The 55,800-nt window shown below is 71.4% G+C and carries 54 protein-coding genes (2 of these 54 cut by a window edge); 38 read left to right on the top strand and 16 right to left on the bottom strand.

The window, feature by feature from the left end:
• Window positions 1–226 carry the 3' portion of a pyridoxamine 5'-phosphate oxidase family protein gene (locus tag AOM46_RS06970; protein ID WP_062207084.1) on the top strand. 203 nt of this gene lie to the left of the window's left edge, so only the last 226 of its 429 coding nucleotides appear in the window; the start codon falls outside the window, past its left edge; the stop codon is at window positions 224–226.
• 18 nt (window positions 227–244) lie between these two features.
• Here the strand turns inward: AOM46_RS06970 and AOM46_RS06965 are convergent, their stop codons facing one another.
• The gene (locus tag AOM46_RS06965) at window positions 245–967 is read right to left on the bottom strand and encodes a S1 family peptidase (protein WP_107080007.1); all 723 of its coding nucleotides are present in this window, start codon (window positions 965–967) and stop codon (window positions 245–247) included.
• Between the two features lie 169 nt (window positions 968–1,136).
• Entirely contained in the window at window positions 1,137–1,688 is a 552-nt protein-coding gene (locus AOM46_RS33850; RefSeq protein ID WP_062207080.1) for a hypothetical protein, read from the bottom strand.
• Window positions 1,689–2,021: 333 nt separating this feature from the next.
• Here AOM46_RS33850 and AOM46_RS06955 point away from each other — a divergent pair, with 333 nt between their 5' ends.
• Window positions 2,022–4,031: a thioredoxin domain-containing protein gene (locus AOM46_RS06955; RefSeq protein ID WP_062207078.1), complete on the top strand. Its 2,010-nt coding sequence runs from the start codon at window positions 2,022–2,024 to the stop codon at window positions 4,029–4,031.
• A gap of 73 nt (window positions 4,032–4,104) precedes the next feature.
• Here the strand turns inward: AOM46_RS06955 and AOM46_RS06950 are convergent, their stop codons facing one another.
• Complete coding sequence (locus AOM46_RS06950) at window positions 4,105–5,634, bottom strand: MFS transporter (protein WP_234313665.1); 1,530 nt, start codon at window positions 5,632–5,634, stop codon at window positions 4,105–4,107.
• Window positions 5,635–5,926: 292 nt separating this feature from the next.
• Between AOM46_RS06950 and AOM46_RS06945 the strand changes: the two genes are divergently transcribed.
• The gene (locus tag AOM46_RS06945; protein ID WP_062207075.1) at window positions 5,927–7,789 is read left to right on the top strand and encodes a phosphoenolpyruvate carboxykinase (GTP); all 1,863 of its coding nucleotides are present in this window, start codon (window positions 5,927–5,929) and stop codon (window positions 7,787–7,789) included.
• A gap of 192 nt (window positions 7,790–7,981) precedes the next feature.
• Here the strand turns inward: AOM46_RS06945 and AOM46_RS06940 are convergent, their stop codons facing one another.
• A complete protein-coding gene (locus AOM46_RS06940) occupies window positions 7,982–9,193 on the bottom strand; it encodes a pyridoxal phosphate-dependent aminotransferase (RefSeq protein ID WP_062208621.1) in 1,212 nt (403 codons plus the stop codon).
• Between the two features lie 107 nt (window positions 9,194–9,300).
• Entirely contained in the window at window positions 9,301–9,912 is a 612-nt protein-coding gene (locus AOM46_RS06935; protein ID WP_067225975.1) for a TetR/AcrR family transcriptional regulator, read from the bottom strand.
• Between the two features lie 191 nt (window positions 9,913–10,103).
• On the opposite strand from AOM46_RS06935, the gene AOM46_RS06930 reads away from it, so the two are divergent.
• From AOM46_RS06930 to AOM46_RS06920, 3 genes are read left to right on the top strand one after another with little or no spacing between them, the layout of a single operon-like run.
• Window positions 10,104–10,601 carry a PH domain-containing protein gene (locus AOM46_RS06930; protein ID WP_062207071.1) on the top strand — a complete coding sequence of 166 codons (498 nt, stop codon included), beginning with the start codon at window positions 10,104–10,106 and terminating at the stop codon, window positions 10,599–10,601.
• Window positions 10,598–12,094 (top strand): PH domain-containing protein, encoded by a 1,497-nt coding sequence (locus tag AOM46_RS06925; RefSeq protein ID WP_062207069.1) that lies wholly within the window; start codon window positions 10,598–10,600, stop codon window positions 12,092–12,094. Before AOM46_RS06930 ends, AOM46_RS06925 begins: the two co-directional genes overlap by 4 nt.
• A gap of 25 nt (window positions 12,095–12,119) precedes the next feature.
• The gene (locus AOM46_RS06920; protein ID WP_062207067.1) at window positions 12,120–13,391 is read left to right on the top strand and encodes an alanine racemase; all 1,272 of its coding nucleotides are present in this window, start codon (window positions 12,120–12,122) and stop codon (window positions 13,389–13,391) included.
• 134 nt (window positions 13,392–13,525) lie between these two features.
• Here the strand turns inward: AOM46_RS06920 and AOM46_RS06915 are convergent, their stop codons facing one another.
• A complete protein-coding gene (locus AOM46_RS06915) occupies window positions 13,526–14,584 on the bottom strand; it encodes a chitinase (protein WP_062207065.1) in 1,059 nt (352 codons plus the stop codon).
• Between the two features lie 372 nt (window positions 14,585–14,956).
• Between AOM46_RS06915 and AOM46_RS06910 the strand changes: the two genes are divergently transcribed.
• From AOM46_RS06910 to AOM46_RS06840, 15 genes are all read left to right on the top strand, one after another.
• On the top strand, window positions 14,957–15,844 hold the full coding sequence (locus AOM46_RS06910) for a hypothetical protein (RefSeq protein ID WP_062207063.1): 888 nt from the start codon (window positions 14,957–14,959) through the stop codon (window positions 15,842–15,844).
• A gap of 130 nt (window positions 15,845–15,974) precedes the next feature.
• Window positions 15,975–16,724 carry a Flp pilus assembly protein CpaB gene (gene cpaB / locus AOM46_RS06905; RefSeq protein WP_062207062.1) on the top strand — a complete coding sequence of 250 codons (750 nt, stop codon included), beginning with the start codon at window positions 15,975–15,977 and terminating at the stop codon, window positions 16,722–16,724.
• A gap of 18 nt (window positions 16,725–16,742) precedes the next feature.
• On the top strand, window positions 16,743–17,966 hold the full coding sequence (locus AOM46_RS06900; RefSeq protein WP_062207059.1) for a P-loop NTPase: 1,224 nt from the start codon (window positions 16,743–16,745) through the stop codon (window positions 17,964–17,966).
• Window positions 17,963–18,337, top strand: a complete 375-nt coding sequence (locus tag AOM46_RS06895; protein WP_062207057.1) for a TadE/TadG family type IV pilus assembly protein — start codon at window positions 17,963–17,965, stop codon at window positions 18,335–18,337. Before AOM46_RS06900 ends, AOM46_RS06895 begins: the two co-directional genes overlap by 4 nt.
• Window positions 18,338–18,341: 4 nt before the next feature.
• On the top strand, window positions 18,342–18,728 hold the full coding sequence (locus AOM46_RS06890; protein WP_062207055.1) for a TadE/TadG family type IV pilus assembly protein: 387 nt from the start codon (window positions 18,342–18,344) through the stop codon (window positions 18,726–18,728).
• A 75-nt stretch (window positions 18,729–18,803) separates the two neighbouring features.
• Window positions 18,804–20,159 carry a CpaF family protein gene (locus tag AOM46_RS06885; RefSeq protein ID WP_078856556.1) on the top strand — a complete coding sequence of 452 codons (1,356 nt, stop codon included), beginning with the start codon at window positions 18,804–18,806 and terminating at the stop codon, window positions 20,157–20,159.
• A 1-nt stretch (window position 20,160) separates the two neighbouring features.
• A complete protein-coding gene (locus AOM46_RS06880; protein WP_062207052.1) occupies window positions 20,161–21,120 on the top strand; it encodes a type II secretion system F family protein in 960 nt (319 codons plus the stop codon).
• 87 nt (window positions 21,121–21,207) lie between these two features.
• Window positions 21,208–22,098 carry a DUF5936 domain-containing protein gene (locus AOM46_RS06875; RefSeq protein ID WP_062207050.1) on the top strand — a complete coding sequence of 297 codons (891 nt, stop codon included), beginning with the start codon at window positions 21,208–21,210 and terminating at the stop codon, window positions 22,096–22,098.
• A gap of 109 nt (window positions 22,099–22,207) precedes the next feature.
• Entirely contained in the window at window positions 22,208–22,510 is a 303-nt protein-coding gene (locus AOM46_RS06870; protein WP_078856555.1) for a WXG100 family type VII secretion target, read from the top strand.
• Window positions 22,511–22,573: 63 nt separating this feature from the next.
• On the top strand, window positions 22,574–23,215 hold the full coding sequence (locus AOM46_RS06865; protein WP_062207048.1) for a hypothetical protein: 642 nt from the start codon (window positions 22,574–22,576) through the stop codon (window positions 23,213–23,215).
• Window positions 23,216–23,315: 100 nt separating this feature from the next.
• Entirely contained in the window at window positions 23,316–23,660 is a 345-nt protein-coding gene (locus tag AOM46_RS06860) for a hypothetical protein (RefSeq protein WP_062207046.1), read from the top strand.
• 360 nt (window positions 23,661–24,020) lie between these two features.
• The gene (locus AOM46_RS33030; RefSeq protein ID WP_062207044.1) at window positions 24,021–24,221 is read left to right on the top strand and encodes a hypothetical protein; all 201 of its coding nucleotides are present in this window, start codon (window positions 24,021–24,023) and stop codon (window positions 24,219–24,221) included.
• Entirely contained in the window at window positions 24,218–24,808 is a 591-nt protein-coding gene (locus AOM46_RS33025; protein WP_267887798.1) for a pilus assembly protein TadG-related protein, read from the top strand. Before AOM46_RS33030 ends, AOM46_RS33025 begins: the two co-directional genes overlap by 4 nt.
• A 39-nt stretch (window positions 24,809–24,847) precedes the next feature.
• Complete coding sequence (locus AOM46_RS06845; RefSeq protein WP_062207041.1) at window positions 24,848–25,462, top strand: hypothetical protein; 615 nt, start codon at window positions 24,848–24,850, stop codon at window positions 25,460–25,462.
• A 184-nt stretch (window positions 25,463–25,646) separates the two neighbouring features.
• On the top strand, window positions 25,647–26,195 hold the full coding sequence (locus AOM46_RS06840; protein ID WP_158920271.1) for an OmpA family protein: 549 nt from the start codon (window positions 25,647–25,649) through the stop codon (window positions 26,193–26,195).
• Between the two features lie 15 nt (window positions 26,196–26,210).
• Here AOM46_RS06840 and AOM46_RS34535 read toward each other — a convergent pair whose 3' ends face one another.
• On the bottom strand, window positions 26,211–28,028 hold the full coding sequence (locus AOM46_RS34535) for a serine/threonine-protein kinase (protein ID WP_062207037.1): 1,818 nt from the start codon (window positions 28,026–28,028) through the stop codon (window positions 26,211–26,213).
• A gap of 118 nt (window positions 28,029–28,146) precedes the next feature.
• Here AOM46_RS34535 and AOM46_RS06830 point away from each other — a divergent pair, with 118 nt between their 5' ends.
• The 6 genes from AOM46_RS06830 (at window position 28,147) to AOM46_RS06805 (ending at window position 35,513) form a co-directional block, all read left to right on the top strand.
• Window positions 28,147–28,641 (top strand): DUF1990 family protein, encoded by a 495-nt coding sequence (locus tag AOM46_RS06830; RefSeq protein ID WP_234313664.1) that lies wholly within the window; start codon window positions 28,147–28,149, stop codon window positions 28,639–28,641.
• A 375-nt stretch (window positions 28,642–29,016) separates the two neighbouring features.
• Window positions 29,017–29,763 carry an A24 family peptidase gene (locus AOM46_RS06825; protein ID WP_062207033.1) on the top strand — a complete coding sequence of 249 codons (747 nt, stop codon included), beginning with the start codon at window positions 29,017–29,019 and terminating at the stop codon, window positions 29,761–29,763.
• A 291-nt stretch (window positions 29,764–30,054) separates the two neighbouring features.
• Complete coding sequence (locus tag AOM46_RS06820) at window positions 30,055–30,834, top strand: isoprenyl transferase (protein WP_062207031.1); 780 nt, start codon at window positions 30,055–30,057, stop codon at window positions 30,832–30,834.
• Between the two features lie 371 nt (window positions 30,835–31,205).
• A complete protein-coding gene (locus tag AOM46_RS06815; RefSeq protein ID WP_062207029.1) occupies window positions 31,206–32,507 on the top strand; it encodes a PhoH family protein in 1,302 nt (433 codons plus the stop codon).
• Window positions 32,508–33,095: 588 nt separating this feature from the next.
• Window positions 33,096–33,812 (top strand): transglycosylase SLT domain-containing protein, encoded by a 717-nt coding sequence (locus tag AOM46_RS06810; protein WP_199823931.1) that lies wholly within the window; start codon window positions 33,096–33,098, stop codon window positions 33,810–33,812.
• A gap of 276 nt (window positions 33,813–34,088) precedes the next feature.
• Window positions 34,089–35,513, top strand: a complete 1,425-nt coding sequence (locus AOM46_RS06805; protein WP_370592653.1) for an AI-2E family transporter — start codon at window positions 34,089–34,091, stop codon at window positions 35,511–35,513.
• Window positions 35,514–35,558: 45 nt separating this feature from the next.
• Here AOM46_RS06805 and AOM46_RS06800 read toward each other — a convergent pair whose 3' ends face one another.
• Window positions 35,559–37,535, bottom strand: coding sequence for an alpha/beta-hydrolase family protein (locus AOM46_RS06800; protein WP_370592652.1), 1,977 nt, complete (start codon window positions 37,533–37,535; stop codon window positions 35,559–35,561).
• A 287-nt stretch (window positions 37,536–37,822) separates the two neighbouring features.
• Here AOM46_RS06800 and AOM46_RS06795 point away from each other — a divergent pair, with 287 nt between their 5' ends.
• The 6 genes from AOM46_RS06795 (at window position 37,823) to AOM46_RS06770 (ending at window position 45,712) form a co-directional block, all read left to right on the top strand.
• A complete protein-coding gene (locus tag AOM46_RS06795; RefSeq protein WP_062207025.1) occupies window positions 37,823–38,347 on the top strand; it encodes a PadR family transcriptional regulator in 525 nt (174 codons plus the stop codon).
• A complete protein-coding gene (locus AOM46_RS06790) occupies window positions 38,344–39,036 on the top strand; it encodes an ABC transporter ATP-binding protein (protein WP_062207023.1) in 693 nt (230 codons plus the stop codon). The genes AOM46_RS06795 and AOM46_RS06790 overlap by 4 nt, the downstream gene beginning before the upstream one ends.
• Window positions 39,033–41,360 carry an FtsX-like permease family protein gene (locus AOM46_RS06785; RefSeq protein WP_062207021.1) on the top strand — a complete coding sequence of 776 codons (2,328 nt, stop codon included), beginning with the start codon at window positions 39,033–39,035 and terminating at the stop codon, window positions 41,358–41,360. The genes AOM46_RS06790 and AOM46_RS06785 overlap by 4 nt, the downstream gene beginning before the upstream one ends.
• Window positions 41,361–41,572: 212 nt before the next feature.
• Entirely contained in the window at window positions 41,573–42,967 is a 1,395-nt protein-coding gene (locus AOM46_RS06780) for an aspartate ammonia-lyase (protein ID WP_062207019.1), read from the top strand.
• A gap of 67 nt (window positions 42,968–43,034) precedes the next feature.
• Complete coding sequence (locus AOM46_RS06775; protein ID WP_062207017.1) at window positions 43,035–43,754, top strand: DUF402 domain-containing protein; 720 nt, start codon at window positions 43,035–43,037, stop codon at window positions 43,752–43,754.
• A gap of 125 nt (window positions 43,755–43,879) precedes the next feature.
• A complete protein-coding gene (locus tag AOM46_RS06770) occupies window positions 43,880–45,712 on the top strand; it encodes a SpoIIE family protein phosphatase (protein WP_078856549.1) in 1,833 nt (610 codons plus the stop codon).
• A gap of 34 nt (window positions 45,713–45,746) precedes the next feature.
• On the opposite strand, the gene AOM46_RS06765 is transcribed toward AOM46_RS06770, so the two are convergent.
• Window positions 45,747–46,289, bottom strand: coding sequence for a carboxymuconolactone decarboxylase family protein (locus AOM46_RS06765; protein WP_062207013.1), 543 nt, complete (start codon window positions 46,287–46,289; stop codon window positions 45,747–45,749).
• Window positions 46,290–46,294: 5 nt separating this feature from the next.
• Window positions 46,295–46,849 carry a peroxiredoxin gene (locus tag AOM46_RS06760; protein ID WP_062207005.1) on the bottom strand — a complete coding sequence of 185 codons (555 nt, stop codon included), beginning with the start codon at window positions 46,847–46,849 and terminating at the stop codon, window positions 46,295–46,297.
• A 256-nt stretch (window positions 46,850–47,105) separates the two neighbouring features.
• Between AOM46_RS06760 and AOM46_RS06755 the strand changes: the two genes are divergently transcribed.
• Both AOM46_RS06755 and AOM46_RS06750 read left to right on the top strand, forming a co-directional pair.
• A complete protein-coding gene (locus AOM46_RS06755; protein WP_370592670.1) occupies window positions 47,106–47,870 on the top strand; it encodes a DUF1707 domain-containing protein in 765 nt (254 codons plus the stop codon).
• 225 nt (window positions 47,871–48,095) lie between these two features.
• Window positions 48,096–48,461, top strand: coding sequence for a WhiB family transcriptional regulator (locus tag AOM46_RS06750; protein ID WP_062207001.1), 366 nt, complete (start codon window positions 48,096–48,098; stop codon window positions 48,459–48,461).
• Window positions 48,462–48,749: 288 nt separating this feature from the next.
• On the opposite strand, the gene AOM46_RS06745 is transcribed toward AOM46_RS06750, so the two are convergent.
• Window positions 48,750–49,661, bottom strand: a complete 912-nt coding sequence (locus AOM46_RS06745) for an SDR family NAD(P)-dependent oxidoreductase (protein WP_067225972.1) — start codon at window positions 49,659–49,661, stop codon at window positions 48,750–48,752.
• An 86-nt stretch (window positions 49,662–49,747) separates the two neighbouring features.
• Here AOM46_RS06745 and AOM46_RS06740 point away from each other — a divergent pair, with 86 nt between their 5' ends.
• Window positions 49,748–50,176 carry a helix-turn-helix domain-containing protein gene (locus AOM46_RS06740; protein ID WP_062206999.1) on the top strand — a complete coding sequence of 143 codons (429 nt, stop codon included), beginning with the start codon at window positions 49,748–49,750 and terminating at the stop codon, window positions 50,174–50,176.
• Here the strand turns inward: AOM46_RS06740 and glpX are convergent.
• Window positions 50,173–51,210, bottom strand: coding sequence for a class II fructose-bisphosphatase (glpX, locus tag AOM46_RS06735; RefSeq protein WP_062206997.1), 1,038 nt, complete (start codon window positions 51,208–51,210; stop codon window positions 50,173–50,175). The two genes, AOM46_RS06740 and glpX, sit on opposite strands and share 4 nt — an antisense overlap.
• Window positions 51,211–51,365: 155 nt before the next feature.
• Here glpX and AOM46_RS06730 point away from each other — a divergent pair, with 155 nt between their 5' ends.
• The gene (locus AOM46_RS06730) at window positions 51,366–52,016 is read left to right on the top strand and encodes a DUF4245 domain-containing protein (protein WP_234313662.1); all 651 of its coding nucleotides are present in this window, start codon (window positions 51,366–51,368) and stop codon (window positions 52,014–52,016) included.
• A 37-nt stretch (window positions 52,017–52,053) separates the two neighbouring features.
• On the opposite strand, the gene AOM46_RS06725 is transcribed toward AOM46_RS06730, so the two are convergent.
• From AOM46_RS06725 to xseA, 3 genes are all read right to left on the bottom strand, one after another.
• Window positions 52,054–52,647 carry a malonic semialdehyde reductase gene (locus tag AOM46_RS06725; RefSeq protein ID WP_062206995.1) on the bottom strand — a complete coding sequence of 198 codons (594 nt, stop codon included), beginning with the start codon at window positions 52,645–52,647 and terminating at the stop codon, window positions 52,054–52,056.
• A gap of 70 nt (window positions 52,648–52,717) precedes the next feature.
• Window positions 52,718–53,014, bottom strand: coding sequence for an exodeoxyribonuclease VII small subunit (locus tag AOM46_RS06720; protein ID WP_062208603.1), 297 nt, complete (start codon window positions 53,012–53,014; stop codon window positions 52,718–52,720).
• Window positions 53,014–54,297, bottom strand: a complete 1,284-nt coding sequence (gene xseA, locus AOM46_RS06715) for an exodeoxyribonuclease VII large subunit (RefSeq protein ID WP_062206993.1) — start codon at window positions 54,295–54,297, stop codon at window positions 53,014–53,016. Before xseA ends, AOM46_RS06720 begins: the two co-directional genes overlap by 1 nt.
• Before the next feature lie 64 nt (window positions 54,298–54,361).
• Here xseA and AOM46_RS06710 point away from each other — a divergent pair, with 64 nt between their 5' ends.
• A complete protein-coding gene (locus tag AOM46_RS06710; protein ID WP_078856547.1) occupies window positions 54,362–55,354 on the top strand; it encodes a 4-hydroxy-3-methylbut-2-enyl diphosphate reductase in 993 nt (330 codons plus the stop codon).
• 36 nt (window positions 55,355–55,390) lie between these two features.
• Here AOM46_RS06710 and AOM46_RS06705 read toward each other — a convergent pair whose 3' ends face one another.
• On the bottom strand, window positions 55,391–55,800 hold the 3' portion of the coding sequence (locus AOM46_RS06705; protein ID WP_234313661.1) for a DUF6542 domain-containing protein. 40 nt of this gene lie beyond the right edge of the window; only the last 410 of its 450 coding nucleotides appear in the window; its start codon lies beyond the right edge, outside the window; the stop codon is at window positions 55,391–55,393.

Raw genomic sequence — 55,800 nt, 5'->3', positions numbered from 1 at the left:
GCCCAGGGTCGCCGTCTGCCAGGTCGACGGAGGGCGTTGGGCGACGCTCGAAGGCACGGCGCGGGTCCGTACGGACGAGTCCGCCGTGGCGGATGCCGTCGACCGCTATGCGGCACGTTACGGGCGCAGGCCGGCGCCCGACCCGGAGCGGGTGGTGATCGAGATCGCCGTCGACCACGCCATGGGGCGCGCCACCCTCCCCCAGCAGCGCCCCGCCACCGCCTGAGGGTTCGGGTGGGGAGGGTCAGTAGCCGACGGTGAGGCCGGCCGCGGCGAGCACGGGGGGCACCGGCTGGTAGTAGGTCTGGCCGCCGGAGGAGCAGTTGCCGGTGCCGCCGACGAGGATGCCGAGGGCCGTGCCCGAGGCGTGCGCCGGGCCGCCCTGATCGCCGGGCTCGGCGCAGATGTTGGTGGTGAAGAGCCCGCTGACGGTGCCCTCGGGGAAGGCGATCGTCTGGTTGACCCCGGTCACGGTGCCGCAGTGGAACCCGGTGGTGGAGCCGTAGCGGCAGACGGACTGCCCCACCGAGGGCTGTCCCGCGCCGTTGATCCGCACCGGCTGTCCCGCGCCGTTGATCTCGCTGGGGTACTCCAGATCGGGGTTGGTGTAGCGGACCACCGACCAGGAGGAGCCGGGGAAGACCGCCAGCGTGGTGACGGCGACGGGGACGGTCAGCGCCGGGTCGCGGTACCACTGGGTGCCGACGCCGCCGCAGTGCCCGGCCATCAGCCCGTAACGGTCGGTGCCGTCGGTAGCGTTGAAGGCGACGGTGCACGGTCCGGCCGCGCTGTACAGCCGGTCCCCGCCGCGGATCGCGTCGGCGGCCGGCGCCGTGGTGGCGCCGGCGGTGGGGGCCAGGGCCAGCGCGAGGACGCCGAGCAGCGCGCCGAGCAGGGCGCCGACCAACGTCCGCCCGGATGCCCCGCGACGGGTTCCGGGCGCCAAGTCCGTTGCTGTGCCTGCCATTCCACACTCCTGTGGGGTGAGAGCCGGTGGTGCGGGCGACGACAGTGTGCTGCCGCCGGGCACTCCCGACAAGACCTCGCGTTCCGCCCGTTGCGCCGACCCCTCGCGCCGGGCCCGGGGGCGGGACGGCCGTCCCACCCCCGGGGTGACGCGGGGTGCCGTCAGCGCATCAGCACATGTAGGGCCGCATGACCTCGTACTCGCTGCCCCAGTTGGCGCAGCCGGCGGCCGAGTGGCCGTACCAGTTGTGCCCGAACTCGTGGGCGGCCAGCAGCGCGAAGTCGCTCACCAGGCTGGAGAGCACGATGCGCTGACCCTGGCCCCAGTTGCAGCCGACCACGTTGGTGGCACTGCCGCAGCCCTGGACATAGCCGCTGACGCACTCGACCGGGGTGCCGCTGCCCGCGGTCTCGGTGGCGTCGCCCCAGAAGTTGGCACCGCTGCGGATGGCGCCCGCGCGGCTGCTGCAGGAAGCGGTGATGTGGTAGCTCCAGGCCACCGGCGCGGCGGCGTCCACGCCCTCCTGGACCTGCGGCAGGTCGCTGTGGTCGTCGGTCTCGCCGGTCTCGTAGGCGTCCTCCAGGTCGCTCACCAGGAGCGTGGCATGGGGTTCGGAGTCGTGGATATCGACTGCCGCACCGGCGTTGGCGGAGGTGGGGAAGAACATCAGGACGGCGAAGGCGACGAGCACACCGGCCAGTCTGCGCATTGTCACGGTCATGACAACTCCTCTCGTGGGGGGCGCCGCACGCTTTTCGTCGGACGCGGCCCGACCGGACGAGCGCCGGGTTCCGCCCCGGTCGTGGAGGTGGGGTGCGTACGGCTGATCGACAGGAAGATATTGCCAGAAGTGGTGTATGCCAATCCGCTTCGTCGATGTTGCGTACAAGTAAGAAGATGTCGCCCGTCGAATTCGAGTCACCCGGCACGACCGCCCAACCGCAGTCGGGGTAACGCACCGTGACGAATCGCCGGCTCCCGTCGGCCGCCCGGGATCCGGGAGCGCGCGACGAGGAAGGCCCGCCGCCGCTTCGGGGCGTGCGACGATGCCGGTATGAACCGCCTGGCTGACTCCCAGTCGCCCTATCTGCTCCAGCACGCGTCCAACCCGGTCGATTGGTGGCCATGGGGTGAGGAGGCGTTCGCCGAGGCACGCCGGCGGGACGTTCCGGTGCTGCTGAGCGTCGGATACGCGAGCTGCCACTGGTGTCATGTGATGGCGCGTGAGAGTTTCGAGGATCCGGAGCTCGCCGAGTATCTGAACGCCCGTTTCGTCCCGGTGAAGGTGGACCGGGAGGAGCGGCCCGATGTGGACGCCGTCTATATGGAGGCCGTGCAGGCCGCCACCGGGCAGGGTGGTTGGCCCATGACGGTGCTGATGACGGCCGACGGCGAGCCGTTCCACTTCGGCACCTACTACCCGCCCGAGCCGAGAAGTCAACTCCCCTCCTTCCGCCAGCTGTTGGAAGGCGTCACCGCCGCCTGGCGGGACCGCAGGGGTGAGGTGGCCGAGGTCGCCCGGCGGGTCACGGCCGAGCTGGCCGGGCGGCGGATGGAGTATCGCGCGCCGGCGCCGCCCGGGGCGGAGGAGCTGGCCCTGGCGCTGGGCGCGCTGGCCGGCGAGTTCGACGAGCGACACGGCGGCTTCGGCGCAGCCCCCAAGTTCCCGCCGGCGATGGTGCTGGAGTTCCTGCTGCGCCACCACGCCCGCACCGGCTCCACCCAGGCGCTGCGCATCGTCGAGCGCACCTGCGAGGCGATGGCCAGGGGCGGCATTTACGACCAGCTGGCCGGCGGCTTCGCGCGCTACTCGGTGGACGCCGCGTGGATCGTGCCGCACTTCGAGAAGATGCTCTACGACAACGCACTGCTCGCCCGGGTCTATCTCCATCTGTGGCGGGCCACCGGATCCCCGTTGGCCCGGCGGGTCGCGTTGGAGACGGCCGACTTCATCGTGCGGGAACTGGGCACGGCCGAGGGCGGGTTCGCGTCCGCACTGGACGCCGACAGCGAGACGCCGGACGGCGACCACGCGGAGGGCGCCGCCTATGTCTGGACGCCCGAGCAGCTGCGGGACGTGCTCGGCGAGGCGGCCGGCGCCGAGGCCGCCGAGCTGTACGGGGTGACGGCCGACGGCACGTTCGAGGCCGGCGCCTCCGTGCTGCGCCTGCCGGGCGCGGCGCCGTCCGAGGCGGTCAGGACGGAGCTGCTGGCCGCGCGGCGGCTGCGGCCGGCGCCCGAGCGGGACGACAAGGTGATCGCGGCCTGGAACGGTCTGGCCGTCGCCGCGCTGGCCGAGGTCGGCGGCTGCCTGGGCCGTCCCGATCTGGTCGCCGCCGCCGAGTCGGCCGCCGAACTGCTGGTGACGGTCCACCGGGACGCGACCACCGGCCGGTTGGCCCGCACCTCCAGGGACGGCCGGGCCGGAGCGAACGCCGGCGTGCTGGACGACTACGCCGATCTGGCGGAGGGCCTGATGGCGCTCTACGCGGTGACCGGCGAGAGCGCCTGGCTGACCACGGCCGGCGAACTGCTCGATGTGGTGCTGACGCGGTTCACCGGCGAGGACGGCGCCTTCTTCGACACCGCCGACGACGCCGAGCGGCTGATCCGCCGCCCCCAGGACCCGACCGACGGGGCCACCCCGGCCGGCTGGACGGGGGCCGCCGGCGCGCTGCTCTCGTACGCGGCCTACACCGGGAGCGAGCGTCACCGCCGGGCGGCCGAACGGGCGTTGGGGGTGGTCACCGCGTTGGCGGCCGGCGCTCCCCGGTTCATCGGCTGGGGGCTGGCGGTCGCCGAGGCGGCGCTCGACGGGCCGCGTGAGGTGGCCGTGGTGGGCCCGGACGACGATCCGGCCACCGCCGAGCTGCACCACACCGCGCTGTTGGCGACCGCCCCTGGCGCCGTGGTGGCCAGGGGCGAGCCGGGTGCGGCGGATGCCTCGCCGCTGCTCGCGGACCGGCCGCTGCGGGACGGCCGCCCCGCGGCGTATGTCTGCCGGGGCTTCGTCTGCCGGCGGCCCACCTCGGACGCCGCGGAACTGGCCGCCCAACTGGGCTGAGGCGGCCCGGGCTCGGCGGCTGCTCGTCATCGTGCGCCGGCGTGCGGTCGAGCTCTGCGCGCCGGGCGCGCGGTCAGCCGTGCGCGCCGGGCGCGGCGCGGGGCGCCGCCGGGGCGCTCACGGGGTGTGCCCTGGTCAGCAGCCAGGCGGCGAGTAGCGCCGCGGCCAGCGCCAGATAGGCGCTGACGAAGAGCGCCACCGTGGTGGCGTGGGTGAACGCCGCGTCCGCCGCCTCGGCCAGTTCGGGCCGGTTCAGGCGCTCGGCCCACTGGTGCGCGGAGGTGACGGAGCGGCCGGCGCCCTCGGCCGCGGCCTCCGTGAGGCCGCTGGTGTCCAGCCGGCCGCGGTAGGTATGGGCCAGCAGGCTGCCGAGCAGCGCCACGCCCAGCGCCGAACCGAGCAGCCGCACCGTGGTCAGCATCCCCGAGCCGGCGCCGAACCGGTCCGGCGGCAGCGCGCCCATCGCGGCGTCCACCGCCGGCACCATGGCGAGGCCGAGGCCGAGACCGGTGATGGCCAGCCAGATCGCCAGCTGTCCGTCGCCCGCGTCGGCCAGCGCCGAGCTGCCCAGGAAGCCGGCGAAGGACAGCAGCACCATGCCGCTGGCGACCACCGCGCCCACGCCGAACTGCCGCACCAACGGGCCGCCGCCGCGCACCAGCAGCAGCAGCCCGGCGAGCAGCGGCAGCAGCCGCAGCCCGGCGTCGAAGGGGCCGAAGCCCCGCACGTCCTGCAGGTACTGCGGCAGGAAGAACAGCAGCCCGGCCAGCACGAACCCGGACACCGCGCTGAACAGGGTGGGCCAGCCGAAGCGGGGATCGCGCAGCAGCCGCAGATCGATCATGGGGCGGCGCCGTCGGCTCTCCCTGGCCAGCGCGAGGGCGGTGAGCGGCGCCGAGGCGGCCATCGCGGCCAGCACCACCGGGCTCGTCCAGCCCCGTGCGGTGCCCTCGATGACGGCGAAGACCAGGGCGCCGATGCCGGTCGCGACCAGCGCGGTGCTCAGCGGATCGACCCGGGGAGCGGCCGGATCGCTGCTCTCGGGCAGCAGCAGCCGGCAGGCGACGGCCGCCAGCGCCAGCGCGGGCACGTTGGTGAGGAACAGCGCGGCCCAGCCGAAGCGGTCCAGCAGCGCGCCGCCGACCAGCGGACCCAGCGGCATGCCCGCGGTGAACGACATGGCGACCAACGCCACCGCGCGGGGCCGGTCCGCCGGGGGGAAGACGGTCGGCAGCAGCGCCAGCACCAGCGGCGAGACCAGCGCGGCGCCGAGACCCATGAGCGTGCGGGCGGCGATCAGATGTGCGGCCCCGTCGGCGAGGGCGCCGAGCGCCGATCCGGTCAGCACGATGAGCAGCCCGGCCAGCAGGGTGCGGCGCCGGCCGTACCGGTCGCCCAGCAGCCCGGCGGGCAGCACCGCCGCTGAGAACGTCACCAGATACGCGTCCACCACCCACTGCTGCTGGCCGGTGTCGATGCGTAGCTCGGCGGAGAGTGTGGGCAGTGCCACATTGAGGATGGTCAGGTCGAACCCCAGGGTCAGCATGGCGAGGCCCAGCGCGGCCAGCGCCCACCAGCGGTGGGGGGCCTGTGGCGGGGGCATCGGCTTCCCTCCTGGAGGCATCACTGAATGTTAGTTACTCCCGGTTCGGCCCGTCCCCGCAAGGGGGTTTTGCCCACCCTTGGCCTCTGCTCATCTGAGCTGCTCTAGACACAGAAGAGAAGTGGGTTCACTATCAGATGAGCGGCCCGTCCTTACGGATGAGCGCGAGCGGCCGGCTGAAAAGCGACGTGGCGGACGGACCAGTGCAGAAACGCCCCTCACGTCGCCGGGCCGGGCGGTGGCCGCCTGACGCGCATACCCTCAAACCCTCAACACTTCAGGAGCGAACGCGATGCTGACCTCAGCTCCCGTCGCCGCGACCGCCCCCACCCGGCACCGAGATCTGCTGGCCTGGGTGGCCGAGATCGCCGAGGTGACCCAACCCGACCAGGTCGTGTGGTGCGACGGCTCCGAGGAGGAGTACGACCGCCTGTGCGCCGAGCTGGTCGCCCGGGGCACCTTCCGCGCCCTCGACCCGACCCGCCGCCCGAACTCCTACTACGCCGCCTCCGACCCCACCGACGTCGCCCGCGTCGAGGACCGCACCTTCATCTGCTCGCGGCGCGAGGAGGACGCGGGGCCGACCAACAACTGGATGGCCCCCGACGAGATGCGGCGCGTCTTCACCGGGAAGGACGGCCTGTTCCGGGGCTCGATGCGCGGCCGGACCATGTATGTGGTCCCGTTCTGCATGGGCCCGCTGGGCTCGCCGCTCTCCGCCCTCGGCGTGGAGATCACGGACTCGGCCTATGTGGTCACCGCGATGCGCACCATGACCCGGATGGGCCGCGCGGTGCTGGACGAGCTCGGCGACGACGGCCCGTTCGTGCGGGCCGTGCACTCCGTCGGCGCTCCGTTGGCGGCGGGGGAGGCGGACGTGGCCTGGCCGTGCAACCAGGTCAAGTACATCTCCCACTTCCCGGAGACCCGCGAGATCTGGTCGTTCGGCTCCGGCTACGGCGGCAACGCGCTGCTCGGCAAGAAGTGCTACGCGCTGCGCATCGCGTCCGTGATGGCCAGGGACGAGGGCTGGCTCGCCGAGCACATGCTGATCCTCAAGCTCACCCCGCCGGACGGCGGTCGGCCGCACTATGTGGCGGCGGCCTTCCCGTCCGCCTGCGGCAAGACCAACCTGGCGATGCTGCGGCCCGCGCTGCCCGGCTGGCGGGTGGAGACGGTGGGCGACGACATCGCCTGGATGCGCTTCGACGAGGAGGGGCAGCTGCGGGCCATCAACCCCGAGGCCGGCTTCTTCGGTGTGGCCCCGGGCACCGGCGAGGACACCAACGCCAACGCCATGCGCACCCTCTGGGGCAACGCGGTCTTCACCAATGTCGCGCTCACCGAGGACGGCGGCGACGTCTGGTGGGAGGGCATGACCGAACAGGCCCCCGCCCGCCTCACCGACTGGCGCGGCCAGCCCTGGACGCCCGAGGACGGCCGCCCGGCGGCGCACCCCAACGCCCGGTTCACCGTCCCGGCGGCGCAGTGCCCCACCATCGCGCCGGAGTGGGAGGACCCGGCCGGGGTGCCGATCTCGGCCATTCTCTTCGGCGGCCGAAGGGCCAGCACGGTGCCGCTGGTCACCGAGTCGCTCTCCTGGCGGCACGGCGTCTTCCTCGGCGCCAACGTGGCCTCGGAGAAGACGGCGGCGGCCGAGGGCACGGTGGGCGAGCTGCGCCGCGACCCGTTCGCCATGCTGCCGTTCTGCGGGTACCACATGGGCGACTACTTCGCGCACTGGCTGGCCATGGGCGAGCGCGCCGCCGACCCGGCGAAGCTGCCCCGGATCTTCTACGTCAACTGGTTCCGCAAGGACGAGCGGGGCGACTTCGTCTGGCCGGGCTTCGGCGAGAACATCCGGGTGCTGAAGTGGATCGTCGACCGGCTGAACGGCGAGGCGACCGGGCGGGCCACGCCGGTGGGGCTGCTGCCGGCGGACGGGGAGCTGGACATCGAAGGGCTTGGGCTCACCCCCGACCAGCTGACGACGCTGCTCGAGGTGGACCTGGAGGCCTGGCGCGCCGAGGCCGAGCTGATCCCCGAGCACCTGCGCACCTATGGCGACCACGCCCCCGAGGGCCTGTGGGCCGAGCACCGGGAGCTGGTGCGACGGCTCGACGCGGCCGAAGGACGCGGACAAACGGCCGGCTGATCAGCTGACGATCGGCGTTGACCAGCCGCTCTCGCTTCTATTGGGCGCCTGTTGACGGCCATCGACCGTTTATAGGGCGAGGTTGATCGAGACAGGCGAAGGCCCCTCCTCGGACGTCACCGAGGAGGGGCCGTCACCATGCTGACCTTGATGGCTGGCTTTGGTTCGGTCCGGCTTTGGTCGGGTCCGGTTTCAGAACTGCGCGTAGCCGTCGAGGAAACGACCGATCCGGGTCACCGCGTCCGCCAGCTCGTCGGCCGGCGGCAGCGTCACCACTCGGAAGTGGTCGGGCTCCGGCCAGTTGAAGCCGGTGCCATGCACGATCATGATCTTCTCTGACCGCAACAGATCGAGCACCATCTGCCGATCGTCCTTGATCTTGTAGACCTTGGGGTCGAGCCGAGGGAACGCGTAGAGCGCTCCCTTGGGCTTGACGCAGGTCACCCCGGGGATCTCGGTCAGCAGGCGGTGGGCGACATCCCGCTGCTCCTTGATCCGCCCGCCCGGCAACACCAGCTGTTCGATCGACTGCCGGCCGAAGAGCGCCGCCGCGACCGCGTGTTGCGCGGGCATATTGGCGCAGAGCCGCATGTTGGCCAGGATGGTCAGACCCTCTATATAGCTGCCCGCGTTCTCCTTGGGGCCGCAGACCGCGAGCCAGCCGGAGCGGAATCCGGCCACCCGGTAGTTCTTGGAGAGGCCGTTGAACGTGAGGGTCAGCAGGTCGGGCGCGACCACGGCGGTGGAGGTGTGGGTGGCGCCGTCGTAGAGGATGCGGTCGTAGATCTCGTCCGAGCAGACCACCAGCCGGTGCCGCCGGGCCAGGTCGGTGAGCTGCCGCAGCATCTCCTCGTCGTAGACCGCGCCGGTGGGGTTGTTGGGGTTGATCACCACCAGCGCCCGGGTGCGGTCGGTGATCTTCCGCTCGATATCGGCGATGTCCGGCATCCAGTCCGACTGCTCGTCACAGCGGTAGTGCACCGCCGTGCCGCCGGCCAGTGACACCGAGGCCGTCCACAGCGGGTAGTCGGGCGCCGGCACCAGGACCTCGTCCCCGTCGTCCAGCAGCGCCTGCATCGACATCTGGATCAGCTCGGAGACGCCGTTGCCCAGATAGATGTCCTCCACCGAGAGGTGCAGCCCCTTGGTCTGGTAGTGCTGCATGACCGCGCGCCGGGCGGAGAGCAGCCCCTTGGCGTCGCCGTAGCCGTGCGCCTCGCCGACGTTGCGGAGCACGTCCTCCAGGATCTCGGGCGGGCAGTCGAAGCCGAAGGCCGCCGGATTTCCGGTGTTGAGCTTGAGAATGCGGTGTCCTGCTGCCTCAAGCCGCTGTGCCTCCTCAAGAACCGGGCCCCGGATCTCGTAGCAGACATTTGCGAGCTTGCTTGACTGGATCACCTGCATCATGCTCGCCACCTTACGACCGTGTTACCTGGTCCGCTCTGTGTTTTCGCCCACCGGAGGGGGCCGCCGGGCGGCCGGTCGTCGTGGGTGCGTGGGGCACGGCCCGGTCAGGACGTGGGTCGTTCCGGATGCGCCACCACGCCGTCGGTCAGGGTTCTGACGACCCGGTCGAGCGCGAGATGCCGGGGCAGCCCCTCGGCGCTGGCCTCCCAGCCGGCCGACAGCATGTACCAGAGCGCCCGGATGAACCAGTCCGCGTCGAATTCGGCCGCGAAATAGCCCTCGTCCTGGCCACGGACGAACAACAGGGCCATCGGGATGTGCGCCCGCTCCCACCGCTCGTCGTCCCAGCCGTAGCCGTTGTGCTGGGGCTCGCTGAAGAGGAAGTCGACCAGCTGCCCGTGCTCGAACAGGGCGGCGACCAGGCGGCGGAAGGCGTCGGGCACCTCGCCCTGGTCCAGCTGGAGGTCCCCGACGGTGCGTTCGATGGTCTCGGCGCACTGCACATACAGGCCGCTGACCAGCGCGGCCCGGTCGGGGAAGTAGCGGTGCAACGTGCTGCGGCCGACCTCGGCCGCCCTGGCGATCTCCGACATCGGGGCGGAACGATCGCGCCCGAGCACCGTCACTGCCGCGTCCAGGATGGCCCGGCGGGTGCGGGCGATCGTTCCCGACGACGTTCCCGACGACGTTCCCGAGGGAGAGACCGGTGCTGCCATGCCTCCCATGGTAAGACCGCGCCCGGCCGGGCCCGGAGTGCCGGTTCGGGGACGTCACGGCGTCGGGCTGCCACGACGCGCTGTCACGGCGTCGCGCTGCCACGGGGCGCGCTGCCAAGGGCCGGGCTGCCACGGGGCGGCCGAAAAAAAGGGGGTGGAACACGGCGTCCAGCTGTGGGACACTCTGTCCCATGGTGAATCACATCGTTCCGCTCCGCGAGCCGGAGCATCGGGTGGAGCGGCGCGCCGTGGCCCTGTGGGTGGCGCGGGCGCTGGCCTGGTCTCTGCCGGTGGCCGGCATCCTCGGGCTGCTGCACGCGGTGTGGTCATCGGCCCGCCCCTGGACGGGGCCGCTGTTGGTGGCCGCCGCCGTGCTGATCCCGCTCTATGCCCTGGTCATGCCGAACTGGCGCTATCGGGTGCATCGTTGGGAGAGCTCGGAGGAGGCGGTCTTCGCCCGGGAGGGCTGGCTGGTCCAACAGTGGCGGATCGCGCCGATATCCCGCATACAGACGGTGGACACGGTGCGCGGGCCCCTCGATCAGCTGCTCGGCCTGGCCACCCTGGTGGTCACCACGGCCTCGTCCAGCGGGGCCATCTCGATCCGGGGCCTGGCTCCCGGCACGGCGAGCGCCGCCGCCGACCGACTCACCGAGATCACTCGGCGCACGCCGGGGGACGCGACATGACCGCGCCGGCCGAGGTTCCCTGGCGGCGCCTGGATCCCAGGCTGATCTGGGCCGATGGGCTGCGGGTGGTGCTGTCCATGCTGCCCGGCGGCTTCGCCGTCCTCTTCCTGGACGCCCGCGGCTCGATGACGATCATGCCGCTGGTCGGCCTGGCCGTCTGGGGCCTCTGGGGCGCGGTCGGCGATCTGGTGCGCTGGCTGACCACCCGTTACCGCGTCACCGAGAGCCATGTGGAGCGCAGATCCGGGGTGTTGGTCCGCAGCCATCGGGCGATCAGCCGCGACCGGATCCGCACGGTGGACGCGGACGCCCGGCTGATCCACCGGCTGGCCGGCGTGCGTCGGCTCACCATCGGAGCCGGTCAGTCGAGCACCACGATGGAAGCGGCGCTCACGCTGGACGCGGTCTCCAGAACGGCCGCGCGGCAACTGCGAGCCGAGCTGACCGGCGTCCCGGCCGAGGAGCGGGAGGAAGCCCGTTCGCCGGCGCTGGCGGAGTTCGACTGGCGTTGGATCGTCCACAACCTCTTCGGCATATGGGCCCTGTTGACGGCCGTCGGGCTGCTCTGGGGTGGCTTCTTCACCCTCGGGGCCCTCGGTGCCGACATGGGCGGCTGGGTGAGTTCGCTCGCCGACTGGGAGTCGATAGGCCCGCTGGGCACGGCCCTGGTGGCCTGGGCCGCCGTGGTGCTGGTGGGCGCGGTCGGCATGGGCGGCGCCTTCCTCACCGGCCAGGCGCACTTCCGGCTCACCAGGGAGCCGGGCGAGCGGAGCGAGGTACTGCGCACCTCCCGTGGTCTCTTCAGGACCAGGGAGGTGGTGCGGGACGAGTCCCGGGTGCGCGGGGTCAGCCTCTCCGAGCCACTGCTGTGGCGCTGGCTCGGCACCACGGACACCAGCCTCATCACCACGGGAGTGTTCTGGTGGAGCGAGGGCGTCGCGATCCTGCCGCGCGGCCCGCGCCGGGTGGCCCGCCGGGTCGCGGCCCAGGTGCTGCGCGCGGATCCGCTGGCCGCGCCGTTGGTCCGCCATCCGGGAGCGGCGCTGCGGCGGCGGCTGTCGTGGGCGCTGGTGACCACCGGCGGCTGCACGCTCGCGGTGGCCCCGCTGGGGCAACGTGTGTGGCTGCCCGTCCTGTTGGTCCTCGGGCCGCTCTCCATGGGGTTGGCCTGCGCCGGCTACCGCGCCCTGGGGCACAGCGTGCACGGTGACTATCTGGTGTTCCGGTCCGGGGCGCTCAGCCGGGTCACGGCGATGCTGCGCCGCTCGGCGGTGAGCGGGGTGTCCATCCGACAGTCGCCGCTCCAACGGCGCCTCGGCCTGGCCACGGTGCGGGTCTCCACGGCTGCCGGGGACGGGGCCTACCACGCGGTGGATATCGCGGTGGCGGACGCCGTGCCGCTCGCCGGCGAGGCGCTGTCCCAGGTGCGGCCCTTTCGGCAGGGTGGTGAGGAGGCCAGGGCCCACATAGGGTCGGGGCATCTCGCCCCATGACCCGCCGGAACTTGGGAGCAGCCGCATGGCCAGCCCGCTCGACCAGCTCGCCGACGAGATCCTGGACAGCCGCTTCAAGGGGCTGCCGCCCGACGCCGCCGGTCGCACGGTGGGAGAGCTGGCCGCCGAGCGGCGGCACTTCCAGCGGGGCGGCTTCACCACCCCGTTGCTGACCGCCTCCGCCGAAGCGCTGGAGCACAACGTCCACACCCTGGCCGACTTCGCCGCCCGTCATGGTCTGGCCCTCGCACCGCACGGCAAGACCTCCATGGCGCCGGCGCTCTTCCACCGCCAACTTGAGCTGGGCGCCTGGGGGATCACGGTCGCCGTGCCCCATCAGGCGCGGGTGGCCAGGGCCTTCGGTGTCCCGAGTGTCTTCCTGGCCAACGAGGTGGTGGATGGCGCGGCGCTGCGTTGGCTGTCCGCCGAGTTGGACGCCGACCCCGGCTTCCGCTGTGTGGTCTATGTCGACTCCGTCGCCGGGGTCGCGCTGATGGACGAGGCGCTTCGCGCCGCCGGCGCCCGTCGCCCGCTGGAGGTGGTCGTGGAGTGGGGCGCCGCCGGTGGCCGCACCGGGGTGCGGGATGTCGCCGAGGCGACGGCCGTGGCCGACGCGGTCGCCGGCGTCGAGACGCTGCGGCTGGTCGGGGTCGCCGGCTACGAGGGCGAGTTGCCCGGTGCCGATGCCGCCTCCGTGCGCCGGTGGCTCGGGCAGCTCGGTGCCCTGGCCGCCGCGTTCGACGCCGCCGGCAGGTTCGACGGCCTCTCCGAGGTGCTGGTCAGCGCGGGTGGCAGCGCCTGGTTCGACGTGCTGGCCGAAGCCTTCGCCGAGCTGCCCGCGCTCTCCCTCCCCACGGTGCGGATGCTGCGCGCCGGCGCCTATGTCAGCCATGACCACGGCCGCTACCGGGAGGTCACCCCCTTCACCCGGATCCCGGCGGAGGGCGAGCTGCGCCCGGCCTTTCTGCTCTGGGCCCAGGTGGTGTCCCAGCCGGAGCCCGGTCTGGCGCTGCTCAACGCCGGGAAGCGCGATATCGCCTATGACCTGGGGCTTCCCGAGGTGGTCGAGATCCGCTCGGCGGACGGCGGCTCGCGGTCCGGGGCCGGTCTCGCCGTGGTCAAGCTCTCCGACCAACACGCCTTCGTCCGGGCAGAGGAGGGGGCCGCGGCCCCCTCCGTGGGGGAGTGGCTGGCGCTGGGGATGTCCCATCCCTGCACCATCTTCGAGAAGTGGCCGCTGATCCCGGTGGTCACGGCCGACGGCACGGTCGTCGACTGCCTCCGCACCTTCTTCTGACTGCTTCTGACTTCCTCTGATTCTTCTGAGTCGGTTGCCGGTTGCCGGTTGCCGGTTGTCGGTCCTGCCGGCGGCCCGCGCCCCGACCCGCCCATCAGGGCGAGCCGGGGCACGGGCCGGGGACGAGGCGGGGGTCAGCCCAGGCCGTGGACGTGCGGACCGACCGTGTCCGACCAGGAGTTGCCCGCGTGGGCGTCCCAGTTCACCGACCAGGTCATCGCGCCCCGGATGTCCGGATAGGTCTGGTCCGGCACAAACGAACCGCAGTTGGTGCCCCGTGCCAGGCAGTCAAGGGCGTCGTTGACCACCTGCGGGTCGACATACCCCGAGCCGGCCGCGTTCGGGGTGGCCGGCACGCCGAGTGCCACCTGCGAGGCGGAGAGCCCGCTCTCCAACTGGATACAGGCGAGCGCCGTCAGGAAGTCCACCGTGCCCGACGAGTAGACCTGACCGTCACAGCCGAGCATCGAACCGCTGTTGTAGTACTGGGTCTGCACGGCGGTGAGGAAGTCGCTGGTGTTGAGGGCCAGTTGGAAGTACTCGCTGCCGGTGTTCTGCATGTCCAGCGTCTGCGGTGCCATCGTGTACACCAGGTCGTCGCCGGCCTGGGCGTGGATGGCCTCCATGGCCTGCGTCAGATACTGGGCGTTGATGCCGTGTTCGAGGTCGATGTCGACCCCGTCGAAGCCGTACTCCTCCATCAGCCCCAGGGTGCTGTCGGCGAAGGCGGCCGCCGAGGCGTCGTCGTTCACCGTGACATTGCCCAGTTCGCCACCCACGGAGATGATCACCGCGACGCCGTCGGCCTGCTTGGCCGCGATGTCGTCCTTGAACTCCTGTTCCGAGGAGTACCCCAGCACCGGGTCCAGTTCGAAGTCGATCTCGCCGGGGGTGCTGGTCGAGGAGGCGAAGGAGACCGCCAGGATGTCGTACTGGGGGGAGACCTCGCCGAGCTTGAGCACGGTGGAGCCGTTGTCGAAGTTGTGCCAGTAGCCGGTCAGGGTGTGGCCCGGCACGGCCGTGGGCGCGGGGTCGTCGGCGGCGGTGCCGACCGCGCCGGCGGCGCCGACGAGCCCGGCCGCCAGCAGCCCGCCGACGGCGGTGGCCACGCCCAGCCGCAGCGCGGTACGCGACCGCCGGCCGGTGCGTCGGTCCTGGGTGGGGGTGCGTCGATGCGAAGTGAACTCGTCCACGGTCGCCTCCGTAGCAAGGTGTGGGGGTGGTGGGGGTGCGCCCGCACTTCCCTCCCCGCTGTCCCCGGACGAGAACGGACGGGAACGGGCGGGAGAACGCGCGCAGTTGTGCTGTGGGGAAACGGTGGCCACCGTCGCACCAGCAGATTGGTCCAGACCAGCGGCGGTGTCAATGGTCCCGACAGAGTCCGCGGCGAGACCCACCCCTTCCCGCTTAGCTCCCTGCCCACCTCCCCGCCTCCTTCCCCGTCAGCCATCCCGATCAACAGCGGGATCCGCCGACGGTGTTCTCCTGTCCGTGGGAGTCGATAAGCTGCCAGGCGGGCAGACACAGCTGAACAAGAGACGGGTCCTCAGCCCAGGGGGAGCGGCATGTCGATTGCGATCGCGGTCACCAGTACCGGCCTGGTGCTGCCGCCCACCGACCAGCACACCCCGGGCGCGCATGTCCTCACCTCGCCCGACCAGCAGGACTTTCCCGCCGCGCTGGACGAGATCGGGCGTCTGATCAACCAACACGGCTATCTGATAGTGGTCTATCCGACCACCACGCCGCTGCCGTTCGTCCAACGGCTGCACGCGGTGCGCGCGATGCTGGAGACCGACCGGATGGCCCTGCTGCCCAGCGCGCTGCCGCCGCTGGGCACCGCCGTGCTGGTCCGTCAGCTACGGCAGCTCTCGGTCTGCGACTTCAGCCCCGGGGTGCTGGGCGCCTCGACGCGGCTGCTGGCCCACTACATCTACGCCGGGGCCCTGTTGGCCTCCGGCGGAAAGCTGTCCCGGGTGCCCATCACCCTTCCCGCCTCGCAGGAGGGCGTCCGTCCCACCGGCCGCTCCTGCGCGGTACTCGCCGGCCCCACACCGCAGTTGGTGCGCCCGGACGGCGGGGCCACGCTCACCGGGCCACAGTTCTCCACCGCGCTCACCTATGCCACCGGCGGCCTCGGCAGCGAGTGGGTCACCGGCACGCTCGCCCGCCGCTGGCAGGTGCAGGCGCTCCATCCGGTGCCGCTGCCCGCCGAGTCGGGCTCCTGGTGGGCCACGGGAAAGCTGGTGGAGTTCGCCGCCGCCATCCCCGATGTCTCGCTGCTCTACCAGATGGTCAGCTCGATGCGGCAGGAGGCGTGCCACTGGTGCGGCCTGACCCTGATCGGGGATCGCTGCGCCTTCTGCGCCTCGCCGCTGATGCCCCTGGAACAGCGGCAGCGCGCCATAACACCCAGCAACCGCAGGGCACTTGCCTCCGGTCCCGTCGGATGAGCGGCGGCGATCGTTCCATGTCCAAGGCGGCGCCCACCGCGAAGCCCACCCCGGAGTCCGAGGCGGCGCCCACCGCGGCCCTTTCCCCGCCCACCGCAGCCGCGGCTGCCGGAGAAGGTAGACACGTCCTATGAACGCTCGTCAGCGCCGCGGCCTGCTCCTGCTGGTGCTCTCCCTCCTGCTGGCCCTCGGGGCCTTCGCCGGGGTGATCGCGGTGATCAACGACGTGGAGTCCAAGGTGGGCCCCGAGACGACGGCCTACGAACTGGCCGAGGACGTCGACCCCTACCAGGAGGTGACGGCCGACCAGGTCGTCGAGGTCACCATCCCGGAGCGCTACGTTCCCGACTCCGCGATAACCGATCTCGACCAGCTCGCCGACAAGGTCGCCGTCGGCCCGCTGCGGGAGGGCTCGCTGCTCCAGCGCGACATGCTCGCCGACCGGCCCGAACTCCAGCCGGGCCAGCAGGAGATCGCGGTCATGATCGACGCCTCCACCGGGGTGGCCGGCAAGATCTACCCGGGCGCCAGCATCAACATGTACGCGGCGTTCCGGGTCCGCCAGCAGGGCGGCGAGGACGAGGACGAGTTCGAGATCGTCCGGCTGATGGTGAACAACGCCGAGGTCATCGAGGTCGGCGAGCTGACCGAGGTGGACGGCGAGGACCGCAGCACCATGGAGGCGGTGCCGATCACCTTCGCCCTGGACAACACCGACGCACAACGCGTCACCTACGCCGAGGCGTTCGCCGAACAGGTGCGGCTGGCGCTGGTGGCACCCGGCGAGGAGACGGAAATTCCACCAGAGGAACGCACTTACACCATCATGGGTGACATCGTCGGCAACCCACACGCCGGTCTCGACGAGTTGTTCCCGTAAGGAATGCAGGTGGCACCGATGACGACGCGCATTCTCCCCGTGGTGGGCGATCCGGACACCGCGCGCTCCCTGATAACGCTGCTGAGCCAGCTGCCCGACAGCGAGCCCATGCGCGCGGTGCCCGACTCCACCACCCTGCTCGACACCCTGGCCTCGCTGGTGCGGGAGTCCCTCACCGGGCTGCCCGAGGTCGTGGTGATCCACGAGGCGGTGGGGCCGCTGCCCGCCCTGGAGCTGGTCCGCGAGGTCGCCCTGCGCTTCCCCGCGGTCGGCGTGGTGCTGGCCTCGGCCGAGCCGACTCCCGCGCTCTACTCCGCCGCCATGGACGCCGGCGCCCGGGGGCTCGCCGGGCTGCCCCCGTCCTATGAGGAGCTCGCCGCCCGGGTCGCCGCCGCCGGCCAGTGGGCCGAGGGCATGCGCCGCCATCTGGGGGCCGGGGAGAGCGTTCCGGCCGGTCCCGGTGGCCGGATCGTGGCGGTCTGCGGCGCCAAGGGCGGCGTCGGAGGCACCCTGCTCGCCACCCAACTCGCCCTGGCCGCCCAGCGTTCCGGCGCCTTCGAACGGGGCGCGGTGCTGGTCGACCTCGATCTGCTCTGCGGCGATGTCGGCTCCTACTTCGACGTGCAGTTCCGCCGCTCGGTCGCCGACCTGGCGGGCATCGCCGACATCACCCCGCAGGTGCTGGCCGAGGCCGTGTTCACCCATGAGACCGGCCTCTCCATGCTGATCGCGCCCGCCGAGGGCGAGCGCGGCGAGGATGTCACCGACGCCACCGCCCGCCAGCTGCTGACCGCCGTCCGCGCCAGGTACGACGTGGTGGTGGTGGACTGCGGCTCCCAGATGAACGCCGCCAACGCCGCCGCCGTCGAGATGGCCGACACCGCCGTGCTGGTCACCACCCCGGACGTGATCGCGGTCCGCGCCGTCAACCGCATGGTGCGGATGTGGGACCGGCTGCGCATCCGCAAGGCGCAGGACACCCTCACGGTGATCAACCGACACTCGAGAACCAGCCATATCCAGCCCCAACTCGTCGCCAGGATCACCGGCACCCAGGTCGCCAGGAGCGTCATCCCGGCCGCCTTCAAGGAGCTGCGGGAGGCGCTGGACGCCGGCCGGGTGCAGGATCTGGACGCGCGCGGCCAGGTCCGTGGCGCCATGACGGAGCTGGCCGCTGAACTCGGCCTGGCCGCGCCCCGTTCCGCCCCCTCGCGTCGCCGCCGCCGGGGCCGGCGGGCATGAGCGGCCGGCGGGGTCCCGGCCGGGACCGGGGCGCGGTGGTGGTGGAGTTCGCCGGCCTCTTCCCGCTGGTCCTGCTGATGATGGCGGTCATCTGGCAGTGCGTGCTGATCGGCTACACCTTCTCCCTCGCCGGAAACGCCGCCGACGAGGGAGCCAGGGCCGGCGCGGGCGCGCGTGGCGACGCCGAGTCGGCCTGCTCGGCCGCCGCGCGGGAGCATGTGCCGGGTGCCTGGGAGACCTCCGTCTCCTGCCCGCTGGTCGGCGAGGTCCGTACCGCCCGCGTCGAGTTGAAGGTGCCGGTGCTCTTCCCCGGCGCGTTCAACCTGCCGATGACCGTGTCGGCCACCGCCGGCGCGGCCGAGGAGGGCTGAGCCGATGCGACGCCCGTTCCGCCGCCGCGCCGGCGCCGCCGACCGGCGGGACCGGGGCGTCACCGCCGTGGAGTTCGCCGGTTGGCTGCCGCTGCTGGTCGTGGTGGCGCTGGCCGCGCTTCAGCTGGGCCTGGTCGGGTATGCCGCCCTCCAGGCCGGCTCGGCCGCCAGGGCGGCGGCGCGCACGGCGGCCCAGGACGAGATAGCCGACCAGTACGCGGCCAGCGGGCGGGCGTCGCTCAGCTCCTGGGCGGCCGCCGGCGCCACCTTCGAACTCGACGGCTGCGGCGAGGAGGCCACGGTGACCGCCAGCGTGGAGATCCCCACGGTGCTGCCGTTCTTCAACGGCCTTGGCCGTGCCTCCAGAACGGTGACGATGCCCTGTGACTGAACCCCGAGGCACGACCGTCCGCCCCTGGCGGGCGCGGGCCGGCCATGCGACGGATCCGATGGAGGTGCGATCCAGGTGAAGGACCGTTCGACGGGCCTGCGTTCCCGCGTGCACACCGCCGACGAGCCGACCGGCAGCGGGCTGAGCGACGGCCGGCAGGTGGCTCTCTTCCGCGCGAAGCTCCTGGAGGAGATCGACCTCGCCGAGATGTCCTCGCTCGACCTCGCCGAGCGCAGGGACCGGCTGGAGCGGGTTCTCGGCCATATCCTCAGCCGCGAGGGCCCGGTGTTCTCCACCCAGCAACGCGCCCTGCTGATCCGCCGGGTGGTGGACGAGGCGCTTGGCCTCGGCATCCTGGAGCCGCTGCTTGAGGACGCCTCGATCACCGAGATCATGGTCAACGGGCCCGACCAGATCTATGTGGAGCGCTCCGGCCGGGTGGAACGGCTCCCCCTCGGCTTCGCCTCCGAGGAACAACTGATGCAGACCATCGAGCGGATCGTCTCCGCCGTCAACCGGCGGGTGGACGAGTCCAATCCGATGGTGGACGCCCGGCTGCCCACCGGCGAGCGGGTCAATGTGATCATCCCGCCGCTGGCCCTCTCCGGCGCCACGCTCACCATCCGGCGCTTCCCCCGCGCCTACACCCTCGCCGAGCTGATCGGCTTCGGCACCCTGGACGAACAACTGCTCACGCTGCTGGCCGGGTTGGTCAGGGCCAAATGCAATGTGATCGTCTCCGGCGGCACGGGATCGGGCAAGACGACGCTGCTCAACGCGCTCAGCGGACTGATCCCCGAGGGCGAGCGCATCGTCACGGTCGAGGACGCGGCCGAACTCCAGCTCCAGCAGAGCCATGTGATCCGGCTGGAGTCCAGACCGCCCAACATCGAGGGAAAGGGCGAGGTCACCATCCGGGACCTGGTCCGCAACTCGCTGCGGATGCGCCCCGACCGGATCATCGTCGGCGAGGTGCGCGGCGGCGAGACCCTCGACATGCTCCAGGCCATGTCCACCGGGCACGACGGCTCGCTCGCCACCGTGCACGCCAACAGCGCCGAGGACGCGTTGCTGCGCCTGCAGACGCTGGCCTCCATGTCCGAACTGCGCGTCCCCTTCGAGGCGTTGCGGGACCAGATCAACAGCGCGGTGGACGTGCTGGTGCAGCTGGTGCGGCATCCGGACGGATCGCGGCGGGTGGCCGAGGTCGCGATCCTGGCCTCGCACGGCCGGCAACCGTTCCGGATCGCCACCGTCGGCGCGTTCCGGGCCGAGCCGATGGGCCAGGACGGCCGGGTGCACGGCCGCTTCGAGCACTATCCGCTGCCCCGTGCGGTGGCCAACCGGCTCTATCTGGCGGGCCAGCAGGTGCCGCCCGCGTTCGGGGTCCAACTCGACGACGCACACCTGGCGTTGCGGGAGGCGAACTGACATGGGCGATCTCTCGCTGCTGGCCCTCGGCCTCACCGTGCTCGCCCTGACCTGCGGCGTCGCCGGGCTGCGGCTCTATGCCTCGGGCCGGGCCAGTCACCGCGAGCTGATCGACCGGCTCAGCGGCACCGGGGCGTCGTCCGCGGGCCCGACGCGGCGCGGCCCCGGCGGACGCCGGCGTCCCTTCGCCGGTCTCGACCGGCGGCTGCGCGGCACGGACTTCGGCCGGCGGCTGCGGCTCAAGCTCCAGTCCACCGGGCTCGACCTCAGCGTCGGCGAGTATGTCGGCTATGTCCTGGGCGTGGTCGCCGGGCTCTGGCTGATCGGCTCGGTGGTGCTGGCGCCGTTCTTCGGCCCGGTCTTCGGACTGGTGGCGATCTGGGGCGGAAACACCTTCCTCAGCTGGCAGCGCGCCAAGCGCACCGACCGCTTCATCGGGCAACTCCCCGAGCTGGCCCGGCTGATCGCCAACGGCACGGCGGCCGGGCTGGCCATGCGCACCGCGCTCTCCATGGCGGCCGAGGAGATGGAGGAGCCGGCCGGCGCCGAGCTCACCATCGTCGCCAACCAGCTGGCCGTCGGCCGGTCCCTCGAAGAGGCCCTGAGCGAGTTGGGCGAACGGCTGCCGTCCCGCGAACTCACCGTTCTGGTCTCCACGTTGGTGCTGGCCAACCGCGCGGGCGGCACCATCGTCGCGTCGCTGCGCAACCTCACCACCACGCTGGAGGAACGCAAGGAGACCCGGCGGGAGGTGCGCACCATGCTCGCCGAGATCAACGCGACGGCCGTGACCATCCCGCTGCTCGGCCTGGGCGCGCTGCTGATGATCAACTCGATGTCGCCCGGCGCGCTGAGCCGGGTCACATCCAGCGCCGGCGGCCAGATCGCCATGCTGGTGTCGCTCGCGCTGTATGTGGTGGGCTTCGTGGTGGTACGCAGATTCGGACGTATCGATGTCTGACCGGGGTCTGTCGCCGATCCTGCTGCCGTTGTACCCGGGGGAGTTGTTCCTGGTGGAGTTGTCCCTGGTGGAGAGAGAGGTGCCGCGATGGCGCTGCTGCTGGGCCTGTTGATGGGGGTCGCCGTGTTCGGCGTGGTCGCGGCGATACGCATGCTGCGGTCCAGCACCCCGCTGCCCGCCGATCTGGCGCTCGCCCTGGAGATCGGCTCCACCCGGGTGTCGGCCACCGGCTCCGCCGTCGACCGGCTCGGGATGCGCTTCGCGCCCCTGGTCCTGCGGCTGATGGGGCCCGCCGCGGTGGACCGCAAACGGCGGAAGATCGATCTGGCAGGCCACCCGGGCGGCCTTACCGTCGACCGTTACGCCGCCAGGCGCGCCGTCTACGGCGTCTTCGGGCTCTGCACCGCCACCCTGTTCACGGTGGCCGGCTGGCCGTTGTTCGCGCTCTTCGGCCTTGCCTTCGGGCTGTTCGCCGCCGACGCGGCGATCTGGGACGGCGTGCGCCAGCGGCGCGAGGTGATCGACCGCACGCTCCCCGACTTCCTGGACGTGCTGGCCGTCGTCGTCTCCGCCGGGCTCAGCTTCCGCCAGGCCCTGGACCGGGTCTCGGCGCGCTACGAGGGGCCCTGGGCGGACGAGATCCAGATCACCCTGCGCCAGATGGACATGGGCGTCTCCCGCCGTCAGGCGTTCGACGAGCTGCGCCGGCGCAACGACTCCGAGCCGGTCAACCAGTTCGTCACCGCGCTGCAGCAGGGCGAGGAGCTGGGCGCGCCGATCGCCGACACCCTGGTGCAGATAGCCAAGGACATGCGCCGCACCGACGCGCAGAACGCCCGTCGAAGGGCCGCCAAGGCCATCCCCAAGGCGACGCTGGCGACCTTGGTCTTCATGGTTCCCGCCACTATGATCATTATTGTCACGGGCATGCTTCTCGGTTCCGGTACCGACTTCCGCGAGCTTCTGGGCGATCGCTGAACCCCGGCCGGACACCGCGTGGTTGCGCCTTCCGTGCGGCGGCTGTTACCAAGTCGTGGAAGCATGCGGACCTGCCTCCGCGTAAGCTCGTCAGGGAGGGGGTGGCGCCATGGCCGAGGGCGACATCGATGTCACATACCAGGACATGCACGACGCTGCTGACTATCTGGTGGATGCCAAGGACGAGATCCACACCAAGCTCCAGACCCTGCGAACATATATCCAGGATCTGGTCAGGGACGGATATGTCACCTCCGCCTCGTCGGTGGCGTTCGATCAGTCCTACGACGAGTTCAACACCGGCGCCAGGGATGCCATCGAGGCCCTGCAGGGCATGGCCGACTTCCTGGACGGCGCCGCCGACGGCTATGCCGATCTGGACCGGCAGCTGGAGGAAGGGCTCCGCGAATAGCCGTCGACAGGCTGCTGCCGGCCTTCGCGGGCCTGAACGCTGGGTACTGAGGGAGCGAACGCCATGACCGACAAATGGGTCGACGCCGTCACCGTCAAGCGTGACGGTTTCCGGATCAACGTCCCCGACTCCTGGTGGGAGTTCGACCTCCGGCCTGAGACCAGGGACAACAGCATCCGGCGCATGGTCGACGAACGGGTGCGCGCCAACCCCGAGATGGCCGAACACCGCGACCTCATCGGCGGCTTCCTGCGCAAGCAGGCCAAACACGCCTGGGACAACGGATCCGTCTACTGCGGCTGCATGGCGCAGAGCTTCGGCGACGGGCCGCCGATCACCGCTTCGGTGACGGTCTCCATGATCGGAGCCCGCACCTCGACCGGCGAGATCCTGCCCACCGACCCGTCGGCCATCGTCGGCCAACTCGGCGCGCGGGAGGCCAAGAAGCCGGGCGACGCCTGGCGGGATGTCTCGGTCGTCGAGATCAAGGACGTCGGCACCGCGGCGCGCACCAAGGGCGTCGAGGACATCAAGGTCCCCAACGACAGCCGCACCGTCCGCGCGGTGCTGATGCAGACGTTCATCCCCGTCCCCGGGGACGAGCAGGCGGTGGCGCTGGTCTCGGGCTCCAGCCAGGTGCTGGACCTCGCGGACTCCTTCTTCGACGTGTTCGACGCCATCACCTCGACGTTCCGCTTCCTCTAGCGGGGACGGACCGTCTCACCTGGTTCACTCGGTTCAATCGCTTTTACTCTGATTTCACCCGTTGATCAGTTGAACTACCTACCGGAGGGGAGGGCAGCGCATGTCCGGCAGTGAAGAGAGGATGGCGATTCCGCTCGCCGAACTGCAGGAGTTCGCGCCGCAGTTGCGTTCCGTCAAGGAGTACATGAACCGGACGGGAGACACGTTCGACCAGTACAACGACGCCTTCGGCGACGACCGGGTGGTCGACGCGCTGGACAGCTTCGTCAGCGGCTGGAAGGACGGGCGCAGCGACATCAGCGAACAGCTCACCGGCCTGGCCGATATGACGGACACCGTGATCACCACCGTCACCGACTACGAGGACGAGCTGGCACGCACCCTCCAGGACAGCGGAGGCGGCGAAGGCGGCGGCAGCGTCGGCGGCGAACAGCAGGCCGTCTGACCGGATCCGTCCCCTCCGGCCCGTTTCACGGCCCACCCCACCGGGCACGTCATTCCGTGCCCGGTGCGGAGCGCGTGCCGCACCGGAAGCCCCCGCCGGCCGACGAACCACGGGCGGGGGCACGGGACTTGCTGACCTGAGGGCAGTGAATGTGGCACAGTCAGTGCCGGAAGGTGTAGGGGTTGGCCTGCGGGAGGGGGTCGGGCATGGTGCGTCCCGCCAGCAACGGGAGCCCCACGAGCCGCCGTTGCCCGCTGCTCCGGATACCCGCACTCTCCCACCCGCGCTACCGTGGGAAGTGGAGGGGCAGGGCCGCCACAGGCCCGGCTGAGCCGGCGTCGGCCGGAGGAGAGGGACACCATGAGCAGCCTGTTGTCGTACGTCAGACACACCATCAACACACGACTCCGCCCCCACACAACCGACCGAGGCGCGGGCTTCGTGGAATACGCGGGCCTGCTCCTACTGATCGCGACGGTGGTGGTCGCGGTGGTGTCGTTGAACATTCACACCGAGGTGTCGAATGCTGTGCGCGATGCGGTCGGCGACATCCTCGGCTGAGTCTGACAAGAGACGCTCGTGGGGCGGTCTTCCCCCTCTACATTTGGATGATCACCGGTCTCCTGACGGTGGCGTTGTTGTTCTTTGTCTTTGTCCAGGCAGCCGTCACCCGCAGCGCCGCACAGTCAGCGGCCGACGCAGCCGCGCTGGCTGCGGCGAGGGAAGCCAGGGATCAGCTCTATGAAGGGTTCCTCGGTGCTCTGGGGGACGAAGACGAGGACTTGGGCGACATCCTCGACGGCGATGCTCCCCGTTCCGGTGCCCCCTGTGAGCAGGCCGCGCCGCGGCTGGCGGAGCGCAACGGCGCCGAGGTGATCGCGTGTCGTGCGGGCGATTCCGGCCTGAGCTACACGACGAGGGTCAGAACCCTTGAACCGGTCGGCGACTCCTTGATCCCCGCCACCGAGAACGAGTACGCGGAGGCGGAGGCCACCGCGGTCATCCGAGGTCTCTGCATCCTTGCGGAGGAAGAGGAAGATCGTGTCGAGTTGACGTGCGACGAAGATCGGGACTGGTCCTTCGACCCCGGAGACGAGGACGCCTTGCCAGAGGCCCGGGATATGTTCCGCGTTTATTTGGAAGATTGACCATCACCGACGAGCTGATAGGCAAAGGAATAGCGCCCGATGGACCTCCGTGATAGCAAGTCGCGTCTCATCTTGATCGTCATCGCTCTGGGAGCCGCACTGGTCATCGCTGTGGCGAGTTGCAGCGGTGGCGGTGACGACGATGGCGGCGATTCAACGGCGACACCCAGCGGTGACACCGGAACCCCCGAGGAGGAGCAGCCGCAGGACGACGGCGCCGGGGGCGACGACGAGGAGGCCGGCAACGACGAGGGAGAGAGTGCGGAGCCCCTCGCCACGGTCACGGGCGAGGACGGCATCACCCTCACCTTCACACGGGCCGAGCGCGAGGCGGGAGGCTTCCTTACCGTGGAGGGCACGCTTCACAATGGTGGGGACGACTGGGGCGATCAGGCCTGGGCCGGTCGAGAGCGTGAGCTGGCGGGCAATGACTTCTCCATGGCGGGAGCGACGCTCACGGCGCGTGAGGAGGGCAAGCGTTATCTGATCCTTCGTGACACCGAGGGACGCTGCCTGTGCACCAACTTCGGACTGCGCGTTGACGCCGGAGACACCGTGACATGGTTCGCGCAGTTCCCCGAGCCGGACGCCAGCACCACCGAGGTGGATTTCCAGATCGGTCAAATGCCCCCCGCCACCATCGAGATTCGCTGAGAGGCCAACTATGCATACGATTCGCCATCAGGCCCGGATCGCTGTGGTCGCCTCGACCGCGGTCGCCGCATGGGCTTTCGGCGCTCCGCTCGCGGCGGCCGACGAGACAGACGAAGTCGTCGAACAGCCTCCCGGATACGAGGCTCCGGCACCGCCCGACATCGATCCAGCCGCCTCAGGTCTGATGTTGACTGACGGGGCGACGCTTGCCGAACCGCGCGTGCTGGACGTCAAGTTCATCATCGAGGACGTCGGAAGCGAAGAGTCTCAGGAGACCTCCCCGAGCGATCCGACTCCGACCGAGGAGCCTGGGCAGTCCCCGGAAGGCCAGGAGCCGAACGGCGGCGGCGAGCAGCGTGAGGAACGTACGAGCGGCCAGCGCAAGTTCACCCTGCAGACCGATGTCCTCTTCGGTCGGGGCAGTGACGAGGTCTCCGAGGCATCGCGGGAGGCACTGGCCGAAGTGGCCGCCGCGATCGACGAATACCAACCGTCCACGGTGAACATCTTCGGCTTCACGGACGATATCGGCTCCTATGAGAGCGGCGTGCCCCTCTCCGAGAACCGGGCCAGGAACACCCACCTGGTGCTCCTGGAACTGCTCACCAACGCCGACACCATCGACTTCAACGTCCGTGGCTACAGCGAGGACTATCCGCTCTACGACAACAACACCGAAGAGGGCCGGCAGCAGAACCGCCGAGTGGAGATCTCCTGGCCCACCGGAGAGTGACCGCCACCGGTCCCCCTAGCTCGGACTCCATATGGTCACCTCGGTCAGATAGGTGCGCAGGTCCTGATTGTGGGGATCAGCGGTGACTCGGGTGATCCAGAGCAACACTACGTTGCCCTCGGTGGTGTCGAAGCAGAGTCCGGTGTTCTCCCTGAGCGTGCTGTCCGCGAGAATGTCGTCGGCGGGAATGATGTGCGGCAACGTTGGAGTGTGTGCCGCCTCATAGCAGTCCTCCGGAGAGATTTCGGCGTCATTGACCGTGCCCACGAAGGTCTGCGGATGAAACTCGATGCCCTGATCGATCAGCCCGGGTTCGTCGCAGTAGATGTACTGCATTTCCACGCGCGGGGATGGCCCGGCACCGAGCGCCTTGCGGTTCGCCTGGACCGTCAATGCGTCAAGGTCCACCTCGGTGCGGTTGCCACCGATGCAGCGTTCGTCCGAGTTGTTGGTGTCCCGATGGAAGATCGGGGCCACGATGTCCAGTTCGGCGTCTGATTCGATCAGTGTGTAGTCCGAGTCCGAGTCCGGGTCGGGTTCCTCGTCCGGTGGGGTGTCGGGGGTTTCGCCCGGTGGGGGGTTTTCGGGGGTGGGGGTGTCGTCTGTGGGGGCGTCGTCGGGTTGGTCGGCCGGGTCGGTGGTGTTTTCGGTGGCGTTGGCCGACGGGTTGGTGGATGCCGCCTCGGTGCCGGCGAACTTGATGGCGAGGGTGGCGCCCACGATGGTGGCGACCACGGCGGTCGCCACCATCAGCAGGACGACGTTTCTGGTGCGCCTGTCCGGCCCGTTCGGCGGAGGTGTCGCCGGCCCTCCGGGTGCGGGCACGGCGTTGCCCACGGCCGGTGGCGTCGCCGGCGGCCCGAAGGCGCCCGGTGGTGGGGTCGCCGGCGGTGGCGGGGTCCGCGGTGCCTCCGGCACCGGCAGCGCCGCGTTACGCCGCGCCGCGACGGCCGCCCCGACGCCGGCCGGCAGCCAGCTGTCGTCGCGTTGCAACGTCTGCCCCGGGGACAGCGCGCGGCAGCCCTCGATGATCTGCGCGGGGGTGGGCCGCGCCGTCGGCTCCTTGGCAAGACAGGCGCCGATCAGCCCCCGCAGCGTCTCGGGTGCCGCGCCCAGATCCGGCGTCTCCTGCACCATGCGGTACATCACCGCGTGCGCGGCACCCTCACCGAACGGGTGCCCGCCGGTGGCCGCGTAGTAGGCCACGATGCCCAGCGCGAACACGTCCGCGGCCGGGGTGAGCGACGTTCCGACGATCTGCTCGGGCGCCATATAGGACGGGGTGCCGACCCGGACGTCAGTTCCGGTCAGCGCGGTCACGTCGGCGGCCCTGGCGATGCCGAAGTCGATCACCTTGGGGCCGTCCGCGCTGAGCAGCACATTGCCCGGCTTGAGGTCCCGGTGGACGATGCCGCTGGAGTGGATCGACTGGAGCGCCTCGGCTATGCCGCCCACCAGCAGCAGCACGGTCTGCGCCGGCAGCGGCCCGTGCGCGCCGATCACCTCGTGCAGGGAGAGGCCCGGCACGAACGCGGTGGCCAGCCAGGGCGCGGCGCCCTCGGTGTTGCTGTCCAGCACCGGCACCGTGTAGACGCCCTGGACCTCGCGCGCGGCCCGCACCTCGTGCTCGAACCTGCGCCGGAACGCCGGGTCCTCCGCGAACTCCCCGCGCACCACCTTGACGGCGACGGGCTGTCCGCCGGGGGTGAAGGAGAGGTACACGCTGCCCATCCCGCCGGACCCGAGCCGGGCGACCAGGCGGTATCCGGCGACCTGCCGGGGGTCGGCGGGGCCCAGCGGGGTGAACTGTGACGGTTCGTGCTGCGCTGCCATGAGTCGATCCCCCTGAGAACCGGTGAACGGTACGGTGCATGCTATGAGGTATCCGGCATCAACCGGCAACGAGGGGTGACGAGTTCAACTGTCCACATCGGCTTTCAGCTATCGCGAGTTGGGCCTGACGCGCGCCGGTGGCGACGCCGTTCCGCCCGCCGGTTGGCACCGGCTGACCTACCGCACCCGCCTGGGCCGGGGGCCCGAGGTGTGGCGGGCGGCCGAGGAGGCGCTGTTCGACTGGCGCATGCACCGGGCGGCCTGGGTGCCCGTCGAGGCCGGGACGCCCCGCGCGGGTCCCGATGTGACGGCGGTGATCACGTTGCGACTCGGCCCGTTGCGGCTGCTCCGCGCGCCCTGCCGGGTGGTGTGGTGCGTGGCCGAGCCGGATCGGGTCGGGTTCGCCTATGGCACGCTGCGCGGTCATCCGGAGTCGGGTGAGGAGGCCTTCGTCCTGGAGCGGCGGCCGGACGGTTCGGTGTGGCTGGAGGTGACGGCGATCAGTCGCCCCGCCGCCTGGTACATGCGGCTCGCCGGCCCGTTGGGGCGGCTGGTCCGGGGCTTTGTCGCCCGCCGCTACGGCCGCGCGCTGCGCCGACTCGGCTCCGGGTGACGTCGCGCCCTGGCCGAGCTGGCGCAGCGCCCCGGAGCGGTGCGTTCACGGTGGTCGTTCCGCTCCGTCACCCCGTCCGAGCTGCGGCGGAGGCGTCGTTCCCGTAAAAGCGACGTCGTGGGGCGTGCGGTATGGTTCCCTCGTGTTGGCCTTGGTCGACACCGTGGGCGCCAGCGTCGTCACACCCACCCCGGCGACGGCTGGCCGGGCGGATCGTGAGCCACCCCCCCTGCTCCGGTCTGACCCACCCGACGGGTCGGTCCGCCCTCCCCCCCAATGGCGCGGACCGACCCGCTTGACGTTTTGTCATCTCTTCGGTGCGTCTATCCACAGGCACCCCGCCCGGAGGCGGGAACCAGGCCGTACGCTCGGCCCGTGCCCTACCTGCTGATCGCCGTCGCCAGCTGCCTCGGTGCGCTGGCCGGACCGCTGTTGGTGCGCCCCGGCTACCGGCTGTCCGTCGAGCCCGAGCAGCCCTGGCGTTCCGACTGTCCGGCCGGTCACCCCCTGGAGCGGGGCGCGGCCGGCTGGGTTGGCCCCGGTCGCTGCCCGGGCTGCGCCGCGGCGGACGGCCGGCGCTATGGCGGGTCGCCCGTCCGGCTGGCCGTGGTGACCGCCGGCTGCTGCGGGGTGCTCGCCGCCGCGGTCGGGGATCGGCCCGAGGTGGCGGTGTGGCTGCTGGCCGTGCCACCGCTGGTGCTGCTGGCGGCGGTGGACCTGTCGGTGCAGCGGCTGCCGGATGTGCTCACGCTCCCGTTGGCCGCCGCCCTCGCCGTCGCCCTGGGGGTGTGCGCGCTGCTGCCGGGGGCCGACGGCAGTTGGCCGCGCGCCCTCGCCGGCGGCGGGGTGCTCACCGGGGTGTACTTTCTGCTCTTTCTGATCAACCCCAGGGGCATGGGGTTCGGTGACGTGAAGTTGGCGGCCTCCATCGGGCTGGTCCTCGGCTGGTACGGCTGGGACCATGTGTTCTTCGGCACCTTTGTCGGCTTTCTGTTGGCCGCCGGTTACGGGCTGACTCTGGTGCTCACCGGCCGGGCGAGTCGTAGGACCGCCGTTCCGTTTGGCCCCTTTATGGCGCTGGGCGCGCTGGGCTCGTTGGTGGTGGCGGGACTCGCCGGTTAATTCAGCTGTCGCCGTGGGCGCGACCCACGGTCCGATGCGTTACGGTGGAAACCCCCCCTCGGGCCGGTCCGTAACCCCCCCCACGGACCGGCCCGCTTTCTGTCTCCGTTCTTCCTCTCTCTTCTTTCCCCTTCCTCCTCTGCTTCCTCCGCTTGTCCTCTCCCTGTCCGCGCCCGGCCCCGCCCGCTGTGCCAAGGCTGGCCGGATCCCCCGGTGTCGGCGTGGGGGACGGCCGGGCGGCAGTAGAGTTCCGGGCACCGGGAGCGGGTAAGAGGGGTTGGATCAGAGGCGATGAGGAACAGGCTGTACGAGACGCTGCGGCGACTGGCCGTCAGGCTGTACGCACGACGCGTGGAGGGACGGCTCGACACCGCCGGAGCCCCCAAGCACATCGGGGTGATCCTGGACGGCAACCGCCGCTGGGCCAAGGCGTCGGGCGGCAGGACCCAGCAGGGATACGAGGCGGGCGCGGCCAAGATCAGAGAGCTGCTGGGCTGGTGCGCCGAGACGGACGTCGAGGTGGTGACGCTGTGGCTGCTGTCCACGGACAACCTCAACCGGGAGCCGGCGCAGCTTGAGGTGCTGCTCTCCGTCGTCGAGGGCGCGGTCCGCGACCTGGCCGAGGACGGCCGTTGGCGGGTGCACCACGTCGGCGCGGCCGAGGCGCTGCCCGAGCGCACGCGCAAGGTGCTGCGGGAGGCCGAGGACCTGGCGGGGGACCGCGACGGGATACTGGTCAACGTCGCCGTGGGCTACGGCGGTCGGCAGGAGATCACCGACGCGGTCCGCTCGCTGCTGGCCAAGCGGGCGGTGGAGGGGCAGTCGCTGGCCGAGGTGGCGGAGGGGCTCACCGTCGAGGACATCTCGGAGCACCTCTATACCCGGGGCCAGCCGGACCCCGACCTGGTGATCAGGACCAGCGGCGAGCAGCGGCTGTCCGGGTTCATGCTCTGGCAGAGCGCACATTCCGAGTACTACTTCTGCGAGGTGTACTGGCCCGCCTTCCGCAAGGTGGACTTCCTGCGGGCGCTGCGTGACTATGCCGCCAGGCACCGCAGGTACGGCGTCTGAGCCACATCGAGGTATGTCGCCAGGCCCGGGGCGACCCGGGCGGCATACGTGGACGTATGCCGGGGACAGGGTGACGGTGGGGCGGTGGGTTGACGCCGGCCGGGGCCGTGGTTCGAGCGTCCGTCCGAGCGGACGGTCGCATGAGATGTGTGGTGTGCGGGCATATTCACGGCGGACCGTGCCGACGCACGGTCCGCCGGGAGGCCCGTTTGCGCACCACGGACATGGACCAGGCCCGGCGCCGGGCCCGTGCGTGCGGGCCAGGGCCGGCCGTCAGACCCCCGGCGCCCTGGGCGCCTCGATTCCCGACCTCTTCCGAGGGGGTTCGTCCACACGTGGCCATCAGCAAGAAGCGCGCTCATGACCGGCGCATGTACGTCCTCGACACCAGTGTCCTGCTCGCCGACCCCGCGGCACTCACCCGGTTCGACGAACACGAGGTGGTCCTGCCCGTCGTCGTGATCTCCGAGTTGGAGGCGAAGCGACACCACCCGGAGCTGGGCTATTTCGCCCGTCAGGTGCTCAGGCGCCTGGACGACTACCGGGTGCGGTACGGCCGGCTCGACACCCCACTGCCGATCGGCGACCTCGGCGGCACCCTGCGGGTCGAGCTGAACCACTCGGACCCGGCGATCCTGCCGCCCGCGATGCTCAACGAGCGGGGCCGGCTGGCCGACAACGACTCCCGCATCCTGGCCGTCGCCCGCAATCTGCAGGCCGAGGGGCACGATGTCACGGTCGTCTCCAAGGACCTCCCGCTGCGCATCAAGGCATCCTCGGTGGGCCTCGCCGCCGAGGAGTACCGGGCGGAGCTGGCCATCACCGACGCCGACGGCTGGACCGGCCTCGAAGAGGTCACGCTGGGCGGCGAGGCGGTGGACGAACTCTTCGCCAACGAGTCGGTCCACGACCCCGAGGTGGCCGAACTTCCGGTGCACACGGGGCTGGTGATCTCCTCCGAACGGGGCCGGGCCCTGGGCCGGGTGGCCCCGGACGGCAGCGTCCGGCTGGTGCGCGGGGATCGGGAGGCGTTCGGCATCCATGGTCGCAGTGCCGAGCAGCGCATCGCGCTCGACCTGCTGCTCGACCCCGAGGTGGGCATCGTCTCGATGGGCGGTCGGGCCGGCACCGGCAAGTCGGCGCTGGCCCTGTGCGCCGGCCTTGAGGCGGTGCTGGAGCGCCGACAGCACAGCAAGGTGATGGTGTTCCGTCCGCTGTATGCCGTGGGCGGCCAGGATCTGGGCTATCTGCCGGGCACCGAGGCAGAGAAGATGAACCCCTGGGCTCAGGCTGTCTTCGACACGCTCTCCGCCGTGACCACCCGGGAGGTCATCGACGAAGTGGTGTCGCGGGGCATGTTGGAGGTCCTGCCGCTCACCCATATCCGCGGGCGCTCCCTCCACGATGCCTTCGTCATCGTGGACGAGGCACAGTCCCTGGAGCGCAATGTGCTGTTGACGGTGCTCTCCCGTATCGGACAGGGCTCCCGAGTGGTGCTCACGCACGATGTGGCCCAGCGGGACAACCTCAGGGTGGGGCGCTACGACGGAGTGGTCGCCGTGGTGGAGAAGCTCAAGGGGCATCCGCTCTTCGCCCATGTCACGCTGACCCGTTCGGAGCGCTCGCCGATCGCCGCCCTGGTCACCGAGATGCTGGAGGACGGCCGCGTCTGACCGCGCGCGGATGGCCGTCCGCGCGCGTCAGCCGTGGACGGCCATCCACCGCGAAGGGCCCTTGGACGGACAGTTGGCGCATTTCCTGACGCACCCGCCGATAGCCGGCGGGTGCGTTGCCCAATACGGGCGAGTTGGGCGCGCCCCGGCGAATGGGGTGATAGTGCGACGATCTCCCCCCGTCGTGATCACTTTGTGATGCTTAACCGCAGGCAGGGCGGTGTTTCGAGGGTTTTGGCGGCTGGCAAGGGGCGACCGCGTGTGACCTTTCCCACAGAGGGCTGAATTGCTTCCCGGTGTTGGTCTCCGGCAGTGTGTGCCTCTGTCAGGCCCCGCATACGGCGGTGGAGCCCCCCAAGGGCCCCGCAGAGACAGTGATTTGCGTTTCACGTTCTACGTCTCACGTAGTCCACAACTGAACAGTCGCGAGCCGTATGCCGCCCGAAGCACCATGTGGGTCCCCGTCGTCAGACGGTGGGCTCCGACCGGGCCAGCGCCTCCTTGTTCGATGTATCAGGGGAGGTCCGAGTCAGGGGCACGATTGCGCCCACGTGGTCGTTCGCGTGGACGATGTCGGAAGGAAACCGTGTGACCGGGATTTCGGTCCGGGGATTCGCGGTGGCATCCGCCACCGCGGTGACCAGCGTCGGCGCTGCCGTCGGTGTCGCTTCGGGAGACCAGCAGGCCCCCGTCGAGGACATCGGGGTTGTCGCGGCGGACGCGACACTGCTCGCTGAGATACCCGCTGGCACGAATGCCCAGCTGCACACCGCCTCGTTGACCCAGCAGGCGGAGTCGCAGTCCACCGCCGCCGAGGCGGAGATCCGCCGTGCCGCCCAGGAGGCGGCTCGGGTGGCGGCAGCGGAGAACGCCCAGGAGCGGCACGAGGCTGCGGAGCGGGAACGTGAGCGCGAGGCCGCGGAACAGGCCGAGCGGGAGGCCGCCGCCGAGCGCGCCGCCCAGGCGGCACAGAGCGCCAGCGCCTCGGCTGACATCCCCGTGCAGTCGTCGTACACCAAGGCCGAGATCCAGGCCATGGCGCGGCAGATCGTGGGAGCGGACCAGTTCCAGTGCTTCTCCGACATCGTCGACCGGGAGAGCGGCTGGAACCACACCGCCACCAACCCGTCCTCCGGCGCCTACGGCCTGATGCAGGCGCTGCCGGGTTCCAAGATGTCGTCCGCCGGCGCCGACTGGCAGACCAACCCGGCCACCCAGATCCGCTGGGGCGTGAACTACATGGAGAGCCGCTACGGCAGCCCGTGTGGTGCCTGGGAGTTCTGGCAGGCCAACCACTGGTACTGAGCCGTCCCCAGGCGCGCCCGGCGCGCGACTTCACGAGATCCCCGTGCCGTCCTCGGCGCGGGGATCTCGCGCGTCCTGCCCCTTTCGTGAACCTCGCGGTTCGGCGGCCGAACGCGGGAAGGCGATCGCTGACGTCCCGAATGCCCGCGCTGCTCCCCGACTGTCGGCGGCGCGCGGTAACGTCATTCCCCGCACTGCGGTGAAAACAGGGGGCGGAGGAGAGTGATGTCACGTCTGGGTCGGCTGCGGACCGGGGTATCGCGTGCGGTGTCGCGCGTGTCCGGTTTCCGGGCAGCCGCCGAACGCGAACAGGAACGCAGGGAACGAGAGGCGGGGGACCAGGGATCGGCCGCCGTCGGATACGCGGCTCGGCAGCGGGAGCGCTCCGATTCGCCGGCCGACGATCCCGGCGAGGCGCTGGGGGGCAGGGCGCGCGAGGCGGTGTTGGCCGGGGGCCCGAAGCTCCAGTCGCCGGGGGGCGGGGAGCCGCCCGGTGGGGGCGGGCCCCTGGCGTCCCCCGGGCGGCCCGAGCCGGCGGCGGCCATCCCGTGGGGTGTCCGGGTGGCGGCCGAGGCCGGCTGGCGGGCCCTGGTGCTGGCCGCGGTCATCTGGGTGCTGATCCAGGTGGTGAGCGCGGTCAGCCTGTTGGTGATCTCGTTCGCCGCCGGGCTGCTGATCACCGCGCTGCTCCAGCCGTTCGTCGGCTGGCTCAAGCGGATGGGCTTCAGCGGAGGCGCCGCCACCGCGGTCACGGCCTTCGGCGGCTTCGGAGTGATGGGCCTGATCGGCTGGTTCGTGGTCTGGCAGGTGGTGGACAACTCCGACCGGCTGGTGGACCAGGTGCAGGAGGGCATCGAGGAGCTGCGGGACTGGGTCCTCGAACTGCCCTTTGACATCACCGAGGAGAACCTCGACCAGTGGGTCACCGACCTCAACGAGTGGATACGGAACCACAGCGACGAGCTGACCTCGGCCGGCCTCGAAGGCGTCAACTACGCGGTGCAGTTCTTCACCGGCGCCGGTCTGACGCTCTTTGTGGTGCTCTTCCTGCTCTATGACGGCGGCGGTGTGTGGCAGTGGTTCCTGCGGCTGGTGCCCAGGGCGGCCAGGGACAGCGTCGCCGGGGCCGGGCCCCGCGCCTGGATCACGCTCACCGGCTATGTCCGGGGCACGGTGATAGTGGCTCTGATCGACGCGATCGGCATCGGCATCGGGCTCTTCGTCATCGATGTGCCGATGGCCGTGCCACTGGCCGTGATCGTCTTCCTCTCCGCCTTCGTCCCCCTGGTGGGAGCGATCGCCTCGGGAGCGCTGGCGGTGCTGGTCGCGCTGGTCACCAACGGCGTGGTCGACGCGCTGCTGGTGCTGGGCGTGGTGCTGCTGGTCCAGCAGATCGAGGGCAATGTGTTGCAGCCCTTCATCCTGGGACGGATGGTGCGGGTGCATCCGCTCGCGGTGGTGTTGGCGGTCGGCGCCGGCTCGATGCTCGCCGGCATCCCGGGGGCCGTGGTCGCCGTGCCGCTGGTCGCCGTGGTCAACACGGTGGTGGGCTATCTCCGCGCCTATCAGGAGGAGGCGGATCGCCGAGCCGGATTCGACGGCAGCGGCGCCACCGTCGCCGAACTGGCGCCGGTGCAACCCGCGGTGCCCGAATCGGCGACGGAGTCCCCGGCCGACCCCGAGGGCCGCGACGACCGTTGACCAGCCGTCCTGGGCGCGTTCCCTCCCGCGAGGGAACGCGCCCCCTCACCCGGCCCAGCCGTGCCTCGGTGGGTGGCGGATCTCCAACAGCCAGCTGAGCCGCTCCGTATCGGTCTCCGACCAGCCGTCGGGCGGCGCTATGGCCGCCCAGGCGTTCACCGGGTTGGAGCCGTAGCGGTGGCCGTGCGGGGCGGGCGAGCCGTAGGAGACGGCCATGTCCACCGTCGTCTGCCAGAAGGTGACGAACGGGAACCAGTCGATCGCCGTGGTCACATCGGGGCCCAGCGGCTGGTTGAGCCATTCGGGCCGCTCGAAGAGCAGGCTCGGCGACCACCAGACCACCGGGTCCGAGGCGTTCTGGAGATAGACCACCCGGGGGTACTGCCAGGGCCGGCCCTCGGGTTCCGCCAGGTCCAGCTCGGGGAACTGCGCGAAGCGCACATGCCGGCCGGCGTCGTAGACCGGCCGCCAGATCGGGCTGCCTGGGTCCCGACGCTCCGTCAGCTCGGTGTGCAGCGGGCTGAAGTCGGGCGGGCCGATCAGCAGCGCGCCGTCCGTGCGGTCCAGCAGGTCGTCCAGTCCGTCGAACGCCGACTCGATCGCCGAGACCGCCAGGCTCTCGCCGAACACCAGCAGCTTCGGACGGTCGTTCTCCGGCTCCTGCTGCCAGCGCGCGTACACCGCGTCCACCAGCGCCTCGGTGGCGGTGCCCGCCTCGTTCCTGTCCACCATGAAGGAGGCCCAACTGGGCAGGTAGGAGTACTGCATGGTGACCACGGCGGTGTCGCCGCCGTGCATGTACTCCAGGGCCTCGACGGTGGTCGGGTTGACCCAGCCGGTGCCGGTCGTTCCCGTGATGGCCAGGACCTCCCGGTCGAAGGCGCCCACCCGCTCCAGCTCTCGCACCGCCAACTCGGCGCCGTCCGCGTAGTCGTCATAGGCCGCGCGCCCCACATACACCCGCGCGGGGGGCAACGCCGGCTCGCCGGTGAACTCGGAGATCTCGTCGCTGGAGAGCGTGGTGCCGGCGAAGGTCCTGCCCTTGTTGCCCAGATCGTCCCAGTGGATCAGCGAGTCGGGGCTGCCCGAGACCTGGGGTGAGTAGGGCCGCATCACCCCGGCGTCGGTGCTGCGGTCCTTGGCGGCGGCGATCCGGTCGGCGATGCCGAGGATGCCGCGGTCCCACACCACGTCCCGGGTGCCGATCACCACGATTCCCGTGCTCATGACCAGCCCCAACGCGACCGCGATCGGCCAGGGGACAAAACGGTTCAGCAGGCGGGTGAGCAGCCCGGTGAACAGCCGGATGGTGCGCGCGACCACCAGCAGCAGCACCAGCATCGCCAGCGCCATCAGCGCGATCATCAGTGAGTGCCAGGTGAGCGTGGGCGGCAACCCCTGGAGCTGGCGCAGCTCCCGCTGCATGTCCGCGCTCTGCCCCAACATCGCGGCCACCGCCCAGGGCACCAGCAGCAGATAGGCCAACCAGGCCCGGGCGCGCACCGTCTCGCTCGGCAGCCGCTTGCGGAAGAGCAGCCGGAACAGCCAGCTCAGCAGGGCCCCGAGGCCGTAGCCGATGGCGGCGGTGATCCCGCCGATCGCCCCCTGGTAGTACCAGGGCCTGGGCACCAGCGACGGGGTGAGCGAGAGCCAGAAGAAGAACGTGGCGACCAGGCTGGCGGTGAGATCGGGCCACCGCCGCACCAGCCAACTCTCGCGCGGCCGATCCCAGTACGGCTTGCGGGCGACCGCCCGCACGCCCCGCCAGGCCGCCTTGGACGCGTTCCGGACGCGCTCCGCCGCCGACCGGGACGCCGGGCCCTCCTCGGGCGCCGCGCGCTCCTCGACGGGCTCGGTGGACGGGGGCTCCTCCGTGGTGGTGGCGGAGGCGTCGGCGGCGCGCTCGGGGCCCGGAGCGGGGCGGGGGTCGGCCTCGGCCGCCGGCCCTCGGCCGGCGGCGGACGCGTTCTTCGGAGCGTCGGAGCCCTCGGACTCGGCGCCCGACGGGGCCTGTTCGGTCACCAGCGGCCCCCGAGGGGGGCGTCGGACCGGCATCGCCCGCTGGCGCTCTCCGACATCGACTTCTCTCCGACCCGTCCGACCCGCCGACCCGTTGGCCCGCGTTGTACTCGCTGTTTCCTCACGTTAGGGGATCAGACGCGAGGCCGGCACGCGGCGTTGCCTCCTCGCGGCCTTTCCGTGCCGCGAGGGTGACGCCCGGCCGGCCCGCCGAATCGCCGTGCCGCCCGGAAGTCTTCACCCAGAAGGGCTATACATGGGGGGTATACATGGAGTGTATAGTCCTCGATATGTCCATCAGTCACACCCTGCTCGGTCTCCTGGAGTCCGGCCCACGCCACGGTTACGACCTCAAGCGCACCTTCGACGTCTACTTCGGTCAGGACCGGCCGCTCCACTACGGGCAGGTCTACGCCACCATGTCCCGGCTGTTGAAGAACGGCATGGTCGAGGTGGAGGGGGTCGAGGCGGGGGGCGGCCCGGAGCGGAAGCGCTACGCGATCACGGCCTCGGGCGTCACCGACGTCGAACGCTGGTTGGCCAGCCCGGAGAAGCCCGAGCCGTATCTGCAGAGCACCCTCTACACCAAGGTGGTGCTCGCGCTGCTCACCGGCCGGGAGGCGCAGGATCTGCTGGACACCCAGCGCTCGGAGCATCTGCGCCTGATGCGCGAGCTGACCCGCCGCAAGCTCGACGGCGATCTGGCCGACCAGCTGATATGCGACCACGCCCTGTTCCATCTGGAGGCCGACCTGCGCTGGCTTGAGTTGACGGCGGCCAGGCTCGACCAGCTCGCATCGGAAGTGTGCTCATGAACGACAACCCCAGCCCCGCCCTGCTCACGGCGAGCGATCTCCACAAGCAGTACGGCTCCACCTCCGCGCTCGACGGCGCCGATTTCACCATCAACGCGGGCGAGGTGGTGGCCGTGATGGGCCCTTCCGGCTCGGGGAAGTCCACCCTGCTGCACTGCCTCGCCGGCATCGTGCCGCCGGACAGCGGGCGGGTGACATACCGGGGGCGTGAGCTGCCCGCCCTCTCCGACGCCGAGCGCAGCGCGCTGCGCCGCGAGGAGTTCGGCTTCGTCTTCCAGTTCGGCCAGCTGGTCCCCGAGTTGACCTGCGAGGAGAACGTCGCCCTCCCGCTCCGGCTGGCCGGCGTGCCGCGCAAGCGCGCCGAGGCCAGGGCCGAGGAGTGGCTGGCCCGGTTGGAGGTGGCGGATATCGCCGCCAAGCGGCCGGGGCAGGTCTCCGGCGGCCAGGGGCAGCGCGTGGCCGTCGCCCGCGCCCTGGTGAACGATCCCCGGATGCTCTTCGCCGACGAGCCGACCGGAGCGCTGGATTCGCTCAACGGCGAGCGGGTGATGCGGTTGTTGGTCAGCGCCGCCCGCGACACGGGCACGGCGGTGGTCCTCGTCACCCATGAGACCCGGGTCGCGGCGTACTCCGACCGCGAGGTCGTGGTCCGTGACGGGCGCGCCCGTGATCTGGCGGGGGCGGTATGAGCCGCACATCCCCCCGGGTCTGGGCCCGGGATCTCGGGCTCGGCGTCCGGCTGGCGCTCGCCGGCGGCCCGTCCGGCTGGATCCGCACCACGCTCTCCGCTGTCGGCATCGCCCTCGGGGTGGCCGTTCTCCTGCTGGCCACCTCCATCCCCCAGGTAATGGACGGCCGTTCCCAGCGCTCGGACGCCCGGGCGACGATGGGCAACGAGGTGAGCGAGCCGGCCTCCGACACCCTGCTGGTCGAGGATGTGTGGACGGAGTACCACGGGGAGCAGATCGGGGGTCGGGAGATCCAGCCGGACGCCGGCGAGGGCACCACGGCCACGCCGCCCCCGGGGCTGAGTTCCTTCCCCCGGCCCGGCGAGATCGTGCTCTCCCCGGCGCTGGAGCGGCTGCTGGACTCGCCCGACGGCGCGCTGTTGGCCGAGCGGCTGAGCCAGCCCCGCGCGGGCACCATCGGGGACGAGGGGCTGCTCGGCTCCCAGGAGCTGTACTTCTATCTGGGTGCCGACGATCTGGTCGCCGAGGAGCGGGGCACCCGGATCGAGCGGTTCGGCGACCCGGTCTATGTCGAGGAAGGGCTGTCCCCGGCTCTGGTGCTGCTGATCCTGGTCATCTGCGTGGTTCTGCTGATGCCGGTGCCCATATTCATCACCACGGCCGTGCGCTTCGGCGGCGAACGACGCGACCGCCGGTTGGCCGCGCTGCGGCTGGTCGGCGCGGACACGATGATGTCCCGCCGGATCGCGGCGGGGGAGGCCGTGGTCGGCGCGGTGCTGGGCCTGGTGCTGGGCGTCCTGCTGTTCCTGGCGGTCCGGCCGCCGCTGGCGGGGTTGTCGGTCGCCAACACCAGCACCTTCGTCGGAGATATCGTTCCCAGCCCGCCGCTGGCCGTGTTGGTGCTGCTGGCCGTTCCGGTCCTGGCCGTCGGGGCCACGCTGTTCGCCATGCGCTCCATCGTGGTGGAGCCGCTGGGCGTGGTGCGGCAGTCGCGGCCCCGCCCGCGCCGGTTGGTCTGGCGGCTGGTGCCGGCGCTGCTCGGGCTGGCGCTGCTGCTGCCCCTGTTGGGCGGCTTCTCCGGCACCAGCGATCTGGCCGCGACACAGGCCGTCGCCGGGGTGGCGCTGCTGTTGACCGGGGCCACCGCGCTGCTGCCCTGGTTGGTGGAGCGGGTGACCGGCCGGCTCCAGGGCGGTCCGGTCTCCTGGCAGTTGGCGGTGCGCCGGCTCCAGTTGAGCAACGGCCCCGCGGTCCGCGCGATCAGCGGCATCACGGTCGCGGTCGCCGGGGCCACCGCGCTGTACATGCTCTTCGACGGGGTCAGGGCCGATGAGACGGAGCAGACCGGCGCCGATGTGACGCGGGCCCAGCTGGAGGTCAGCCTGCGGGATCCCGGGGCCGCGGAGGTAGCGGGGGTGGCGGATCGGGTGAGCCGGTTGGCCGGCGTGACGGCCACGTACCCCTATGTGGAGGGCCTGGTGGGCTACCCGGGGGATGCCGCCGATGTCGATCGGGCCGCCGTGAGCATGTTGGTGGCCGAGTGCTCGGTGCTGGCCGAGCTGTCCGCCGCGACGGACTGCGTCGACGGCGCCGTCTTCCGGGTGCCCGCCCCGGCGAACTGGGAGGAGCCGATGCTCGTCCCCGGCGAGACGGTGGATCTCTCCGAGAGCGAGACGGAGTCCCTTCTGTGGACGGTCCCGGAGACGGTGCGGGAGATCCAGCCCGTCGCCTCTCCCACCGGCTGGACGTACTACGGCCTGTTGGCGACGCCCGGGGCGCTGGACGGGAAGAGCCTCGAAGGCGGGTTCGCCCGGCTGCTGCTGACCGCCGATCTCTCCGACCGGGACACGGTGGAGCGGGTGCGCAACGAGGTGTGGGCGGTCCCCGGTGGGGGCGAGGTCTGGGAGATCACGTCGTCGCGGGTCTCGGAGGATCTGTCCCGAATCCAGACGGGGATGCTCATCGGCGCCTCGGGGGTGATGGTGCTGATAGCGGCCAGCATGCTGGTCACCACGCTGGAGCAACTCCGTGAGCGCAAGCAGCTGTTGTCCGCGCTGGTGGCCCTGGGCACGCCGCGGGCCACGCTGGGAGCCTCGGTGCTGTGGCAGACGGCCCTGCCGGTGGTGGTCGGGCTGGTCCTGGCCTCGGGGGTCGGCGTCCTGCTGGGAGCGTTGCTGATGTCCGTGGTGGATCTCCCGCTCGGGAGCTGGCTGGCCTTCCTGCCGATGGCCGGAGTGGGCGCCGGAGTCATCGGCGCGGTCACCCTGGGCAGCATGCCGCTGCTCTGGCGGCTGATGCGCCCGGACGGCCTGCGCACCGAGTAGGGGGAGGGGCGCCCCGGGAGCCCTGTGGGCAGGATCACGGTCGAGCGAGCGCACACCATGGCGCGGGGAGCGCCCGCGCGCCCTGCCCACACCCCCGCGCGCCGGGCGGCAACCAGCGCTCCGCAGGGCGCGGTTGCCGCCCCGGGGCCCCGTTCGGCTCCCCGGTTCGCCCCCGGCCCGAGGGCTTGTGCCCGCCGGGTAGATTCGTCCCCATGACTGGTACGAACGAATACCGCGTCGAGCACGACTCGATGGGCGAGGTGCGGGTTCCGGCCGACGCCAGGTGGCGGGCCCAGACCCAGCGGGCCGTGGAGAACTTCCCGATCTCGGGGCAGCGCCTGGAACGCGCCCATATCGCCGCGCTGGCACGCGTCAAGGCCGCCGCCGCCCTGGTCAACGCCGAGCTCGGGGTGGTGGAGAAGGACATGGCCGAGGCCATCGCCGCCGCCGCCGACGAGGTCGCCGACGGCCGCTGGGACGAGCACTTCCCGATCGATGTCTTCCAGACCGGTTCCGGTACCTCGTCCAATATGAACACCAACGAGGTGCTGGCCACCCTGGCGACCGAACGCCTCGGTCGGCCCGTGCACCCCAACGACCACGTCAACGCGAGCCAGTCCTCCAACGACGTGTTCCCCTCCTCCATCCATATCGCCGCCACCGGCGCCGTGATCGAGGAGCTGGTCCCGGCCCTCACCCATCTCGCGGAGTCCCTGGAGCGCAAGGGCCAGGAGTTCGCCGGCGTGGTCAAGTCCGGCCGGACCCACCTGATGGATGCCACACCCGTCACCCTCGGCCAGGAGTTCGACGGCTACGCCGCGCAGGTGCGTTACGGCATCGAGCGGTTGAACGCCTCGCTGCCCCGGCTGGCCGAGCTGCCGCTCGGCGGCACCGCCGTCGGCACCGGCATCAACACCCCGCCCGGCTTCTCCGCCGCCGTGATCGCCGAGGTCGCCCGCGCCACCGGGCTGCCGCTCACCGAGGCGCGCGACCACTTCGAGGCCCAAGGCGCCAGGGACGGTCTGGTCGAGGCCTCGGGACAGCTCCGCACCATCGCGGTCTCGCTCACCAAGATCTGCAACGACCTGCGGTGGATGGCCTCGGGCCCGCGCACCGGCCTCGCCGAGATCGCGCTGCCCGACCTCCAGCCGGGCTCCTCGATCATGCCGGGCAAGGTCAACCCGGTGATCCCCGAGGCGGTGCTGATGGTGTCCGCGCAGGTCATCGGCAACGACGTCACGGTCACCACCGCGGGTGCCGCCGGCAACTTCGAGCTGAACGTCATGCTCCCGGTGATGGCGAAGAACCTGCTGGAGTCGATCCGGCTGCTCTCCAACGCCTCCCGGCTGCTGGCCGACCGCACCGTCGACGGCATCACCGCCAACGTCGAGCGCGCCCTGGAGTACGCCGAGTCCTCCCCGTCCGTCGTCACCCCGCTCAACCGGTACATCGGCTACGAGGAGGCCGCAAAGGTCGCCAAGCGGGCACTGGCCGAGCGGAAGACCATTCGCGAGACCGTGCTGGACGGCGGATATGTCGAGCGGGGTGAACTGACCCTGGAACAGCTTGACGAGGCCCTGGACGTGCTGCGGATGACCCGCCCCTGACGTTCTCGTGATGTGCTGTCAGTCATGATGCGCCCACCCCGCGCCGCGACCCGAATACCATGTGTCGATGGAGTTGGGAAACGAGGGAGCGGGCGGGGCGCATCCATGGCGACCGGGTGACCACATTCTGTGGCGTTATCGGGCCAATGGGGCCCGACATTTCCATATCTGCCGGCCCGTCACGGTCGTCAGAGACACGCCCGATCTGCTCGCGGTGTGGCTGGCGCCCGGTACGGAGTGCGTCCGGCCACAGTTCGCCGACGGCACACCACTCCATCTGGAACCGCTGGCCACGCGGTACACCAAGCCGCGTGTGCTGGCCCGTTGCCGGTGGTTGGGCAACGGTCTGCTCAAGCTCGCACGCCCCGGGGACCCCTGGTCGATCTGGCTTTTCTGGGACCGGGACTGGCGCTTCAAGAACTGGTACGTCAATCTTGAAGAGCCCCGGAGCCGGTGGTCCGGCGGGGTGGATTCCGAGGATCACTTTCTCGATATCGTGGTCTACGCTGACCGCAGCTGGGAGTGGCGGGACGAAGACGAATTCGCCCAAGCAGAAATGGCGGGGCTGCTCGACGCCGATCAGGTGGCGCGGGTCCGCGACGCGGGCCGGGAAGCGGTTGGCCTGATCAGGGAGTGGGGCTCGCCCTTCGCCGAGAACTGGCCTTCCTGGCGGCCCGATCCACGCTGGCGCCGGCCCCGACTGCCGTCCCACTGGGACCGCCTGACGTCCTCTTTGACCCACTCCGCGCAGTCCGATCGGCTGCCCGATCACCCCAGAGCCTCTTGATACGCCCCGGGGCGCCAAACGTAGGATCAGCCTCCACGACCACACAACCCAACACCCCCACCCCGCACGCTAGTTCCCGCCTGGATGGACAGCCCCTCGTGACGGACCCGACCCCTCCGCAGCCCATGGCTCGCACGGCGGACGCACCGCGCGCCGAGAGCCCAGCGCTGCCGCACGCCCGATCCGAGCCGGACACCACCGAAGCGCCTCTCGTCCGTCCCACGACCGACGAGGCCCCCACCGGCGGCATGCGGGAGTTGGAGCGGCTGCGGTTCGTGGGCTCCGCCACCCGACGCATCGCGCGCGGTATGGACCTGGACGAGATCGTGCTCGGCCTGTGCCGCGCCTCGGTACCGACGTTCTCGGACGCCATCCTGGTCTATCTGCGCCATCCGTTGCCGGTCGGTGACGAGCAGCCGGTCAACCCGTGGGTCCTCAAGCTGCGGCGCACCGACCGCATCCCCGAGGCGCTCACCCTGGAGGCCCTCGGCGACCCGCTGCCCGACAGCGGCGGTGGCGAGCTGCCACTGCTGTCCGGCGCCACCCCGCTGGTCGAAGTGCGCGGCAACGGGCCGCTGGCCGAGGTGCTGCGCGGGGTGCGCCCGGTGTTCATCGAGAGCCAGGTCCCGAAGGCCGCCATGCGCGAGCTGACCGGCGCCGTCTCGCTGCCCGAGGGCAGGCGGGCGATCCTCACCCCGCTGCGTGGCCGGCGCCGGGTGATCGGCGCGGCCATCTTCCTGCGCCGCCCGGACCGTGACGTGTTCGCCGCCGAGGACCTTCAGGTGGCGCAGCAGCTCGCCACCCACTCCGCGCTGGGCGTGGACAAGGCCGTGCTCTACGGCCGGGAGGCGTCGATCGCGGACGAGTTGCAGCGGACCATGCTCCCCGACGACCTGCCGCAGCCGACCGGCGTCCGGCTGGCGAGCCGCTATCTGCCGGCCGCCCAGTCCGCACGGGTCGGCGGCGACTGGTACGACGCGATCCCGCTGCCAGGCAGCCGAGTGGCGCTGGTGGTGGGCGATGTGATGGGCCACTCGACGACCTCGGCGGCGATCATGGGACAGCTGCGCACCACGGTGCAGACGCTGGCCGGGCTCGACCTGCCGCCCCTTGAGGTGCTGCACCATCTCGACGAGCAGGCGCAGCGGTTGGGACAGGACCGGATGGCGACCTGCCTCTACGCCGTCTACGACCCGGTCGCGCACCGCATCACGGCCGCCAACGCCGGTCATCCGCCGCCCGTGATGCTGCATGTGGACGGCTCGACCGAGCTGGTGAACCTACCGCCCAACGCGCCCATCGGCGTGGGCGGGGTGGACTTCGAGATGGTCGAGGTGGACGCGCCGGCCGGTGCCACGCTGCTGCTCTACACCGACGGACTGGTGGAGTCGCGCAGCCGCGACGTCTGGACCGGGGTCGAGCATCTGCGGGAGAAGCTTGCCAGCATCTCGCAGCTGACCAGGCCGGACGCGGCGGCCCCGCTGGAGCCGCTGTGCGACGAGGTGTTGGACATCGTCGGCCCGGGCGACCGGGACGACGACATCGCGCTGCTGGCCGCCAGGTTCGAGGGCATCGCGCCGGACGATGTGGCGTTCTGCAGGCTGGATCCGCGCGCCGAGTCGGTGCGCGAGGCGCGCCGGATGGTGCGGGAGAACCTCGCCCGCTGGGACCTCTCGGAGCTGGAGGACTCGGTGGAGCTGCTGGTCAGCGAGGTGGTCACCAATGCCGTCCGGTATGCCGAACGCCCCGTCACCCTGCGGCTGTTGCGCACCGATGTGCTGCGCTGCGAGGTGGGCGACGACGTTCCGCAGCTGCCCAGGCTGCGGCAGGCCGGTCCGGCCGACGAGGGCGGGCGGGGCCTGTACCTGGTCCAGCGCTTGGCCCGGCAGTGGGGCGCGACCCGGCTGAGCACCGGAAAGCTGGTCTGGTTCGAGGTGGCCCCGCCCGCCGCCGGCTGAGCCGGCGCGGCCGGCCCCCGGCGGCATCCGCGGGTCAGTCCACGGGGCCGTGCAGCGCCGTCTCGGCGTCCAGGGTGCTGGCCGTCGCGGCCAGCACGGCGGCCGCCCGGAACGCCTCCTGGATGGCCTCCCGGGGCATGCCGGCCTCGCGGAGCGTCCGCTCGTGGGCTTCGAGGCAGCGACCGCAGCCGCCCACGGCCGAGACCGCCAGCGACCACAGCTCGAAGTCCACCCGGGGCACGCCCGGATCGCGCAGCGCGTTCATCCGCAGCCCGGCCGGCAGCGCGTCGTACGCCGGGTCGGCCAGCAGATGCCGGGTGCGGTAGAACACGTTGGTCATCGCCATCAGCGCCGCCGCCGTCCGCGCGGCGCCATGGGCCTCGTCGGAGAGGTGCTTGCGCGCCTCGGGCTCCACCTCACGCAGCAGCGGCGCGCTGCGGCAGGCCACCGCGCAGGCCAGCAGCGTGCCCCAGAGCTGCTGCTCCGTCAGCTGCGAATGGGTCGTCAACGAGCCGAGGTTGAGCCGCAGATCCTTGGCATAGGGCGGCATCGCCGCCCGAAGCTCCTCCAGGGCCATCGGGGTCACACACCCGCCAGCAGCTTGTCGGCGTCCAGCGTGGGCTCGCCCTTGGACCAGTTGCACGGGCACAGCTCGTCGGTCTGCAGGGCGTCCAGGACCCGCAGCACCTCGGTCGGGTTGCGGCCGACGGAGCCGGCGGTGACCATGGCGAACTGGATCTCGTTGTCCGGGTCCACCACGAAGACCGCCCGCTGCGCGAAGCCGTCCTCGCCGCGCACGCCGCAGGCGCTCATCAGCTCGTGCTTGGGGTCGGCCAGCATGGGGAACGGCAGCTCCCGCAGATCGGCGTGGTCGCGGCGCCAGGCGTGGTGCACGAACTCGGAGTCGCCGGAGACGCCGAGCAACCGCGCGTCGCGCTCGGCGAACTCGCCGGTCAGCCGGCCGAACGCGGCGATCTCCGTGGGGCAGACGAACGTGAAGTCCTTCGGCCAGAAGAAGATCACCGACCAGCCCGGCGCGCGATCCTTGCTGCTGAAGGTCTCGAACCGCAGGTTCTCGGACGGGCCGACGACGCCGGTCAGCTCATAGGTGGGGAACTTGTCACCGATGGTGAGCACGTTGGCTGCTCCCTGATCGTTGGGAAGGGGGGTGAGCCAACCGTGACATACGGGTACCTTCGTGCCCCGCGCCCCATTCGGGAAAATACCCACTTCGAGTGGTTTTCACGGAAGTTGACGGCGTGAAGGCGACGTTGTCGGACGGTTCCCCGGGGCGGCCGGCGGTGCTGGGATCCGGCCGATCGTCGTCGGGCACTGGTCGCGATGTATCGCGAGTCGCTAGTCTGGCGGGGTGAACGCTGAGAATCCGCCGGCCGTGTCCCTGGAGAAGCAGTCCCGGTCCATGGAGAAGCAGTCCGGCCCGCCCGCCGCCGTTTCGCCCGTCCCGTCGGGGCCGTCCGCTTCGGCCGAGGAGGCGTCGGCCGCTTCGCCGGCCGTGCCAGCGGCGGGCCCCAAGAGCGTGCGCGCCTCCGACGCCGATCGGGACCGTATCGCCGACATCCTGCGCGATGCGCTCGCCGAGGGGCGGCTGGAGCCGGAGGAGCACGCCGAGCGGCTCGACGCGCTCTACCGTTCCAAGACCATCGGCGAGTTGGAGCCGTTGATCAACGATCTGCCGGCGGGCCAGCGGGCGTCGGCGAGCCCGTCCCTGGCGCCCGCCCAGGGCCCGGCCGGCGTGGCCCAGCGCGCACCCGGCGGCCCCCCCGCGGCGCCGGAGGCGAAGAACGTCGTGGCGGTGTTCGGCGGCGCGACCCGCAAGGGCACCTGGCGGGTCGGCGCCAAGATCAACGCGGTGGCCGTCTGCGGGGGAGTCGACCTGGACTTCACCGAGGCGATCTTCGACCAGCAGCATGTGGTGCTCAACGTCGTGGCGTTCTGGGGCGGCGTGGACATCAAGGTTCCGGAGAACGTCACCCTGCGCAGCGGGGGCAGCGGCATCATGGGGGGCTTCGAGGTGCATGAGACGGAGTCCCCCGATCCGCGCGCGCCCGTGATCACGGTGCAGGGCGTGGCCATCATGGGCGGCCTGGAGGCCAAGGCGGTGCCCGGCAAGCGACTGCGGGACCTCAGCGCGGACTGAGCCCCCGGGGTCCGCCGGGGCCCCGAGGGCCCCGCGGGCGGCTGGTTCGGGTGATACGGCGGGTGACACGGTCGCTCCGTGCATAAGCGTGCGCACAGCGGGTAGGGCTCCGGGGACCGTCACTCGTATGGCCGAGCATGGTGGGAAAGAACCGTGGGGCTCCCACGACGGGTGAGGGTCCACCTGCCAGGAGCGACCCCCCGTAGCCGTCGTCAGGAGTTGACCGTGCTGCAACCGTCACCGCCACACGAGTCCCCGTGGTCCCCAGCCGGCCCCGCCCAGCCCAGTCAAAGAGATCTGGCGGGCCCCTGGCACTCGGAGGCCGCCTGCCGACGTGATGAGGCGGGGCTCTTCTTCGCCCCGTCGCAGGAGCCGACCGCCGCTCGCCTCTCCCGCGAGCAGGCAGCCAAGTCGGTCTGCGCCCGTTGTCCCGTGCTGCTCGAATGCCGCGAGCACGCGCTTCTCCAGCCCGAGCCCTATGGCGTCTGGGGCGGTCTGACCGCCGCCGAGCGCCGGGTGGTGCTCAGCCGCCGGCGGCGCCGCGAGGCCACCTCCGGCGGGCGCCAGGCGGACGTCACCCGGATCGCCTGACGTCCTGCGCGCCGTTCGGCCTCCCACCCCGAAACGCGCGTTGAGCAGGACACAACCCCCACACCCGCCACGGTCGTCTTCCGGTTCCAGCGGGGCGGCGGCATCCACACCGGCCATCGCCGCCGCCCCCTGACGCGCCGTCCCGCCTCGCGAGCCGCGGCTTTCGACCGGTACCGCGTCACGCCCCGGCGCACCCGCCTCGTCGGGTCGCCCCGGGGCCGCCGGTCGTTCCCGTCTGGCGCCCGCATCCTCTGCGGACGCCCGATCTCGCCTTGACCGTCCCGTGCGCTAATTCTCCGCGCCTGCCTGGTCGTTGGGCGTCTCGTCGGGCAGCAGCGGGCTGGTGCCCACGGTGGCGCGTATCAGTCGTCGGGTCTCCCGGGCGAGCCGTGCCGCGTCCCCGGGGTCGAAGGTGGGCAGTCCGGGATCGACGGGGCGGCCCCGGTCGACGGCGGTGAGCGGCTCGGCCGGCGGCGCGTCGATCAGCCGGCTCGGCGGGCCGGCCGCCTCCTCGGGAGAGCGCGCGGCGACCCTGGCCAGCAGCCGGAGCGAGGTGGCGACGGGCCAGGAGAGGTGGGCCCAACTGCCGGGCGACCTGGTGAAGCCCGGGTGGTACAGCACATAGCGGGCCGGGCTGGACGGCCGGGCCGCGAAGTCCACGCCCAGCAGATCGTTGGCCCGGCCGCTCTGGGCCTGGGCGCGCACGGTGCGGTAGTTGTCGGTCAGCTGCGGGTCGTCCCAGTGCACCCGGCCCGCCTTCAGGCCCGGCGCGCTGATGTTGACGATCAACGGTTCCGGGGCGGCGGCGAGCGCCCCGCGCAGCCCGTGCCCGAGCAGGTACCGGCTCAGGTAGTACAGGGCGAAGGTGAACTCGAGCCCCTCCGCCGTCTCCTGGCGGCGGGTCAGCACCCGGTTGGCGCCGAGCACCAGGGCGTCGACCCGTGGATGGGTCGCGCTGATCCGCTCCACCACCCGTTCGACCTCGGCGATCAGGCTCAGCTCGGCCCGCAGGAAGGTGAGCCGGCCGGCGGCCCCCGACCGCTCGGCCTCGGCGAGCAGCGCCTCCCCCTTGCCCGGGGTGCTGCCGATGGCGACCACCCGGTCGCCCCGGCCCAGCCGGTCGCGGACCAGGGCCCGCCCGATGCCGTCCGTGCCCCCGGAGACCACGATCGTGCGGGGCGGGGGGATCTCACTGCTCATGCCGTCTCCTGAGGGGCCGTCTGACTACGCTGGGTTCGCGACGGATTATCAGCTGATCCGGAGGAACGACGAAAGGAGGCACATTGATGTCCGCAACGGACAATGCCGTACGGATGCCGCCGGAGCCACGGCTGGCGCTCCCGGTGAGCGCGGACGAGCACCGGGCCTGCCCGGCGACGGATGTCCTGCGCCGGGTCGGCGACAAATGGAGCGTGCTGGTCCTGGTCTGCCTGGGCGACGGGCCGCTCCGGTTCCACCAACTCCACCGGGGCATCGAGGAGATCAGCCAGCGGATGCTCACCAGGACCCTGCGCGCCCTGGAACGCGACGGACTGGTGACCCGCACGGTCTTCCCGACCGTGCCGGCCACCGTCGAATACGACCTCAGCCCGCTGGGCCGCACCCTGTTGGCCCCGCTGTCGGCGCTGGCCCACTGGGCGCTGACCCACGCCCCCGAGGTGGCCGAGGCACGCGCCCGCCACGACGCCGCCGGCGGGGACCCGGCGAAGCCCTAGCGGCCGCTCGGGCTGTCGAAGTCGATGGCGCTGTAGGCGCGCAGCTTGGACAGCCGGTGGGTGGAGTCGATCTGCCGGATGGTGCCCGAGCGCGAACGGACCACCAGGGACTGGGTGCTGGCCGTCTCCGCGCGGTACCGCACCCCGCGCAGCAGCTCGCCGTCGGTGACGCCGGTGGCGACAAAGAACGCGTTCTCGCCGTGCACCAGATCGTCGGTGTGCAGAACCTGGTCCAGATCGTGGCCCGCGTCCAGTGCCGCGCGGCGCTCCTCCTCGTCCTTGGGCCAGAGCTTGCCCTGGATGGTGCCACCCAGGCATTTGATGGCGCAGGCCGCGATGATGCCCTCCGGGGTGCCGCCGACACCCAGCAGCAGGTCGACGCCGGTGCCCTCCCGGACGCTCATGATGGCGCCGGCCACGTCACCGTCCTGGATGAACTTGATCCGGGCGCCGGCCTCCCGCACCCGACGCACCAGATCGGTGTGGCGCGGCCGGTCCAGGATGACCACCGTCACATCCGCGGGCGAGCCGCCCTTGGCCTTGGCCACCCGGCGCACATTGACCTCGGGCGGGGCGTCGATGTCGACATACTCCGCCGCCTCCGGGCCGGTGGCCAGCTTGTCCATGTAGAAGACGGCGCTGGGATCGAACATCGCGCCGCGCTCGGCGACCGCCAGCACGGAGACGGCGTTGCCCATCCCCTTGGCGGTGAGGGTGGTGCCGTCCACCGGATCCACGGCCACATCACACTCGGGGCCCGTGCCGTCGCCGACGCGTTCGCCGTTGTAGAGCATCGGGGCGTGGTCCTTCTCACCTTCGCCGATGACCACCACCCCGTTCATGGAGACGGTGGAGATCAGCGCGCGCATGGCCCGCACCGCCGCGTCGTCCGCGCCGTTCTTGTCCCCCCTGCCGACCCAGCGCCCGGACGCCATCGCGCCGGCCTCGGTCACCCTGACCAGCTCCAACGCCAGGTTGCGGTCGGGGGCTTCGGGGGCCACCCGTAGAGGGGAGGGCAGATGCTGGTCGGTCATCGGGACGCACCTTTCCGCGCGCCGGGAGCGCGCCGTGCTGAGGCGAGGGTGCTCCGACTCTAGCTCGCTCCGCCACAGATGAGCAGACCGCCTATCTGATGAGCGAACCAGGGGGTGGCTGCGGCACAAGCCATGACATGCGGGACGATGGCGGGGTGGCGAACGAAGACGTGACGGAGGCCGCGCCCGCGGCTCAGACGAACGACGACTCCCCGGACGGGACCGGCTCGACCCCCGAGCCCGGGGGCGACGACGCGCGGGCCCGGCGGATGAAGCGGCTGCGCCTGCAGACCGTGCAGAACATGGTGCTGTCCCTGGCCATCATCTGCGCCGGCACCTTTCTCGCCTACTTCCTGATGTCCAACGACGGCGGCGGCCAGGACCCGGTGCGGACGGTGGAGTACGAGGTGGCCTCGGCGACCGCCGCGCGGGCGGCGCCCTATCCGGTGCGGGTGCCCGTGGGACTCTCCGAGGACTGGCGCGCCACCTCGGTGCGGTTCGAACCGCAGGGGGAGCACGGGGTGACCTGGCGCCTCGGCTTTGTGAACCCGGACGACGAGTATGTCGCGCTGGCACAGGCGGACGGCACGGCGGAGGACTTCGTCCGCTCCGTCACCCAGCAGGCCGAGGACACCGGCGCCACCGAACGGGTCGACGGGCGGGACTGGGCGCGCTGGGAGGGCGAGAAGTACGACGCGCTGGTGCTCTCCGAGGCCGATGTGACCACGGTGGTGATGGGCACCGCGCCGCTGGACCAACTGGCCAGGATGGCCGGCGCCCTGGAGCCCAGGGACGCCGGCGCCTGAACGAACCGGCGGGCACGCGAGGCGCCGCCGGCCCCGCTCACAGGGTGGTGATCGCCTCGTCGGCGGCCAGCCGGGGCGCCCTGGGGGAGTAGGCGTCGGGGGCCGGATGCCCGATGTTCGCCAGCACCAGCGAGCGCTGCCGCCCGTCGCCGAAGAACTCCTTGTCCACGGCCTCGGCGTCGAAACCCGACATGGGCCCGACGGCCAGCCCGGCCGCCCGCACACCCACCAGGAAGTAGCCCATCTGCAGGCCGGTGTTGAGCAGGGCCTGGCCCTCCCTGACCTCGGCGTCGCCGTACAGATCGTCCTTGAGGGTGGGCAGCGCCGGCATCAGCTGCGGCAGCTTCTCGTGGAAGTGCAGATCGGCGGAGAGGATCGCCGTCAGCGGGGCGGCGGCGATCCGCGGTCGGTTGCTCCGGGAGACCAGCGGCAGCAGCCGCTCCCTGGCCGCCTCGGTGCGCAGCACCGTTATCCGCAGCGGCGACGTGTTGTAGGCCGTCGGCGCCAGCTTGACGAGGTCGTAGACGGCCGCGATCGTCTCGTCGGACACGGGCTCGTCGGTGAACGAGCGGGCGGTGTGCGCCTCCCGGAAGAGGAGATCCTGGCTGACGGGGTCGAGAGCGAGCGACATGGGCGGGTGGGCCTTTCCCTGAGCGGTGTCGAAGAGCCGAACTCAACGGGAACGAGACGCCCCCGGCCGGCTATTCCCCTTCCCCCGCTTTCCCCGCTTCCCTCGCTTCCCCCGTGGCCTTTCCCTCCTCTTCACCGGCGGTGTCCGCCGTCTCGTCCCGCTCCGCCAGCGCGGCGTCCAGCCTGGCCCTGGCACCCTCCAGCCAGCGACCGCAGATACGCGCCAGCTCCTCGCCGCGCTCCCACAGCGCCAGCGACTCCTCCAGGGTCGCCCCGCCCGTCTCCAACCGCCGGACGACGTCGACCAGCTCGTCCCGCGCCTGCTCGTAGCTGAGCGTCGCTCCCTCGTCCGGCTCCGTCATGGCCATCACCCTATGCCTCCCGACGCGCCACCCGGCACGCCATCCGAACGGCCGACGCCGTCCACCCGCTCGTCATGCGCCTCCCGGACCGTCACCGCGAACTCGCCCTCGGCGACCAGGGCCCGCAGCGGCTCACCCGGGGCGACCTCGGCCGCCGCCCTGACCACGGCCCCGTCCGTGCGGCGCAGCACCGCATAGCCCCGGCGCAGGGTGGCGGCGGGGGAGAGAGCCACCACCCGGGCGCGGGTGTGCGCCAGATCGGCGCTCGCCGCCTCCAGCCGATGCCCCAGCGTGCGCCGGGAGCGCTCGACCAGGGAGGTCAGCTCCGCCGCGCGGTCGTCCACCATCCGGCGCGGCTCGGCCAGCACCGGCCGGGAGCAGACGCCGGCCAGGCCCCGCTCCTCCCGACCCAGCAGCGACTCCACGGACCAGCGCGCCCGCCGGCGCAACTCCTCGATCCTGGACAGCTCCTCGCCCACGTCGGGCACCGTGCGCTTGGCCGCGTCGGTGGGGGTGGAGGCGCGGAGATCGGCCACCAGATCCAGCAGCGGGGTGTCCGGCTCATGGCCGATCGCGGAGACCACCGGCGTGCGGCAGTCGGCGACCGCGCGCACCAACCGCTCGTCGGAGAACGGCAGCAGATCCTCCACGCTGCCCCCGCCCCTGGCCACGATGATCACTTCGACCCCGGGGTCGGCGTCCAACTCCCGGACGGCTTCGATCACCTGGGGCACCGCCTGCACGCCCTGCACCGCGACATTGCGCACCGTGAACCGCACCGCCGGCCAACGGAGCCTGGCGTTCTCCAGCACATCGCGCTCGGCGGCCGACGCCCGCCCCGTCACCAGGCCGATATTCCCCGGCAGGAAGGGCAGGGGCCGCTTCCGCTCGGCGGCGAACAGCCCCTCGCCCGCCAGCGCCACCCGCAGGCGCTCCAGCCGGAGCAGCAGCTCACCCACCCCGACCGCGCGGATCTCCGCGGCCCGCAGCGACAACTCGCCACGCGGTGCGTACCACTCGGGCTTGCCCAGGACCACCACCCGGGCGCCCTCGCTTATCACGTCGGCGACCCGGTCGAAGACGCCACGGAAGCAGGTGACCCGGAGCGAGACGTCCCGCGCCGGATCGCGGAGGGTGAGGAAGACCACCCCGAAGCCCGGGCGGCGGGAGAGCTGGGTGATCTGCCCCTCCACCCACACCGCGCCCAACCGGTCGATCCAGCCGCCGATGAGCCGGGAGACCTCGCCGACCGGGATCGGCGCATCCGCCGAAGTCTGCGTCGCTGCCATGGGTCTCACGCTAACGCCGACCACTGACAGCGGGGCCCTTCCTTCTCCCGCCGGCCCCTCTACGATGGGGCGCATGGCTGAAGACACCGAGCGTCGTCGCGTCCTACTGGCCGCCCCTCGGGGCTACTGCGCGGGCGTTGACCGCGCCGTGATAGCCGTTGAGCAGGCACTCAAGCAGTACGGCGCCCCCGTCTACGTGCGGCACGAGATCGTGCACAACAAGTATGTGGTGCGCACCCTGGAGCAGAAGGGCGCCATCTTCGTCGAGGAGACGGCGGAGGTCCCCGAGGGTGAAATCGTGATCTTCTCCGCGCACGGGGTGTCACCCGAGGTGCATCGGGAGGCGGAGCGCGGAAAGTTGGCCACCATCGACGCCACCTGCCCGCTGGTCACCAAGGTGCACAAGGAAGCCGTCCGGTTCGCCAAGGACGACTTCGACATCCTGCTGATCGGTCACGAGGGCCACGAGGAGGTCATCGGGACCAGCGGGGAGGCGCCCGAGCACATCACCCTGGTCGACGGCCCGGAGGATGTGGCGAACGTCGAGGTCAGGGACCCGGAGAGGGTCGTCTGGCTCTCCCAGACCACCCTCTCGGTGGACGAGACCATGGAGACCGTCGACGCCCTCAAGGGCCGGTTCCCGCAGCTGGTCAGCCCGCCGAGCGACGATATCTGCTACGCCACCCAGAACCGTCAGACCGCCATCAAGAAGGTCGCCGCCGACGCTGAGTTGGTGCTGGTCGTCGGCTCCAGGAACTCCTCGAACTCGGTCCGCATGGTCGAGGTGGCGCTCGGCGCCGGCGCCCGCGCCGCCCATCTGGTGGACAACGCCTCGGAGATCGACGAGTCCTGGCTGGACGGGGTCCGCACGGTGGGCCTCTCCTCGGGTGCCTCGGTGCCCGAGGTCCTGGTGGAGGGCGTGCTGGAGTGGCTGACCGAGCGCGGCTTCGCCGATGTGGAGCTGGTCCAGCCGATGGACGAGCACATCCAGTTCTCGCTGCCCAAGGAGCTGCGCAGGGATCTGCGTGCCGAGGCGGCGGCCAAGGTCAACGGCTGAGGGCCGGTCGGTCCCGGGCGGGCTTCCGGCTGGGGCTCAGCGGCCCCGGCTCAGCCGGCGGCGGAGCAGCTGAAGGCCCTTGCGCACCAGGACGATCCAGAGCGCGATGCCGGTGCCCACGAAGAGCCAGGGGGCGCGGAGCGCCAGCTCGGTGACGGTGTTCATGGGGCCGCTGGTGGCCAACAGGCCGACGGCGAAGGCGATGGGAGCGGCGATCGGCCCACAGATCAGCTCGGCGGGCCTGACCCAGCCGGCCGCCGCGACCGACGCCAACACGAACAGCACCCCGTAGAGGGTGGGCGCCCCGCCGAGCAGCTCGCAGAACCAGGCGGCCACCACCATCGCCGAGGTGGCCAGCACCCCGCAGCCGAGGCCGGTGAGTCGCGGGCGGGGGAGTCGGCCGAGGGCGACCAGGACCGGCGCCCGGCGCGGCCCGCCGGTTCTCG

It is taken from the genome of Streptomyces sp. NBRC 109706 (assembly GCF_000974485.1).
In the GTDB taxonomy this organism is placed as follows: domain Bacteria; phylum Actinomycetota; class Actinomycetes; order Streptomycetales; family Streptomycetaceae; genus Streptomyces.
The sequence above is the reverse complement of the archived record's forward strand: the minus strand, read 5'-3'. Positions and strand labels throughout refer to the sequence as shown.

Bases quoted from the DNA above. Each gene is read 5' to 3' on its own strand.
- AOM46_RS06965 (WP_107080007.1), bottom strand. From the start codon at position 967: ATGGCAGGCACAGCAACGGACTTGGCGCCCGGAACCCGTCGCGGGGCA.
- AOM46_RS33850 (WP_062207080.1), bottom strand. From the start codon at position 1,688: ATGACCGTGACAATGCGCAGACTGGCCGGTGTGCTCGTCGCCTTCGCC.
- AOM46_RS06955 (WP_062207078.1), top strand. From the start codon at position 2,022: ATGAACCGCCTGGCTGACTCCCAGTCGCCCTATCTGCTCCAGCACGCG.
- AOM46_RS06950 (WP_234313665.1), bottom strand. From the start codon at position 5,634: ATGCCCCCGCCACAGGCCCCCCACCGCTGGTGGGCGCTGGCCGCGCTG.
- AOM46_RS06945 (WP_062207075.1), top strand. From the start codon at position 5,927: ATGCTGACCTCAGCTCCCGTCGCCGCGACCGCCCCCACCCGGCACCGA.
- AOM46_RS06940 (WP_062208621.1), bottom strand. From the start codon at position 9,193: ATGCAGGTGATCCAGTCAAGCAAGCTCGCAAATGTCTGCTACGAGATC.
- AOM46_RS06935 (WP_067225975.1), bottom strand. From the start codon at position 9,912: ATGGCAGCACCGGTCTCTCCCTCGGGAACGTCGTCGGGAACGTCGTCG.
- AOM46_RS06930 (WP_062207071.1), top strand. From the start codon at position 10,104: ATGGTGAATCACATCGTTCCGCTCCGCGAGCCGGAGCATCGGGTGGAG.
- AOM46_RS06925 (WP_062207069.1), top strand. From the start codon at position 10,598: ATGACCGCGCCGGCCGAGGTTCCCTGGCGGCGCCTGGATCCCAGGCTG.
- AOM46_RS06920 (WP_062207067.1), top strand. From the start codon at position 12,120: ATGGCCAGCCCGCTCGACCAGCTCGCCGACGAGATCCTGGACAGCCGC.
- AOM46_RS06910 (WP_062207063.1), top strand. From the start codon at position 14,957: ATGTCGATTGCGATCGCGGTCACCAGTACCGGCCTGGTGCTGCCGCCC.
- cpaB (WP_062207062.1), top strand. From the start codon at position 15,975: ATGAACGCTCGTCAGCGCCGCGGCCTGCTCCTGCTGGTGCTCTCCCTC.
- AOM46_RS06900 (WP_062207059.1), top strand. From the start codon at position 16,743: ATGACGACGCGCATTCTCCCCGTGGTGGGCGATCCGGACACCGCGCGC.
- AOM46_RS06895 (WP_062207057.1), top strand. From the start codon at position 17,963: ATGAGCGGCCGGCGGGGTCCCGGCCGGGACCGGGGCGCGGTGGTGGTG.
- AOM46_RS06890 (WP_062207055.1), top strand. From the start codon at position 18,342: ATGCGACGCCCGTTCCGCCGCCGCGCCGGCGCCGCCGACCGGCGGGAC.
- AOM46_RS06880 (WP_062207052.1), top strand. From the start codon at position 20,161: ATGGGCGATCTCTCGCTGCTGGCCCTCGGCCTCACCGTGCTCGCCCTG.
- AOM46_RS06875 (WP_062207050.1), top strand. From the start codon at position 21,208: ATGGCGCTGCTGCTGGGCCTGTTGATGGGGGTCGCCGTGTTCGGCGTG.
- AOM46_RS06870 (WP_078856555.1), top strand. From the start codon at position 22,208: ATGGCCGAGGGCGACATCGATGTCACATACCAGGACATGCACGACGCT.
- AOM46_RS06865 (WP_062207048.1), top strand. From the start codon at position 22,574: ATGACCGACAAATGGGTCGACGCCGTCACCGTCAAGCGTGACGGTTTC.
- AOM46_RS06860 (WP_062207046.1), top strand. From the start codon at position 23,316: ATGTCCGGCAGTGAAGAGAGGATGGCGATTCCGCTCGCCGAACTGCAG.
- AOM46_RS33030 (WP_062207044.1), top strand. From the start codon at position 24,021: ATGAGCAGCCTGTTGTCGTACGTCAGACACACCATCAACACACGACTC.
- AOM46_RS06845 (WP_062207041.1), top strand. From the start codon at position 24,848: ATGGACCTCCGTGATAGCAAGTCGCGTCTCATCTTGATCGTCATCGCT.
- AOM46_RS06840 (WP_158920271.1), top strand. From the start codon at position 25,647: ATGTTGACTGACGGGGCGACGCTTGCCGAACCGCGCGTGCTGGACGTC.
- AOM46_RS34535 (WP_062207037.1), bottom strand. From the start codon at position 28,028: ATGGCAGCGCAGCACGAACCGTCACAGTTCACCCCGCTGGGCCCCGCC.
- AOM46_RS06820 (WP_062207031.1), top strand. From the start codon at position 30,055: ATGAGGAACAGGCTGTACGAGACGCTGCGGCGACTGGCCGTCAGGCTG.
- AOM46_RS06815 (WP_062207029.1), top strand. From the start codon at position 31,206: ATGTACGTCCTCGACACCAGTGTCCTGCTCGCCGACCCCGCGGCACTC.
- AOM46_RS06795 (WP_062207025.1), top strand. From the start codon at position 37,823: ATGTCCATCAGTCACACCCTGCTCGGTCTCCTGGAGTCCGGCCCACGC.
- AOM46_RS06790 (WP_062207023.1), top strand. From the start codon at position 38,344: ATGAACGACAACCCCAGCCCCGCCCTGCTCACGGCGAGCGATCTCCAC.
- AOM46_RS06785 (WP_062207021.1), top strand. From the start codon at position 39,033: ATGAGCCGCACATCCCCCCGGGTCTGGGCCCGGGATCTCGGGCTCGGC.
- AOM46_RS06780 (WP_062207019.1), top strand. From the start codon at position 41,573: ATGACTGGTACGAACGAATACCGCGTCGAGCACGACTCGATGGGCGAG.
- AOM46_RS06775 (WP_062207017.1), top strand. From the start codon at position 43,035: ATGGAGTTGGGAAACGAGGGAGCGGGCGGGGCGCATCCATGGCGACCG.
- AOM46_RS06770 (WP_078856549.1), top strand. From the start codon at position 43,880: ATGGCTCGCACGGCGGACGCACCGCGCGCCGAGAGCCCAGCGCTGCCG.
- AOM46_RS06765 (WP_062207013.1), bottom strand. From the start codon at position 46,289: ATGGCCCTGGAGGAGCTTCGGGCGGCGATGCCGCCCTATGCCAAGGAT.
- AOM46_RS06745 (WP_067225972.1), bottom strand. From the start codon at position 49,661: ATGAGCAGTGAGATCCCCCCGCCCCGCACGATCGTGGTCTCCGGGGGC.
- AOM46_RS06740 (WP_062206999.1), top strand. From the start codon at position 49,748: ATGTCCGCAACGGACAATGCCGTACGGATGCCGCCGGAGCCACGGCTG.
- glpX (WP_062206997.1), bottom strand. From the start codon at position 51,210: ATGACCGACCAGCATCTGCCCTCCCCTCTACGGGTGGCCCCCGAAGCC.
- AOM46_RS06725 (WP_062206995.1), bottom strand. From the start codon at position 52,647: ATGTCGCTCGCTCTCGACCCCGTCAGCCAGGATCTCCTCTTCCGGGAG.
- AOM46_RS06720 (WP_062208603.1), bottom strand. From the start codon at position 53,014: ATGGCCATGACGGAGCCGGACGAGGGAGCGACGCTCAGCTACGAGCAG.
- xseA (WP_062206993.1), bottom strand. From the start codon at position 54,297: ATGGCAGCGACGCAGACTTCGGCGGATGCGCCGATCCCGGTCGGCGAG.
- AOM46_RS06710 (WP_078856547.1), top strand. From the start codon at position 54,362: ATGGGGCGCATGGCTGAAGACACCGAGCGTCGTCGCGTCCTACTGGCC.